The 57,671-nt window shown below is 69.4% G+C and carries 46 protein-coding genes and 1 tRNA gene (1 of these 47 running past the window's edge); 23 read left to right on the top strand and 24 right to left on the bottom strand.

Going from position 1 to position 57,671, the window contains the following annotated elements:
* Nucleotides 1–9: 9 nt before the first annotated feature.
* Both M2283_RS10495 and M2283_RS10490 read left to right on the top strand, forming a co-directional pair.
* Nucleotides 10–531, top strand: a complete 522-nt coding sequence (locus tag M2283_RS10495; RefSeq protein ID WP_280875863.1) for a SigE family RNA polymerase sigma factor — start codon at nucleotides 10–12, stop codon at nucleotides 529–531.
* On the top strand, nucleotides 524–1,261 hold the full coding sequence (locus M2283_RS10490) for a L,D-transpeptidase (protein WP_280875862.1): 738 nt from the start codon (nucleotides 524–526) through the stop codon (nucleotides 1,259–1,261). Before M2283_RS10495 ends, M2283_RS10490 begins: the two co-directional genes overlap by 8 nt.
* Before the next feature lie 36 nt (nucleotides 1,262–1,297).
* On the opposite strand, the gene M2283_RS10485 is transcribed toward M2283_RS10490, so the two are convergent.
* The 6 genes from M2283_RS10485 to M2283_RS10460 form a co-directional block, all read right to left on the bottom strand.
* Complete coding sequence (locus tag M2283_RS10485; protein ID WP_280875861.1) at nucleotides 1,298–3,460, bottom strand: protein kinase domain-containing protein; 2,163 nt, start codon at nucleotides 3,458–3,460, stop codon at nucleotides 1,298–1,300.
* A gap of 656 nt (nucleotides 3,461–4,116) precedes the next feature.
* Complete coding sequence (locus M2283_RS10480) at nucleotides 4,117–8,079, bottom strand: CHAT domain-containing protein (RefSeq protein ID WP_280875860.1); 3,963 nt, start codon at nucleotides 8,077–8,079, stop codon at nucleotides 4,117–4,119.
* Nucleotides 8,076–9,035 carry a hypothetical protein gene (locus tag M2283_RS10475; protein WP_280875859.1) on the bottom strand — a complete coding sequence of 320 codons (960 nt, stop codon included), beginning with the start codon at nucleotides 9,033–9,035 and terminating at the stop codon, nucleotides 8,076–8,078. Before M2283_RS10475 ends, M2283_RS10480 begins: the two co-directional genes overlap by 4 nt.
* A 4-nt stretch (nucleotides 9,036–9,039) precedes the next feature.
* The gene (locus tag M2283_RS10470) at nucleotides 9,040–9,963 is read right to left on the bottom strand and encodes an AAA family ATPase (RefSeq protein WP_280875858.1); all 924 of its coding nucleotides are present in this window, start codon (nucleotides 9,961–9,963) and stop codon (nucleotides 9,040–9,042) included.
* An 8-nt stretch (nucleotides 9,964–9,971) separates the two neighbouring features.
* Nucleotides 9,972–11,243 (bottom strand): toll/interleukin-1 receptor domain-containing protein, encoded by a 1,272-nt coding sequence (locus tag M2283_RS10465; RefSeq protein WP_280875857.1) that lies wholly within the window; start codon nucleotides 11,241–11,243, stop codon nucleotides 9,972–9,974.
* Between the two features lie 43 nt (nucleotides 11,244–11,286).
* Nucleotides 11,287–12,297: a hypothetical protein gene (locus M2283_RS10460; RefSeq protein WP_280875856.1), complete on the bottom strand. Its 1,011-nt coding sequence runs from the start codon at nucleotides 12,295–12,297 to the stop codon at nucleotides 11,287–11,289.
* Between the two features lie 961 nt (nucleotides 12,298–13,258).
* Here M2283_RS10460 and M2283_RS10455 point away from each other — a divergent pair.
* Nucleotides 13,259–14,515, top strand: a complete 1,257-nt coding sequence (locus M2283_RS10455) for a hypothetical protein (protein WP_280875855.1) — start codon at nucleotides 13,259–13,261, stop codon at nucleotides 14,513–14,515.
* A gap of 618 nt (nucleotides 14,516–15,133) precedes the next feature.
* Here M2283_RS10455 and M2283_RS10450 read toward each other — a convergent pair.
* A complete protein-coding gene (locus M2283_RS10450) occupies nucleotides 15,134–17,575 on the bottom strand; it encodes a hypothetical protein (RefSeq protein ID WP_280875854.1) in 2,442 nt (813 codons plus the stop codon).
* A gap of 179 nt (nucleotides 17,576–17,754) precedes the next feature.
* Here M2283_RS10450 and M2283_RS10445 point away from each other — a divergent pair, with 179 nt between their 5' ends.
* The 4 genes from M2283_RS10445 (at nucleotide 17,755) to M2283_RS10430 (ending at nucleotide 22,340) form a co-directional block, all read left to right on the top strand.
* Nucleotides 17,755–20,820, top strand: coding sequence for an AfsR/SARP family transcriptional regulator (locus M2283_RS10445; RefSeq protein ID WP_280875853.1), 3,066 nt, complete (start codon nucleotides 17,755–17,757; stop codon nucleotides 20,818–20,820).
* A gap of 455 nt (nucleotides 20,821–21,275) precedes the next feature.
* A complete protein-coding gene (locus tag M2283_RS10440; RefSeq protein WP_280875852.1) occupies nucleotides 21,276–21,680 on the top strand; it encodes a hypothetical protein in 405 nt (134 codons plus the stop codon).
* Between the two features lie 270 nt (nucleotides 21,681–21,950).
* On the top strand, nucleotides 21,951–22,172 hold the full coding sequence (locus tag M2283_RS10435) for a type II toxin-antitoxin system RelE/ParE family toxin (RefSeq protein WP_432423047.1): 222 nt from the start codon (nucleotides 21,951–21,953) through the stop codon (nucleotides 22,170–22,172).
* 9 nt (nucleotides 22,173–22,181) lie between these two features.
* Nucleotides 22,182–22,340: a hypothetical protein gene (locus M2283_RS10430; protein WP_280875851.1), complete on the top strand. Its 159-nt coding sequence runs from the start codon at nucleotides 22,182–22,184 to the stop codon at nucleotides 22,338–22,340.
* 210 nt (nucleotides 22,341–22,550) lie between these two features.
* Here the strand turns inward: M2283_RS10430 and M2283_RS10425 are convergent.
* Nucleotides 22,551–22,621: transfer RNA gene (locus tag M2283_RS10425), tRNA-Gly, on the bottom strand.
* A 548-nt stretch (nucleotides 22,622–23,169) separates the two neighbouring features.
* Here M2283_RS10425 and dcd point away from each other — a divergent pair.
* Nucleotides 23,170–23,745, top strand: coding sequence for a dCTP deaminase (gene dcd, locus M2283_RS10420; RefSeq protein ID WP_280875850.1), 576 nt, complete (start codon nucleotides 23,170–23,172; stop codon nucleotides 23,743–23,745).
* Between the two features lie 2 nt (nucleotides 23,746–23,747).
* Nucleotides 23,748–24,257 (top strand): phosphoribosyltransferase, encoded by a 510-nt coding sequence (locus M2283_RS10415; protein WP_280875849.1) that lies wholly within the window; start codon nucleotides 23,748–23,750, stop codon nucleotides 24,255–24,257.
* Nucleotides 24,258–24,566: 309 nt separating this feature from the next.
* Here M2283_RS10415 and M2283_RS10410 read toward each other — a convergent pair whose 3' ends face one another.
* Entirely contained in the window at nucleotides 24,567–24,797 is a 231-nt protein-coding gene (locus M2283_RS10410) for a hypothetical protein (protein WP_280875848.1), read from the bottom strand.
* Nucleotides 24,798–25,309: 512 nt separating this feature from the next.
* Between M2283_RS10410 and M2283_RS10405 the strand changes: the two genes are divergently transcribed.
* Both M2283_RS10405 and M2283_RS10400 read left to right on the top strand, forming a co-directional pair.
* Complete coding sequence (locus M2283_RS10405) at nucleotides 25,310–25,750, top strand: VOC family protein (RefSeq protein ID WP_280875847.1); 441 nt, start codon at nucleotides 25,310–25,312, stop codon at nucleotides 25,748–25,750.
* 146 nt (nucleotides 25,751–25,896) lie between these two features.
* Complete coding sequence (locus M2283_RS10400) at nucleotides 25,897–26,121, top strand: hypothetical protein (RefSeq protein ID WP_280875846.1); 225 nt, start codon at nucleotides 25,897–25,899, stop codon at nucleotides 26,119–26,121.
* A 110-nt stretch (nucleotides 26,122–26,231) separates the two neighbouring features.
* On the opposite strand, the gene M2283_RS10395 is transcribed toward M2283_RS10400, so the two are convergent.
* The 5 genes from M2283_RS10395 to M2283_RS10375 all read right to left on the bottom strand — a co-directional run bounded on the left by M2283_RS10395 (nucleotide 26,232) and on the right by M2283_RS10375 (nucleotide 30,970).
* Complete coding sequence (locus tag M2283_RS10395) at nucleotides 26,232–27,290, bottom strand: YIP1 family protein (RefSeq protein WP_280875845.1); 1,059 nt, start codon at nucleotides 27,288–27,290, stop codon at nucleotides 26,232–26,234.
* A gap of 60 nt (nucleotides 27,291–27,350) precedes the next feature.
* Nucleotides 27,351–27,842, bottom strand: a complete 492-nt coding sequence (locus tag M2283_RS10390; protein ID WP_280875844.1) for an FG-GAP repeat protein — start codon at nucleotides 27,840–27,842, stop codon at nucleotides 27,351–27,353.
* Complete coding sequence (locus M2283_RS10385) at nucleotides 27,839–28,057, bottom strand: FG-GAP repeat protein (protein WP_280875843.1); 219 nt, start codon at nucleotides 28,055–28,057, stop codon at nucleotides 27,839–27,841. The genes M2283_RS10390 and M2283_RS10385 overlap by 4 nt, the downstream gene beginning before the upstream one ends.
* A complete protein-coding gene (locus tag M2283_RS10380) occupies nucleotides 28,054–29,487 on the bottom strand; it encodes an FG-GAP-like repeat-containing protein (RefSeq protein ID WP_280875842.1) in 1,434 nt (477 codons plus the stop codon). The genes M2283_RS10385 and M2283_RS10380 overlap by 4 nt, the downstream gene beginning before the upstream one ends.
* Before the next feature lie 181 nt (nucleotides 29,488–29,668).
* Nucleotides 29,669–30,970, bottom strand: a complete 1,302-nt coding sequence (locus M2283_RS10375) for an FG-GAP repeat domain-containing protein (RefSeq protein WP_280875841.1) — start codon at nucleotides 30,968–30,970, stop codon at nucleotides 29,669–29,671.
* 116 nt (nucleotides 30,971–31,086) lie between these two features.
* Between M2283_RS10375 and M2283_RS10370 the strand changes: the two genes are divergently transcribed.
* Both M2283_RS10370 and M2283_RS10365 read left to right on the top strand, forming a co-directional pair.
* Nucleotides 31,087–31,524: a VOC family protein gene (locus tag M2283_RS10370; RefSeq protein ID WP_432423046.1), complete on the top strand. Its 438-nt coding sequence runs from the start codon at nucleotides 31,087–31,089 to the stop codon at nucleotides 31,522–31,524.
* 53 nt (nucleotides 31,525–31,577) lie between these two features.
* Nucleotides 31,578–31,904: an antibiotic biosynthesis monooxygenase family protein gene (locus tag M2283_RS10365; RefSeq protein WP_280875840.1), complete on the top strand. Its 327-nt coding sequence runs from the start codon at nucleotides 31,578–31,580 to the stop codon at nucleotides 31,902–31,904.
* Between the two features lie 85 nt (nucleotides 31,905–31,989).
* Here M2283_RS10365 and M2283_RS10360 read toward each other — a convergent pair whose 3' ends face one another.
* On the bottom strand, nucleotides 31,990–34,272 hold the full coding sequence (locus M2283_RS10360) for a (Fe-S)-binding protein (RefSeq protein WP_280875839.1): 2,283 nt from the start codon (nucleotides 34,270–34,272) through the stop codon (nucleotides 31,990–31,992).
* A gap of 228 nt (nucleotides 34,273–34,500) precedes the next feature.
* Here M2283_RS10360 and M2283_RS10355 point away from each other — a divergent pair, with 228 nt between their 5' ends.
* The 5 genes from M2283_RS10355 to M2283_RS10335 all read left to right on the top strand — a co-directional run bounded on the left by M2283_RS10355 (nucleotide 34,501) and on the right by M2283_RS10335 (nucleotide 39,788).
* On the top strand, nucleotides 34,501–35,520 hold the full coding sequence (locus M2283_RS10355; RefSeq protein ID WP_280875838.1) for an MraY family glycosyltransferase: 1,020 nt from the start codon (nucleotides 34,501–34,503) through the stop codon (nucleotides 35,518–35,520).
* Between the two features lie 94 nt (nucleotides 35,521–35,614).
* Nucleotides 35,615–37,462 carry a molecular chaperone DnaK gene (gene dnaK, locus M2283_RS10350; RefSeq protein WP_280875837.1) on the top strand — a complete coding sequence of 616 codons (1,848 nt, stop codon included), beginning with the start codon at nucleotides 35,615–35,617 and terminating at the stop codon, nucleotides 37,460–37,462.
* Nucleotides 37,459–38,112 (top strand): nucleotide exchange factor GrpE, encoded by a 654-nt coding sequence (gene grpE, locus M2283_RS10345; RefSeq protein ID WP_280875836.1) that lies wholly within the window; start codon nucleotides 37,459–37,461, stop codon nucleotides 38,110–38,112. Before dnaK ends, grpE begins: the two co-directional genes overlap by 4 nt.
* Before the next feature lie 33 nt (nucleotides 38,113–38,145).
* Nucleotides 38,146–39,336 (top strand): molecular chaperone DnaJ, encoded by a 1,191-nt coding sequence (gene dnaJ / locus M2283_RS10340; RefSeq protein WP_280875835.1) that lies wholly within the window; start codon nucleotides 38,146–38,148, stop codon nucleotides 39,334–39,336.
* A 5-nt stretch (nucleotides 39,337–39,341) separates the two neighbouring features.
* On the top strand, nucleotides 39,342–39,788 hold the full coding sequence (locus tag M2283_RS10335) for a heat shock protein transcriptional repressor HspR (protein ID WP_280875834.1): 447 nt from the start codon (nucleotides 39,342–39,344) through the stop codon (nucleotides 39,786–39,788).
* A gap of 106 nt (nucleotides 39,789–39,894) precedes the next feature.
* Here M2283_RS10335 and M2283_RS10330 read toward each other — a convergent pair whose 3' ends face one another.
* Complete coding sequence (locus M2283_RS10330; RefSeq protein WP_280875833.1) at nucleotides 39,895–41,862, bottom strand: PA14 domain-containing protein; 1,968 nt, start codon at nucleotides 41,860–41,862, stop codon at nucleotides 39,895–39,897.
* Between the two features lie 5 nt (nucleotides 41,863–41,867).
* Nucleotides 41,868–43,898 (bottom strand): PA14 domain-containing protein, encoded by a 2,031-nt coding sequence (locus tag M2283_RS10325; protein ID WP_280875832.1) that lies wholly within the window; start codon nucleotides 43,896–43,898, stop codon nucleotides 41,868–41,870.
* 295 nt (nucleotides 43,899–44,193) lie between these two features.
* Between M2283_RS10325 and M2283_RS10320 the strand changes: the two genes are divergently transcribed.
* The gene (locus M2283_RS10320; protein ID WP_280875831.1) at nucleotides 44,194–45,309 is read left to right on the top strand and encodes a sugar ABC transporter substrate-binding protein; all 1,116 of its coding nucleotides are present in this window, start codon (nucleotides 44,194–44,196) and stop codon (nucleotides 45,307–45,309) included.
* Nucleotides 45,310–45,376: 67 nt separating this feature from the next.
* Here M2283_RS10320 and M2283_RS10315 read toward each other — a convergent pair whose 3' ends face one another.
* Genes M2283_RS10315 through M2283_RS10305 form a run of 3 tightly spaced genes read right to left on the bottom strand, consistent with a single transcriptional unit; the run spans nucleotide 45,377 to nucleotide 48,694 of the window.
* Complete coding sequence (locus tag M2283_RS10315) at nucleotides 45,377–46,219, bottom strand: transglutaminase family protein (RefSeq protein WP_280875830.1); 843 nt, start codon at nucleotides 46,217–46,219, stop codon at nucleotides 45,377–45,379.
* 1 nt (nucleotide 46,220) lies between these two features.
* On the bottom strand, nucleotides 46,221–47,153 hold the full coding sequence (locus tag M2283_RS10310) for an alpha-E domain-containing protein (RefSeq protein ID WP_280875829.1): 933 nt from the start codon (nucleotides 47,151–47,153) through the stop codon (nucleotides 46,221–46,223).
* Nucleotides 47,150–48,694, bottom strand: coding sequence for a circularly permuted type 2 ATP-grasp protein (locus tag M2283_RS10305; protein ID WP_280875828.1), 1,545 nt, complete (start codon nucleotides 48,692–48,694; stop codon nucleotides 47,150–47,152). Before M2283_RS10305 ends, M2283_RS10310 begins: the two co-directional genes overlap by 4 nt.
* 299 nt (nucleotides 48,695–48,993) lie before the next feature.
* On the opposite strand from M2283_RS10305, the gene M2283_RS10300 reads away from it, so the two are divergent.
* Nucleotides 48,994–50,031, top strand: a complete 1,038-nt coding sequence (locus M2283_RS10300; protein WP_280875827.1) for a helix-turn-helix transcriptional regulator — start codon at nucleotides 48,994–48,996, stop codon at nucleotides 50,029–50,031.
* Here the strand turns inward: M2283_RS10300 and M2283_RS10295 are convergent.
* Together M2283_RS10295 and M2283_RS10290 are read right to left on the bottom strand one after the other, a co-directional pair.
* Nucleotides 49,994–50,971, bottom strand: a complete 978-nt coding sequence (locus M2283_RS10295) for a helix-turn-helix transcriptional regulator (RefSeq protein WP_280875826.1) — start codon at nucleotides 50,969–50,971, stop codon at nucleotides 49,994–49,996. The genes M2283_RS10300 and M2283_RS10295 overlap by 38 nt on opposite strands.
* Nucleotides 50,972–51,010: 39 nt before the next feature.
* Nucleotides 51,011–51,955, bottom strand: coding sequence for a helix-turn-helix transcriptional regulator (locus M2283_RS10290; protein ID WP_280876249.1), 945 nt, complete (start codon nucleotides 51,953–51,955; stop codon nucleotides 51,011–51,013).
* A 406-nt stretch (nucleotides 51,956–52,361) separates the two neighbouring features.
* On the opposite strand from M2283_RS10290, the gene M2283_RS10285 reads away from it, so the two are divergent.
* The 3 genes from M2283_RS10285 to M2283_RS10275 all read left to right on the top strand — a co-directional run bounded on the left by M2283_RS10285 (nucleotide 52,362) and on the right by M2283_RS10275 (nucleotide 56,272).
* Complete coding sequence (locus tag M2283_RS10285; RefSeq protein ID WP_123998759.1) at nucleotides 52,362–52,697, top strand: hypothetical protein; 336 nt, start codon at nucleotides 52,362–52,364, stop codon at nucleotides 52,695–52,697.
* Nucleotides 52,698–53,032: 335 nt separating this feature from the next.
* Nucleotides 53,033–55,630 (top strand): ATP-dependent chaperone ClpB, encoded by a 2,598-nt coding sequence (gene clpB / locus M2283_RS10280; protein ID WP_280875825.1) that lies wholly within the window; start codon nucleotides 53,033–53,035, stop codon nucleotides 55,628–55,630.
* 105 nt (nucleotides 55,631–55,735) lie between these two features.
* Nucleotides 55,736–56,272, top strand: coding sequence for a YbjN domain-containing protein (locus tag M2283_RS10275; protein WP_280875824.1), 537 nt, complete (start codon nucleotides 55,736–55,738; stop codon nucleotides 56,270–56,272).
* A gap of 55 nt (nucleotides 56,273–56,327) precedes the next feature.
* On the opposite strand, the gene M2283_RS10270 is transcribed toward M2283_RS10275, so the two are convergent.
* The gene (locus tag M2283_RS10270) at nucleotides 56,328–57,515 is read right to left on the bottom strand and encodes a mannosyltransferase family protein (RefSeq protein ID WP_280875823.1); all 1,188 of its coding nucleotides are present in this window, start codon (nucleotides 57,513–57,515) and stop codon (nucleotides 56,328–56,330) included.
* A gap of 90 nt (nucleotides 57,516–57,605) precedes the next feature.
* Nucleotides 57,606–57,671, bottom strand: partial view of a pyridoxal phosphate-dependent aminotransferase gene (locus tag M2283_RS10265; RefSeq protein ID WP_280875822.1) — the end only. Its footprint extends 1,122 nt past the window's final position; the window shows 66 of its 1,188 coding nt (coding positions 1,123–1,188); its start codon lies beyond the right edge, outside the window; its stop codon occupies nucleotides 57,606–57,608.

The raw sequence follows: 57,671 nt of genomic DNA, 5'->3' as shown, positions 1-57,671 counted from the left end.
GGTGAGGTCATGACCGAGGACGAGTTCGACGCCTTCTACGCGGCCACGTTTCCCCGTCTGACCGGCCAACTCTCGGCGTTCACCGGGGATCGCGAGGAGGCACAGGACGTGGTCCAGGAGGCGTTCGTACGAGCCTGGGACCGGCGCGCGGACTTCCTCGCGGACGAGGCGCCCGAGGCGTGGATACGCACGGTGGCCATGCGGCTGGCGGTCAGCCGCTGGCGCCGGGCCAAACGCTGGCTGGAGTTGGTACGCCGTACTCCACCGCCGGAGTCCGTACCGGGACCGACCCCCGATCACACGGCACTTGTCGCCGCACTGCGCCAACTGCCCAAGGCGCAACGGATGGTGATCGTCCTGCACCATCTGTGTGACGTGACCGTCGAGCAGATAGCCTCCGAAACGGGTACGCCGGTCGGGACGGTCAAGGCCAGGCTCTACCGGGGCCGGGCGGCACTGGCGAAGCATCTGACGGTCGACGAGGTGGGCAGGGCGGACGTGCCGGTTCGGGAGGGGAGCGGCCATGTCTGATGACCTCACCAACGACGAACTCACCAACCCCGAACTCTCCGGCGCTCTGCGCGAGTTCGCCGCGCGACACGAGACCTCCCCGGCCCTCACCGGCGCCGAGGTCCGAGGCCGCGCCGCCGTACGCCGCGCCCGCCGCCGCGTGACAGGCACACTGGTCGCGGCTACGGCAGCCCTCGCGCTGGTGGCCTTCGCCCTGACCCTTGACCTCACGAACTCGACGAACTCCGCGAGCCCCGCGGGGTCGGGGACCCAGCGCCAGATCCCGGCCGCCACGCCCTCCGCCGCCCAGTCGGCCTCCGCCACGGTGTCCCCCGTCCCGCGCACACCCGTCACCGCCGGCAGCGTCGACCTCGGCAAGGGCATCATGATCGTCGGGAAACGGGTCATGCCGCTGACGGACGGCTCACCCAACACCCCAAAGGTCGTGGGACCGTTGACCGTGTACGACAGGCGTCCCGAGGTCAAAACCCTCACCGTCACCACCCCCACCGGCGACGCCCGCTACAACGCGGAGATCTCGTACGTCGTCGAACTGCGCGACGCCGACAACATGCCGGTCTACGTCGGCGCCGCCCTCCGCTTCGACAAGGAGAACGTCGGCAGGTACGCGACCAGCGCCGGCTGGATCGACCTGGACGAGTCCGACGCCAAGTGGTTCTACGCTTCGGTGAAGCCCGGCACGGCCATCGAGGTCACCGGCACCAAGTCCGCGACGGGTCCGGTCGGCTAGTGATCGTCACCCTCGCCGCCCTGCACGACAAACACGTCAGGTGGGCCCGTCGGGGCTCCGGGAGAAGGCGGTGTCGCCGGCCATCGCCACGATCGCGTCCTTGACGAGCAGCACGCGCGGCGGATTGTTCTGCACCTTGTCCCCGGGGTCGTCCAGCGCGGAGGTGCGCCAGACCTCCGCTCCGGTGTGACTGTCCAGTGCCAGCAGACGCCCGAAGCGGTTGGAGAAATAGACCCGCTTGTACGTCGCCGACACCGCGGGCGCGGACAGGCTCTCCATGTCCGTCGTCCGCTGCCAGAGTTGCTTGCCGCTGTCCGCCGACACCGCGGTGACCGACCCGTCGGACCGCACGAAGTAGACGACGCCGTCCACCAGGGTGGCCGCGCCGGTCAGCGGATGTGCCAGCGGTATCCGTCTGACCTGGCCGGTGTCCGGGGATACCCGCAGCAGCGCGTTGTACGGCCGTTCGTACCCGGCTTCGTACACCTCCTTCGCGGTCTGGGGGGCGAGGAACAGGGGCTGCCCGCCGACGGCGCCGAGCGGTTCCGCCTTCTTGGGCAGCGTGGCCGTCGCGGTCAGGCTGCCGGGTCCGAGCCTCATCGGCTCGACCGGGGCCTTGCCGGGCTCGTTGCCCTCCGAGCACAGGGCGTAAGGGACGCCTCCCAGCGCCGACGGAGTGCAGTACTCGTCCAGCGAGGCCGCCCGCCACAGTTCCTTGCCCGACGGCCCGTAAGCCACGAACGACGAGTAGTCGGGAGACAGGGTCAGCAGTCCGCCGTCGTACAGGACCGCGGTCTCGGACTTGCTGATGTCACGTTGCCAACGCCGCTGCCCGGTAGTGGCGTCGAGAGCCACCACACGCCTGATCGTGTCGTCCGGATCCTCGTACACATAGACCAGCCCGTCGCGAACGCCGATCGGCTCCACCCCTTGAGGGCGGGTGCCGGTCCGCCACAGGGTGCGGCCGGAGGCCGCGTCGATCCTGGCGGCCGTGAATCCCGTACCGCCGCAGAACAGGGCGGTTCCCTCCGTCACGCATCCGGTGCTGCCGTAGTCGAGAGGGACGCCCTTCACGTCGTACCGCAGCTTCGTCCGCCACGGCCGCCAGCCGCCGGGCAGAGACGCGGCACGCGCGCCGGCCGTGGCGGTGGGGGTGGAGGTGGCCGTCGCGGTGTCCGAATCGGATCCGAGGACACCCACCCCGATCCACAGCCCCGTGACGGCCAGCACCGCACCGAGGCCGGTGAGCAGCATCCGGGCCCGGCGTCGCCTGCCGGTACGGATGCCGGTCGCGGCGTCCGCGGAGGTGGTGGCCGCGCTCCGTGGAGTGGGGCGGGGCCGGGGCCGCGCGGACTGCCCGATCTCCGGGGAGCAGCCGGTGGCGTCGTCGGACTCCGGCAACGCCTGGAGCATGCGCTGTATGTCCGCCAGTTCCGGCCGTGCGGCCGGGTCCTTGTCCAGGCAGCGCTCGACGATGCCCAGGAGCGCTTCGGGTACGCCGTCGAGGTCCGGGGACCCGAACACCACCTGATAGCCGGTTATGTACGGGCTGTTGGCGTCGAACGGTCCCGTGCCGACGGCCGCGAACACCAGCAGCGACCCCAGCGAGAACACGTCCGAGGCCGGGGTGACGTCCCGGGGATTGGCCAGTTGTTCCGGTGACATGAAGGGCGGGGTGCCGATCATCCGCCCGGTCGTGGTGAAGCTCTGGTGGTCGGAGGCCCGCGATATGCCGAAGTCGATGACGCGCGGCCCGTCCTCGGTCATCAGGACGTTGCCCGGTTTGAGGTCCCGGTGCACCAGGCCCGCCCGTCGGATGTCACGCAGCGCCTCGGTGAGCCCCAGCCCCAGCGCGCGCAGTTCCCGCAGGCTCAGCGGGCCGTCCTTCTGCACGACTTCGGCGAGGTTGAGCCCTGGCACGTAGAGCGTCGCCATCCACGGCTGGTCGGCGTCGGGGTCGGCGTCCACGACAGGCGCGGTGAAGGCGCCGCTCACTCTGCGCGCCGCCTCGATCTCCTGCCGGAAGCGCGTCCGGAACTCCTCTTCCTGGGCGTACGGCCCCCGCACGAGCTTGACCGCGACCTGCCGTCCCGAGGCGGCGACTCCCAGATAGACGACTCCCATGCCGCCCGCCCCGAGCCGACCGAGGAGGGTGTACCCGCCTATGGACTCCGGGTCCCCGGTGCTCAGGGGCGTCATCGCCGATCACCCTTCCCAGCGCCTGCCTGCCTCACGGGGATCAGAGTAGGGCCCTGCCGCCGCCCGCCGCCGGTCCACCCCGACCTGGACCCGACAACAAACAAACCCCGGACCGCCGGTCCGGGGTTCTTCTCTGGAGCGGGTGACGAGAATCGAACTCGCACTCTCAGCTTGGGAAGCGACGGCGTGTACCCAGCCACATGGTGCTGACCTGCGTAGATTCATGGCGCCGACGCCGTTGCGAAGGCCTGATCGCGCCGCCATCGACCGCGGTTGTCTGCCCCTACGGGCACGGATTGGGCATGGCGTCGGGTGGTGCGTGACGCCATCCTGTCCGTGGAGTGGCACCGGGTGCCCGTTGGGTGAAGTGCTGCGGATAGCGTTGCATGCGCAGTCGCTTGCGACGCACCTCCACGGCCCTGCCCTGTGGGGCCTCACCGCGCGTGCACACGCGATGGCGGGTGACGACGTCCCTGTGCCCCTCCCACAGCTTTCGACGGAGCGGTTACGCGGTCCGCAGTATTGTCGGCCAGAAGCTGCCGCACACTGAAACGAGAAGTTGCGGCGCGGACGAAATGGCAGGGCTCCGGGCATGACCGGTCTCGGAATTGGCCTGCCGTCCTTTTGGGAAGCGCACCGTGCGCCGGCTCGACGACTCACGGGCCCAGGTGCACCACGCTGGCAGAGGTGAGCGCGTAGAAGGAGGAAGCGGCGAGGGACTCTTGAAGGGCCGTGTGCAGGGCGCGCGCAGAGTGTTCCGGACGAAGCCGCCCGCCGGAGTCTACGAGCAACTCGTACACGTGAACCGCGATGCGAGTGGCGGCTTCATCCGTGACCTCGCCCAGCATCCCGATCACATGGCGGTAACCGGCGGACTGGAAGGACGCGGCGATGGTCCACCCCCCGCTTTCGAAACCCCGGTCGTCGCCCGCCGTTTCGCATGCCGAGAGATAGGCCAGTGCTCCGTCGGCCACGAGATTCTGCGGAAGATGCCGCCAGTTGAGCCATTCGTCGCCGCCGAGGTGCAGTTGGGGGATGCCCTCGTAGAGGTGCCCGTGCCCGGTGAAGTGGAAGAAGGGGAAATCGGCCAGTCCGGCGGCGACATTCGCGACCGTGGCCTCCGGGCCGCGAAGGAGATGGGCATCGGGAACGAGCCGCAGGATCTGGTCGACCTCCCTCCGCCCGTGCGTCAGCATGTCGTCCGCGAGCACCACGAGCATCCGCTGCTCCGGTGTGTCGGCCGGATACCTCTCACGCTGCCGCGCGGCCATCAGCGCCTGGACACTCGGAGTGTAGGAATGGACCGCGTAGTCCATGGCCGTCCCCCGGGGCTGTCCCGCTACGTGCAGGGGAAGCATCGTGAACGGGCCGGTGGGACACCACCAGATCCGGGGAAGTGTGTCCGCCGGGCCCGAGTTGCTCTTCGGCGGATCAAATGACCCCGGAGCCCTGGTGGGGCCGGGTGGGGCGGAGCTGACCGTGGCGCGACCGATCAGCCCGAGCGCGGAGAGGACGGGAAACACCGTGCTCTCCCACAGCCAGTCGAGTACGTCCCAGGCCTCGCGGTCGTTCGGCGGCCTCGAACCACTCACCCTGGCACCGCGGTACCGGTTCGCCCGGTCCGTCAGATCAGCCAGGGTCAGATACGGCAGCCGCAGCGCCGACACCCCCTGCCGTGTCACGAGAAGCGCGTCGCAGCGCCGGGCGACGGCGCTGAGTACGACGACGGGCCCCTCGCTCGCGGCCAGAACCAGCCGTTGGGTGGCCACGGGGGCGAGGAAGTCCTCGAAGCCCGGAACGGCACGCACCGATTTGACCAGGTGGTCCATCCGGGCCTGCACCAGGTCCCTCCGCTGGAAGACCGGTGTGTTGGCCGGTCCGGCCTCCAAGTGGAGAAACGTCCACAGCCACTGGAGTTCCGCGGCGAGTTCCCGCGCCACCCTACGCAGACGGTCCACCTCGGCATGGGAGTCCTTGGCCCATGCCGACAGCAGGACGCTCCGCTGCTCAAGGAACTCCAGCGCGAGCTCCGGAGCTCCCGCCTCGATGGCGTAGGCAGCGGCTTCCCGGCTTCGTTCCTCCCAGGCCCTGATGAGGGCCTCACGTTCGCCGCCGGGCAGCAGCACAACCGGCGGGAGTTCCCTGGTGACGGCCTGGTAACTATGGATGACCTCCTCATGGAGGTCGAGCCGCATCGCCAGAGTTCCCCAGAGCAGTGCGGCCTGGAGGCGATGCAGCGGCTGTGCGGTCCGTTCCTGGGTGACCAGTCGTGCGGCGTCCGCCGCGCGGCGGATTGATTCGGAGGACGCGTCCGCCATGTGGGAGATCACCCTGGCACTGGCCAGCAGGACGGGTACCAGCACGGTGTCCACAGACTGCGAAGGGGGAGTTTCTTCCCGTAGGGAGTCAAGCCTTGTGAGCGCCCTGTTGAGGTGTAGCGGCGACTCCCCGCGGGTCTTCAGTTCGAGCAGGGCGGATGCGTAGTTGGTGACCAGAGCCACGCGTTGGGAGCGACTCGCCCTCGCCGGCTCCAAGGCGTTGATGATCATGAATAGGGAATCGACGTCTCCGGCCGCCCGGTACTTCAGGAGCAGGCCCTCGCGTTGCTGGACGATCGCCGTGTGCCAGTAAGGGAGGTCGGTATCGGCTCTGGTTCCGGGATGGATCGACCGGGTTGTCTCGATGGCGCGGTCGAGATCTGGCATGGCGCCCGTCTGCGCGAATCTGTCCAGCAGGCACTGGGTCAGCGTGTTGTGCGCCGCCTGCCGCCAAGGCGACGCCTTCGGCAGGGAATCGGCCGCTTGTTCGGCCAGAGCCAGGGCCTCGTCCAGTTCTGCCTTGTTGTGCGACATGGCGAAGGACACGCGCAGCACATCGGCGTGTGCGAGCCGCAGCCGGGATCGTCGTAGGCCGTCCCCCGGAGGGCTGAGGGTGATGGCCGACCGCGAGAACGCCAGGGCGTCGGCGAGTGCTTCCTGCGAGCCGTCCGCCCAGAACCGGGCCAGGTTCACCGCGGCGATGACGGCCGCTCGCTCGGACTGAACAGCTCTGGGCCCCTCGGATGTCGAGCTGTGACGGGCCAGTTCCTCGGCATGGCTGAGCTCGTCGGGGTTTCCTGTCGTCCCGAACCGAGCCAGGACCATCCGTGCCAGCGGCAGCGCGGAGGCCGCCAAGGCGTCATCCGTCCTGAGCGTTTCGTCGGCGAGTGCCAGAGCGCGCCGCAGGATCTCCTCGCGGTGTTCGACCTCGTGGAGAACCGCGTACGTGCGCAGCAGTTCGGAGACAAGCGGCAGGGTGTCGACTCCGCGCCCCGACAGCCTGTCCACCGGTGTGACGAGGGTGTCCACGGACCTACGCAGTTGATCGATGTCCCCCGTGTGGGAGAAGAGTTCGCGGAAGGCGGCGCCGAGAACTGACCAGACGCGTACGGCTATGGCGGGGTCCGGGATCTCGGTCATGTCCTGGCTGATGCTTGCAGCCCGCTCCAGCGATTTCCGGGTGCCGACGCGGAGGCCGTGAAGATAGAACGCCTCCGCGGTCTCGCAGCCGAGTTCGGGGGAGGACCTCCAGTCGTAACGGGCCGCCAGGACCCGCTCCGCCAGCCTGTGCGCATCGCCCAGAGCTCCGAGGTCGTCCTCCCGGCTGAAGCGGCCGAGAAGGGCCCGCATCACCCTGACCAGGTGGGGAGCCAGTTCGGGCAGTGGCACGGATCCGAGCGCGCCGATCAGCAACTCGTACTCGGCATCCTCGGACTGTGACGCGGCCGGCGCGGGCCGGTCGAGCTCGTACACATGCCCCGCCCCCGTGCGGAGGCCGACCTGCCCCCTCCCCACCTCGACGCGGACGACGCCGGACGCGTCGATCTGCACCGTCCGGGTGGCGGAGTGCGTGACGACCTCGACCACGCGCGGGTGGGTGTCGGGGACGAGGATCGCCGACGCGCGTGTCCCCGCTACGTCGCCCAACAGCAGCGCGGTTCCTTCGCGCTGTACGCCGAGCCGGGCCTCTCCCACGGCGGCGGCGATGGACGAGACGGTGGTGAGGGTGAGTTCCGGTGCCGTACCGGGGTCGAGGGACGGGACGTACGGGCGGGCCGCGTTGGCGAGACTCCACGCGGTGGCGGTCGAGCGGGCCTCGACGGGCAGCCTCTTCCAGGCTTCTGCGAACCAGCCCGCCAGGCCCGAGCGGTTCTGCCGTACCAGGGCGTGCAGGGCTTGGTTGAGGTGCTGGTCCGCGGCCTCCGTGGCGCCGGTCAGGCTGTCCCAGGTGACCCGCTCCTCCAGGAGCAGCGCGGGCGAAAGTCCGCTGTGAACATCAGTGACGATGTCGATGACCTCGCGGAGGCGCGGATCGGTCTCCAGTTTCCGCACCAGGCCCGCGCGCAGGTAGGGCAGACATTCCGGGAGCAGCGCGATGGCCTCGGGCGTACGGGCGCCCACCCAGTCGCAGAACCACAGATCGGCTTCGGCGCCGACGTCCAGGTGGGGCAGGAGCCGGAGCCGGACCGCGCGGATCAGTTCGGGTTCGATACGGGTGGCGATGCTCAGGACCGTGGCCAGCTCCAGCGCTCCGGCCGTCGGCGGGGGTGGCATCTCTTCCGGTTCCGGTGGGGCGGTCACCGCAGCCTCGCCTTGATTCGGCCGGCGGTGGTGGTGCGGTCCCAACTGACCAGCGGCAACAGCCTCGTCATCCACTCGGGCCAGCGCTTGGGCGGGTACGGCGAGAGCGCGACGGCGCCGCAACCGGCCCGGGTGACGAGGGCGACGAACTCCTCCCAGCCCGGCCGGGTGCCGCGGTTGGGGTCGTCGGGGCGGCCGCCGAGTCCGAGATCCGAGAGCAGCAGGACGCACCTGCCGGAGTCGGGAGGCGCGTACGTGGTGCGCGTCCAGCGTGCGCCGGGCCCGGTTCCGCGTTGAGGGAGATCGGCGAAGTAGCCGACTTCGACCAGCCCGGAGCCGACCACCGTACGGATCCGGTGGACGAGTTGGTCCTGGTCGCGGCGGAACGGCTGCATACCGGTGCCCCGGTCGACCAGCACCTGGATGCCGTCCCGCAGCGTGGACACGGGCCGACGCGGCAGCCGTACGACAGGGCGGCCGTGCGCGAGCGTGTCGATCAGCGCCGGAATGTCCACGGGGCCCTCGCACACCTGCCGGGAGAGCATGGCCCGGAGAATGGCACTGGTCCAGCCCGGCACGAGAAGGGGCGTGTACGGGAGCGGGACGCGCTCGGGTGTCGGCCTGGCGAGCGGCCGCACCGGCTCACGCGACGGGCTCGTGGTCTCGATGCGTACCGGCTGGAGCAGGGGCAACTCCGCCGTCACGTCCACGGTCTCGTGCCGGTCCTCGGCGTCGTACCTGGGCGGCGGTTCGTCGTCGGGCTCCGCATCGGGCTCCTCGCGGGCGGTCTCGGGCGAGGGCTCCGGCAGGGGAGGGGTCGGGGGTGTGACGACGGGGTCCGTGAGGGGTATGCCACCGGTCAGCCCCAGCAGTTCCAGGACCTGTGCCTGCTCGATCTCGGTCCGCGCCACTTCCAGGGCGCGGACCACGTCACCGATCCAGATCTCCGGACGCATCGCGTCACCGCTCCCACTGCCGGGACTTGGCGAGCGTCAGACTGCGGACGAGGGGCCACCGCGGATGGCCCGGACCGAGGTGCAGCGTGCGGCAGGCGCGCAGGGCGTCCAGGTACTCGGCGGTGCTGGGCTGCCGCTCGCGCCGGACCTCCTCGTCCTTCCGTACGGTCATGAGCTGATCGGCGAGATCACCGGCGAGGTCCAGCGTCGAAGAGTCCAGCTCCACGCCCTCCTCCTCCAGGTGCAGTCGCGCGATCCGCATCAGGCTCTCGCGGGTCGGGCTGGGCAGGGTGAAGGTGATACAGCGGCGCAGGAAGGCCTGCGGGAGTTCGCGCTCGCCGTTGGTGGTGATGATGATCAGAGCGTTGCCGGCGTCGGCCTCGCGACGCACGGGCGTCCCGGTCTCGGCGACGGTGAACTCCTGTGAGCCCAGCGGCACGAGCAGGCTGTTGGGCACGTCAGGGTCGGCCTTGTCGATCTCGTCGATGAGGACGACGGCCCCCTTCGTCCGGTGCTGCCGGTAGAACCGTTCGTGCGGGTCGTGCCGGTGGAGCGGCTTGAGGAGCCCACCGCGGGTGTGGGCCGACTCGGGGGCGAGTGACCACCACAGGACACCGGGGTCGATGTAGTCGCCATCGTTGAGCATGCCGCGGTGCGCCTGCGCGTCCGCCAGCCTGCGCACGCTGTCGAACGTCCACAACAGGTCGGTGGCCTGGGTCCGGGACGTGACCACATGCTCGTAGTACCGCATGTCGTGTTCGCGGGCGAAGTAGGGGGCCAGGGACGACTTGCCCGCTCCCGGGTCGCCGCTCAGCAGCAGGGGCCGGTCGGTGGCCAGCGCGACGTCGATGGCCAGCCGGAGGTCCTCCGACATGTCGTAGACCCGGCCGTCCCTGGCGTCGGGACCGTGCGAGACGAGATCGGCCACGAGGGCTCCTATGAGTACGTACCGGCCAGATGTTCGTGCTTTTTCCTGAGGCGCTTGGTGCGGGCCTTCGCCGTCTGCTCGTCCTCCCAGGTGAGCAGGGGGCGCAGCTGTACCGCGTTCCCGAAGGCCGCCCGGACCTGGTCGTCAGGCTCCTCCGTGCCTGTCGCCACCAGGACGATCAGCCAGGAGAAGGCCTCGTGCAGTCGCTTGACGGCCTGCGCGAACTCGACGTTGGGCGGGCAGAGTTCGTTGATGACGAGGTAGTGGGTCCGCGCGTCGACATCGCGGGGCAGTACCCGGTCCTCTTCGGTGTCGGCTTCGAAGAACTCGCACCACACCGCGTTCTCCCAGTCGCGGAACCGCTCCCCGACCCGGTCCTCGCCGGTGGGCAGAGTCCTGATCGATGTCACCTCGAAGCCGCGGGTGGCGGCGCAGGTCGCCCGCCGTATGTACTGTTCGGCCGTGCCGGCCGTCCGGGCGTTGAGCAGGACCGTCATCTCGTGGGGCCGTTTGTCCGGTGCGGGGAGCACGCCGCGGGCGGCCTCCTCGTCGACCCAGGTGGGGGCCAGCTCCGCGGTCAGCCGGCGGATGACGTAGTCCGGCAGCGAGGGGGCGAGGACGTCGAGAGCCGCCTCCATCCGGTCGGGAGGAGCCATCAGGAACTGGTCTGCGAGGAACAGGCAGCCGCCATGTCGGCCGGTGACATGGGCCAGATACTCGCTCTCGGACTTGAGCGCCCTCGCGGCGTCGACCAACAGGTTGGACCGCTGCTGAGCCTCGGAGAGATACAGGCCCAGCCGCTTGAGCCAGGTACTCATCGGGTCGTCGCCCGTCGCCGCTTCGGGTAGGTCTGCGAACCGCTCCAGAACCTGGGCGGAGAGGCTGTCGGCATCCGGCTGTTCGCCCCGCGCGGTCCGTGCGAACTGGATCGGCCGAAGCTCCTCCAGTCCGGCGATCTTGACGGCCGTGGTCGTGAGGCCGTCCAGCAGGACGGGTATCACGAGCAGGGGTGCGCCGAGCGCCCTGCGCCACATCAGGATGTTGACCTCGCGCCGTACCCAGTGGGACTCCAGCGCCTTCTCGTTGAGCAGAACGACGGCCGCGTCGCAGCGGGCGAGCCAGTGGACGATCTCGGGACGCCACTCGTTGCCGGGAGGGATGTCCGACTGGTCCACCAGCGGGGTGTGGTTCTTCTCCTTGAGGTGCTTCTCGATCCTCGTCAGGACAGCGGTGGCGAACGCGTCGCCCCGGGCGCTATGGCTGATGAACACGTCCCCCACGAGGCTGATTGTGAGCCATCGTCAGCCATCGCGGGGGAAAGTCTCACAAACCCGCCTCGAACTCGGGTTTCGCGACGATGATCCGCCAACGGCGGAGTTCTTCCGTGAGCGTCGACTCGACCCGAATGGCCAATGCCCGGAAGCAGACGGCGAGTTCGAGGCCAGTGGGCTCGGGCTCGGCCCCGGTCTCGGCGAGCAGCTTGCGCAGGGTGTTCTCGTGCCCCAGCAGTTCCTGACGGGTCTCCCGGTACGAGGCGGCCAGCCGCTGTGCGGCGAGCAGATTCTGCACGGCCAACACCGTGTTGCAAAGGGGCGGCAAGCCTGCCGCGAGCAGCGCGATGACCGCGGTGGCCACCGAGGGCTCATCCCCGTCCCGACCCGAGAAGAGGAGGGCGCCGTACGCGAGGGCGACGACGACGGCTGCCAGGATCGCCCCTTTGGCGACCCTGCTGAGGATGCTCTCGGTTCGTTCGCACTTCTCGGCGGCCAGCTCGAAGAACAGGGCCTGGCGCCTGATCCGGTAGTCGAAGTAGGTGCGCATGCGCTCAGTGGTGTCGCTGCGAGTACCCGCACCCGCATTGGGATTGGCATTGGTCGCCCGCCGCCAGACCTCGTCCTGCCAGTGGCTCTCCGCGCCGTCCGTATCCCGGTCGGCGAGGCGGGTGAACCCGTCGAGTTCGGCCGGGCCGGCAGCAGCGAGCAGACTCAGCCGGGCGTCGCGGACCCGCCCGGCCTCCTCATCAGTCCGCCCCAGATAGGGTCCGACGGCCGTGAGGACGAGGAACATCTCACGGCGGAAGAGCTCGGCCCTGACCCGGCTCGTGATCCATGGCCGGGACGGCTCCTGCTCGGTCCACACCGTCCAGACCATAACGACGAGAAGAAGGCACTCGGCGAGGACGAATCCCAGACCCAGGTCACTGCCGTGTTCGAGGAACACGGTCTGGACGGTCAGGAACACCACCGCCAGTGCGGGCAGAACGGCGAGGCGGATGCCGGTCGCCCGGAACCGCCCCTGCTGGTCCACCGAGATCTCGTTCGTCGGACGCGGCACGATGTTCGGGTAGTCGATTGGCCGGCGTACCTCGGGTGCAGGGGCCCAGGCCTCCCGCTGCGGTCGGCCGGCCCGGCGTCGACGACTGTGTGCCCACTCCCGGCCGAGCAGATACCCGCTGTCCAGAAGAACCAGTAGCCAGAGCGCTCCGACCATCGGTAGTGCGACCACCAATGTCGGCACCCTTGTCAGCAGAGCCGCAGCCGTCCAAGCCACCAGGATGGCGGAACTACCAACGACAAGCTGAACCCGCCTGGCAGTTCGCATACTCCCCTACCTCTACGGAGCGGAGGGCGAGAGTATCGAAGATTGCCAGGGCCGGACCGCGGAATCCCCAACGATTCGGTCTGATCGCGGGAAGCGCTTCCGGGCTGTGTACAGGTTGTCTCAACGTGAGCCGTAGAGGACCAGCGCGCTCCCGACGACTCCAGACAACAAACAATCCCCAGGTCGCTGGCCTGGGGATTTTTGGAGCGGGTGACGAGAATCGAACTCGCACTCTCAGCTTGGGAAGCGATGGCGTTTGGGCGGCAGCATGGCTGCTGACCTGCGTGGACGCGTTGTGCTGGCGTCGTTGCGTGTGCCTGGCTGGACCGCTGGTGACCGTGGTTGTCCGCTCTCAAGGGCACGCTCTGGGCACGGTTTTGCGGAAGGAGGGGGTGGCGAGCCTGCGCGCACAGGCTCTGCGCTTGGCTGGGCAGGCGGGGATGTCCAGTCCGGGGCGCCTTTGCGTGTGTACGCGCCTTCTGCTCGGCTCTGGCTCACTTGCCGACGATGGGGCCGTACCACTGGAGTGCCCGGTCGGTGACACCGCCTGGCCCCATCCGACGGCCCACCCGCAGACCCGACAACTCCCTGCCATGCGCCACACGCCAGGGCAAGGGTGTTGCAAGAGGCATGCAAGGAAAGCGTCGTGCGCACAGGGAACCCCCATGCCGTCTGTTGTACGCAGCGACGAGCGATGGGGGATCGCGTGTCTGTCCGAACAACGAAAGCAGCACTGATCGAGCAGGGGCACTGGCTGACAGTGCAGGACTGCAAAAGGGTTCTGGTGGTCATCCACACCGTGACCTTCGCCCAGCGACTGCGCGAGGTCTTCGAACTTCTGGAGACCGACCTGCGCATTCAACTGGTCTTCACGGTCGCACCACATGCCTTCGGGAACGGAGTCACCGACTTCCTGCGGAGTCTGGGCATCGCCACGGTGCCTTGGGAAGAGGCCCTGCAGGCCGAGTTCGACCTCGCGCTCGCGGCGGGCTCCCGCGGAGTGCATGGACTGCGGACTCCGGTCGTACGCATCTCGCACGGGGCAGGGCAGATCAAACTGCTCACCGACGTAACCGCGCTGGCGCCAGGAGAGCGGAGGTCGCCCGGGATGCTGAGCCGCCAGCACCTGCTGCACGAGGGGCGGCTGGTTCCCGCGGCGATCGTCTATGCCCATGAGCGGGATCTCGAGGAACTCGCCCGGTCCTGCCCGGAGGCGCTTGCGGTGGCTCATGTGATGGGAGATCCGTGCGTCGACCGGATCACGGTCGGCAGACTCAGGCGCGATTCCTATCGCCGTGCGCTGGGAATCGAGGACGGACAGCGACTCGTGGTCGTCACCTCCACGTGGGGACCGGCCTCGACGTTCGGGCGGCTCGACTCCCTGCTGCCGCAGCTGTTGAGTCAGTTGCCCGGCGACGGCTACCGGGTCGCGATGCTGGTCCACCCCAATGTGTTCTCGGGGCACGGCAGTCGACAGGTGCACGCCTGGCTGTCCTGTTGCCAGGACCGGGGGATCGCGGTCGTCCCGCCTGAGGCCGACTGGCAGGCGCTGTTGATCGCGGCCGACTGGATCATCGGGGACCACGGATCACTGACCGCCTATGGAACGCTCACGGACGCGACGATGCTGTTGACGGCCGGATACCGGCGTGAGGTGTCGGCCTGTTCTCCGGCGGCTCTGCTGTCTGCCGTCGCGCCGGTAATCGCTCCGGGGTACCCGCTGGCGGAGCAATTGGAGTACGCGGCACAGTCGCACAGCCCGGGACAGTACGACCAGGTCGTTGCCTCGCTGTCGTCGGCGCCGGGGCAGTTTCACCGACGGATGCGTTCAGTGGTCTACCGCATGCTCGGGCTGGGAGAACCGGCGCGTCCGCCGTTCGTCGCGCCGCCCCCGCTGCCGCCGTCCCTGACGCGGTGGGAGATCTCCACGGGCAGCGGGGCGGCGCCGTGAGCGACCGGCCCGCGAACCCCGAGCCGGATGCCGGGTGGGTCACGGTGTGCTTCCGCGCGGCACGGAACGGTCGGGTATCCCGTGGTGACGGCTTCGACGACCGGTCCTCCTTCGTCGTCTGGCGTTCGGATACGGCGCACGGCCCGGCTCTCGTCCGATCCGACCCGCTGCCCTCGTCGGCGGGGGATCGCGCGTATCCGTACCCGTCGGCCTGCCCGCACGCGTTCGGCCCGCTTCCCTGCGATGTCCACCTGTGGGTGGACGCGGACGGCCCGGAACGGACAGAGCTCATGGAACACGCCGATGTGCTCGTGAGCCGTGTGCCCCTGCCGCCGGTGTCGGCTCACCGGCGGGTGCGCGAGTTGCTGGCGGGCCATCCCGGATGCCTTGCTGCCGCCGTACCTGATACAGCCCTGGTGTGTGTGGTCGGGGTACGGGACCGGAGGGATGCCGTGTCGTTCGTACGGCCGGATCGGTGCGGATCCGATGCTCCGGTCCCGCCGCAGGCGGTCGTCTCGGTCGTCCACGCCTGGGTGGTGTCCGGGGGATCGCCCCGCGCGCTGCGTTCCATCCTTCCGATACCGAGTCGCTGAGCGGCGGGACGGCCGGCCGTGGCGGTCACGGCTGCCGCAGCCGGTCGTCCAGACGTTGTGCGTCCTCGGGGCTCAGGCGTCGGAAGAGATCCCGGGCGGCCTCGTAGTAGCGTACCGATTCGGCGTGATCGCCACGTGACTCGGCGGCTTGTCCGAGCCATTCGAGGCAGCGTGCCTCCCAGTGCTCCGACCGGGCGTCGCCCGCCTGGAAGCGCGCGAGCGCCTCCCACAGTCGGCGGACGCCTCCGTCGCGGTCCCCGTCGCGGTCCAGGACATGGCCGAGAAGGGCCAGGACGCGGGTCGCCTCGTACGTCTCTCCCAGCGCATCCAACTCAGCGTGGGCCCGGCGCAGTTGCTCGGTGGCGGTGGTCAGATCGCCGTCGGCCAGGGCGGTTTCGCCGAGGCGCCGCCGGGAGAGGGCGGCCCCACGCCGGTAGCCGATCGACTCCCTCAGCCGCAGGGCGTGCTCGAAGTGGTCGCGTGCCTCGTCGAGCCGGTGGGCCAGGAGACTGACGTGTCCCAATCCGCTTACGGCCTGCGCTTGTTGGCGTACGTCGCGGTCCGCCGTGGCCGTCTCCAGCGCCTGGCGGTACCAGTCGGCCGCCTCCAGGTACCGGCCGGCGTTGCGCAGACCGATCGCGCCGGAGGTGAGCATGCGGCCCTCTCCTTCCCTCGATCCGCTCCGGCGTGCGGCTTCGAGACCGAGTTGGTGTGCCTCGATCCACATCCCGGACGGACGCAACCGGAGAAAGAGGGGCCACATGAGGTCCGTCAGACGCCAACAGGAAAAGTCCCAGCCCGCCCGGTCCGAGTGCCGTACGGCCCCCATCAGTCCGTTGCGGTGCGTGTCCAACCAGGTGAGCGCCTCCTCGGGACCGTCGAGTGGGGTCGGAGGCACGGTTCCCGCGGGGAGGCCGTGCCCCGGCAGCCGGTGGCTGGGGGTGAGGATGCCCTCCGCCGAAGCCGCGGTGGACAGGCACCAATCGACGAAGCGGCGCAGCGCGCGTTCGCGCCCGCCGAGGTCCTCCAGCTCCTTGCCGAGCCGACGGGCGTGCGGTTGGACGAGGTCATGGAATCGACAGGTGCCCGGACCCGTCTCCTCCAGGAGATTCGCCTCCACGAGCGCGTTGACGGCGATATCGGCGGATTGCCCGGTCCCAGGCGATCCCTCCCCGTCGTCCGCGAGGCCGGTCAGGAACGAGAGGTCGAAGCGATCAGCGGGAAGCAGTCCCATCCGGCGGTAGAGCGCGCGGCTCTCGTGCGGGAGGACGTCGTACGACATGTCGAGTGCCGTATGCATCACGGCCTCCCCGTCGACGCGCAGCGCGTCGACGACACCCCGGCCTCCGGACAGGCTGTCGGCCAGGGCGGACACGGAATGGTGGGGGCGCAGGGCGAGTTGGGCGGAGGCCAGGGCCACTGCCAGCGGCAGGCGGCCGCACAGTCTGACCACTTCGCGCGCGGCGGCTGGCTCCCGCGCCACGCGCGTTCCGCCGCCGACGGCGAGGAGTTCGACGGCCGCCCCGGCGGGGAGCCCTTCCAGCCGGTGCACGGCGGCGCCGTCGGCGCGCAGTCCGGTCAGGTTGTTTCTGCTGGTCACCATGGTGAGGCCGGTCGGCGTACCGAGCAGCAGCGGGCGTACCTGAGCCGCCGTGAACGCGCTGTCCAGAAGGACGGCCAGCCGTAGTCCCGCGGTCAACGAACGCCACAGCGCGCTCCGTTGTGCGATCCCGGCAGGCACCGAGGACGCGCCGAGCGCGACCAGGAAGGCTTCCAGGACGACGGCAGGGGAGAGGGGACCGTCGGCGGTCCCTCCGCCCAGGTCGGCGTAGAGCTGGCCGTCGGGAAAGCCGGCGGCGTGCTCGTACAGCCAGTGGGCGGCGAAGGTGGTCTTCCCGATGCCCGCGAGCCCGCTGACCACCAGGATCTGGGGAGCGTGCGCCGGTCGCCGGGCACGCAGGGTGTCGAAGGTCCGCCGGTCGGCCTCCCGGTCGAGGAACCGTGCGGTCACCGGAGGCAGTTGACGGGGCACGGGGAGGCGGGGCGGGGGAGCCGGGGAGGGCGAGTGGAAGTGGATGCCCCCGTGGATGTCCCGGGCCTGCACGCTGGGGCCGTGGAGCACGGAGTCGCCACTGATGACGTTGGCGGTCGCCGAGGGCGCGGAACCGGGTGATGTGCGGGCAGGGCCGTGATGGTGGTGCAACCACTCGGTCAGCGCCTGCTGTGTCGCCGTGTCGCGTGAGGCCAACGCGCGGATCTCCTGGGCCAGTTCCCGCCAGGACGCCACCTCGGTCGGCTGTCCCTGCGCGGTGTACGGGGGCCAGAGACGGGTCACCGACGGGTCCGCGCGGGCCGCCGTGTACACCACTCGGGCCAGATCGCGCCACGCGCGGGACTCTGGGTCGGCGCCGCAGGCGACCATCGCCGAGAGCAACGTCTCCAGTCCGTCTGGGGAGAAATCACGCACGTGGGCAACTCCTTTCGTTTCTTCGGGAGTCACTCCCCGCTCCGGACAAGATGTGAACTAATTAGGCTATTTATCGGTCAACATTAGACTCGTAGCGTTCTCCTGTGGTCGTAGGTGCCAGGGGCATGACACTCTCGAATGCTCGGCAATCGCAGGCCCTACCGGCGGGGAGGACGCTGGTGGAGTTCGAGATCAGGCTTTCGGGATCGGTGGAGCTTCGGGCAGAGGGCCGCCGTAGTGACCTGGGATCGACGAAAACGAGGATCGCGCTCGCCGCCCTCGCCTGGGACGCGGGCCGTACGGTGAGTGTCGACACCCTGATCCACCGCATCTGGGACGAGCATCCGCCCGGCAAGGCGAGGGAAGCGCTCCACACCCACATCTCGCGGATCCGGGGCTCCCTGCGGATCGCGGGGGGCGACGCCCCCGCGATCGTCAGCCGTACGAACTCCTACTCTCTGGAGGTCGACCCGGACCGGGTGGACCTGCGCTGCTACACGAACTGCGTCGAGCGAGCCCGCTCCCTGAGGGACAGCGGGGACGAGGAAGCCGCCCTGCGCTTGCTGGACCGGGCGAACGGGCTCTGGCACGGTGAACCGCTGGCCGGGATCAGCGGATCCTGGGCCGAGCATCTGCGCGCCGCCATCGGTGAGACCGGCCTGGTGGCCGCGGTGACCAGGGCGGAGATCCTGCTCGACGGAGGGAAGTTCACCGACGCCGTTCCCGTGCTCCTGCCGTTGACCGAGGCGCATCCGGTGGACGAGGCCTTGGCCGAACGGCTGGCCGTCGCCCTGTACGGCAGCAACCGGACGGCCGAGGCGACCAGACTGCTTCAGCGAACGCGGCAGCGAGTCGTCCGTGACATCGGTCTCGACGCCGGCCGTGGGCTGCACCGGGTCCACCAGGGAATCCTGGCGGGGATGCCCGCGGCGACCCTGCTGTCCCGCGCCGGAACCGACGGGAAGACGGCTCCGCGGCCGACGCATCGGGTTCCGGACAATCTGCCGCGCGATGTTCCGTGGGCCGGACGGCGCGACGAACTGCGGCGGCTCACGGCGGCCCTCTGCGAGGGACGGGGAGCCTCGGACATCGTCACCGTCGAGGCCATTCATGGAATGGGGGGTGTGGGGAAAAGCGCCCTGGCTGTCCATCTGGCGCATCGATTACGGGACCGGTTCCCGGACGGGCGCATCTTCCTTCACCTGGGCGGGTGTTCCGCCGACCGCACACCGCCGACGCCGGCGCGGGCACTCACCGAACTGCTGCGGCTGCTGGGCCTGGCCGCCAAGGAACTACCTCGCGAACTCGACGAGTTGGTCGCACTGTGGCGTTCGGTGGCGCGCGATCGCCGGATGCTGGTGATCCTCGACGACGCGACCTCCTCCGCCCAGATCCGTCCCCTGCTTCCAGGCGCCTCCCCGACAGCGGTTCTCGTGACCAGCCGCCGACGGCTGCCCGAACTGCCAGGAGTACGGCCGGTCTCCCTCGACGCGCTGCCGCCCGAGGACGCCGCGGCGCTCTTCTCGCAGCGGCTGGGAAGGGGGCGCGAGACCGATCCGTCGGACGTGGCGGAAATCGTCCGGGTTTGCGGGAGTCTCCCGCTGGCTATCGAGATCGCCGCGAGCCGGTTGCTTGCCCGCGCCTCGTGGACCACGTCCGACCTGTTGCGGCAACTGGCCGGCAGCGGTGGCCATCTGGCTCAACTGCACGACATGGACAGGGCGTTGGCGCCCGTCTTCGCAACCTCGTACGACGCTCTGAACGCCGAGCAGCAGCTCGTCTTCCGCCGCGTCGGGCTGCACATGGGGGTGGCGTTCGGGCCACGGGCGATCGCCGCGCTCACAGGATTCTCCCTGGAAACGGCCGAAGGCGTACTAGAGGAACTTCTGGCTCATTACCTTGTGTCCGAGCCAACGCCACACCGTTTCACCATGCATGATCTTCTGCGCGACTACGCGCGATCGCTGATCGAAACTGGCGACATCGATTCCGAGAGTGATGTCCGACAGGCCGAACAACGCCTGGTGGATCACTACGTTCATTCCGCGGACCAGGCCGACCGGCTGGCCTATCCCTTCCGCTCGCGCACGGAACTCGACACCAGAGATCCCGCCACTCCACCATGTCCGGAAATCGTCGACGCGCAGTCGGCAGAACAGTGGCTGATCGCCGAATCGGCCAATCTTCTGGACACTCTGGACTGGCTTGTACACCATGGCACGGAACGTCAACTCGCTATTTCCGTCCATGTGTTGGCGGGATTCCTGGATATGGAGGGACACCTTGCCGCGGCCGAGCCGTTGCTGCGGCGCGCCACAGAACATTGGAGCGCCGCAGGTGACAGCGAGGCCAGAGCGCGAGCTCTGCTCGACCTCTGCGCCGTGTACACCCACGGCTCCCGCTACGACGAGGCGATCTCGGCCGCGCGCGAGGCGCTCGACATCGCGCGTTCCCTGCGTGACCGGGTGCTGGAGAGCGAGTGCATCCACCAACTCTCGATCTCCCTGTGGCAGACGGGTCAGTACACGCTGGCCAGGTCGCTCCAGAAGGACTCTCTGAATTTTCTACTGCAAACTGGAAGTCTCCTCCGGATCGCACGCTGTCGAAACTTGCTGGGGATAACTCACCTCCATCTGTCCGAGAACGAAGAAGCGTTGGCATGCTTTACCTCGGCCCTGGCCGATTTCACGGCAATAGGAGACGAGCGGGGAAGGTATAGCGCGCTGAACAACGCGGCGGAACTCTACAAAAGAACAGAACGTATGGAGGCTGCGGAAGTTGCTTACCGTCAGGCGATGGTCGTGGCGGATCGGATGGGAAATCCGAGAGACAAGGCCACGCTTCAAATGAATGTGGCATCCGTCATGGACGCGCTCGGCCGGACCGATGAGGCCCTCGCGTTGTACGGCACGGTGCTGCCGGTGCTGCAGGCCGTCGGAGACCGGCGCGCGGAGGCGATCGCGCTCACTCGAATCGGCAGGGCACACCGCGCGGCCGGCCGCACGGAGGAGGCCCTGCGGCAGCATGTCACCGCACTTGAGGTGGCACGTGCCATTCACGCGGCGGGTGAGGAGGTCGATGTGCTCTACGACTTGGCCCTGGCCGAACAGGATGCGGGTCGCACGTCTCAGGCCGTGGCCCATTTGGAGGCCAGCGTGGCGCTCAGCCGACGTATGGGCGCTACCGCCGAGGAGGCCCGTGCCGCGGGGGTGTTGGCGGCGCTTCGGGGCGAAGACACTGCGTAGGAAATTCGGGGGTCGGTGGGCCGGCGTGCATGGATACACGCGTAAACCGGCGCGGAGTTCAGCTGTGTTGCCGTGAGTGTGCACACGTGTCCGAGTGAGGCGCTACTGTACTCACGTCCGAGGCACTGGAGCCGTCGCTCCTGGCTGGAGTTCTGGCTCGCCCGCGTTTCAGACGTTGTCCGTCGCTTCTTGAAAGACAGAAAGGTGCAAGGCTTCGTGAGATACCTGATCGCCGCCGTAACACTCACATGCATCGCATACGCAATCAGTAGCGGCTCCGGCCCCACCTACTTGAGCATGTGAACGACCCGGTGTCCGGTATCTGTTGCTCGTGGCTCGGTACCGGACACCGGCCTCCCGGATGTGGCCGACCGCGACCGCTCCAGTGAGCGGGCGGTTCTGAGACGATGGAGTTCCGATCCGTTCGACTCCGCTGGGCCACTGGGGGTACAGGCGTGGATCCGATCTCGGCGAGCCTTCTCGTGGCGGCGGCGACCGGGGCAGGTGGTGAGATGGGCCGGCAGCTCTGGGAAGCACTGCGTGGGTTGGTCCGGAGAAATCCCGTAGAGCAAGCCACGGGATCGCTGGGTCCGGCGACCGGGGAAGTTGAACTGGCCTCTTTGTCCGAGGCTCCCCATGATGTCGACCGAGCACGGGCACTCAGTGACGCCTTGAGTCGCCGAGCGGAACAAGACCCCTTGTTCCGCGCGAACTTGACGCAATGGCAGCAGGAGGCGCAGCTGCTGCGCACCGGAGACGGGGACACGACCAACACCATCAGCGGCGGCAATCAGAACGCGCCGGTCGTGCAGGGACGTGACTTCTCCGGGATCAACTTCAATGTCCCGGGCCAGGGGTAGCGCTCTTGGTACCGGTTGGCCCCTGAGCAGGAGTACGGCTCGTTCGGTGTAGTCGGTGGGCAGGTGACACTGTGGGACCTCGCGTCGGGCGACGCCTTACCTGTACCTGCCCACGCGGTTCAGGTTCTCCCGGCCGGGACGGTGAGCCCGGTGTGTCGATACCGCGTACTTGTCGTTCCTGAGCTTGGTCGTCGATAGCTGGAGGAAAAGGGATCGTTTTCTGGCTGTTGCCGACTTGCGTGAGACGGTCCCACGCCGGGGCGCCCTCTCGTGGACCGGCTCAAAGGATCGGAACTGCATCATCTGAAGGAGCTGCGGCCGAGATCGGGCGGTCGGTCCGAGACCCGGGTCATCGTCGCCTTCGACCCGACGCGTTCGGCCCTCCTGCTTCTCGGAGGCAACAAGGCTGGAAACTGGGAGCGCTGGTACCGCGACAACATTCCTCTGGCTGAACAGCTCTACCGTGACTACACCTGCGACACGGAGGATTGAGGAGTGAGTATGCCCAAGAAGGCCCCGCAGGACTGGGGGACCCTGGAGCAGGAGCTGTACTCGGCCGGCGTGGATCCTGCCGAGGTGGAAGCCGGATCGCGCCGCTTCCTGGCGGAAGCCCGTGGGCACCAACTGGCTGAGGCACGCAAGCAGTACGTGCTGGCGTAGAAGGATGTCGCGGCCCGCATGAGGGTGAGTATTGCCCGCGTGTCCCAGATTGAGCGCGGCGAGGTCGCCACTCTCGATGTCGTCGCGCCCTCCGTCAAGCCCGCGTGCCCTCCGCGTGCCCAATCTTCGGGCGCATAGCAGTGCGAAAAGGGCAAGAGAGGTAACGGCAAAAGCGCAAGCCCCAGGCCGCTGACCTGGGGCTTTCGTAAGAGCGGGTGACGAGAATCGAACTCGCACTCTCAGCTTGGGAAGCTGATGTTCTACCACTAAACTACACCCGCGTAAGACGCCGGTTGAACCGGTGTCGAATGCCCGCTCACTCTACCTCATGCCTGGCCCCCGGCGCTGAAGCCGTGGGGCCAGTTGGCGTTTCGGAGGGTGGACGTGCGTGCGGGGGGCCGGAGTTGGGGCGTACGGTGGAGACGTGGAAGAGGGTCCGGGCGGGACCGGAGTGCCGCCTGGTGAGTCGTCTCTTTGATCCCGTAATGTGGCGTTTTGTCGTCAGGTCAGCAGCAGCCAGACGCGGCTCTTGGGGAAGGGACTCATGGACTTGATGGAGCGCACCGTCGTCCGTTGTGCGGATGGGCACGTGTTCAGTACCGCTTCGTTCCCGATGCAGCAGGCCGAGCGGCTCGGCCCCGGCCGACTCGTACGGTGTCCACGGTGTGCCCGGCTCCGCAGTGTGGTGCCGGTCAGCCTGGAGAAGCAGTAAGCAGTAAGCGGTAGGCGGTAAGCAGCACCAGCAGGCAGCGGTAACGCGTACGAAGAAGCGGGCGCGCGGGTTCGGCACGATTGTGGTCGGTCCGCGCGTCTTGCGTATCCTCGGGGCGTGCTTCTCTCAGACAAGGACATCCGGGCCGAGATCGACGCCGGGCGGGTCCGGATCGATCCCTACGACGAATCCATGGTGCAGCCGTCCAGTGTCGACGTGCGCCTCGACCGCTACTTCCGGGTGTTCGAGAACCACCGCTACCCCCACATCGACCCGTCCGTCGAACAGGCGGACCTGACGCGACTGGTGGAGCCCGAGGGCGACGAGCCGTTCATCCTCCACCCGGGGGAGTTCGTGCTCGCCTCGACGTACGAGGTCGTCAGCCTCCCCGACGACCTCGCCTCGCGCCTGGAGGGAAAGTCCTCCCTCGGCCGGCTCGGACTCGTCACCCACTCCACGGCCGGCTTCATCGACCCGGGATTCTCCGGGCACGTGACGCTGGAGCTCTCCAACCTCGCGACCCTCCCCATCAAGCTGTGGCCGGGCATGAAGATCGGCCAGCTGTGCATGTTCCAGCTCAGCTCGGCGGCCGAGTTCCCCTACGGCAGCGAGCGCTACGGCTCCCGCTACCAGGGCCAGCGCGGACCGACCGCCTCCCGCTCCTTCCTCAACTTCCACCGAACGCAGGTGTGAGCATGAGCGACATACGGGAGAACCTGACCTACGAGGCGTTCGGCGTCGCGGTGCGCGAGCTCGCGCAGACCATCGCCGACGACGGGTACGAGCCCGACGTCGTCCTCAGCATCGCCCGCGGCGGCGTCTTCGTCGCCGGCGGCCTCGCCTACGCCCTCGACTGCAAGAACATCAGCCTCGTGAACGTCGAGTTCTACACGGGCGTCGGCACCACCCTCGAAATGCCCGTCATGCTCGCGCCCGTCCCCAACGTCATCGACTTCTCCGACCAGAAGGTCCTCATCACCGACGACGTCGCCGACACCGGCAAGACGCTCAAGCTCGTACGCGACTTCTGCCTCGACGCCGTCGCGGAGGTGCGCAGCGCCGTCATCTACGAGAAGTCGCAGTCGCTGGTGAAGTGCGAGTACGTGTGGAAGCGGACGGACGACTGGATCAACTTTCCGTGGAGTGTCTTGCCGCCGGTACACAGGTCGGGGGAAGCGGCCAAGCCGAACAGGGAAGCGGTCTGACCTGCGGGTACTACGGACGGGCGGCAGAACCCGCGACGTACACCCTGCCGCCTCAGGAACATGATCGCTTCGAGGGGCTGAACCACAGAAAGGGTCCGCTTCGATCACGTGGCGGCGCGTCTCGGCTCGATTGCCTGACGTCGGTGAGGCCGAGCTTTTCGGCCTGCCAAATGGTGTCCCTGTCCTCAGTGTCCTGGTCATCGCACGTGACGCGTCCGGCCAGGCTTTGCAGGGTCTCTGACGTGCTGCTTCCTGCTGACGGGCAGGAACTCGAAGACACCTACCGGCTGAACTGACGGGCCCTCCGCCTCATGCCCGTGGCTGCCGGCCGGCGAGTCGGAAGATCAGGTACGTGATTCCCAGAATGAGGTCTACGGCCGCCCACAGTCCGATGATCAAGCCCACGCCGATCGTGGTGCCGACGTCGCTCGCGTCGTTGCACAGGCTCAGTCTTGCGCCGGTCCTCCCCTGGCACGACTCAGGTGTGCCGCTTCCGCTCGCGGCTCCTGCGATCACCCAGATCAGGAACAGGATCTGCACGGCCAGGAAGATCCAGAAGAAGACGCGATGTCGCTTGCGGGGGAGGGGCGTTGTTGCCTGACTCTGGTACGGAGACTGGCCAGGTGGAGGGCTTTGCGGCTGTTCCGGCCAGGGATGTGACGGAGATGCTGGCGCCTCGGGATTCCGTGGGCCCCAGGATTGTCCTGGGGAGGTCTTGGGATGCCGAGCGTGATGCAACTTGCTCATGATCCGGCCCTTCTGGGCGTTGCTCATTCCATCGTGCGCCTCGGGCGTCGCTTGTGCTCGCCGGGTGACTGAAGACTGCTCGCGACCATGAGGTCAACGGGTTCTGCCTGGTCCGGGACCAGCCGTAACGCCGACACCGGAACCTGGACGGTGCGGACCGGCAACATGTTGCCCGGGTTCCCCGTGCGCCGAGCTCGCCGTGGCAGAGGATGTCGAGGACAGCATCCCCGCCGCACCCCACCGCACCCCACCGCACCCCGCCCCACTCCACTCCACCCCGACCCACCCCACCAAGGAGCCCCGTCATGGCGATTCAGCGGATGGACAACGTTCTCATCGTCGTCGAGGACATCGACGTCGTCATCGCGTTCTTCGTCGAGCTCGGCATGGAGTTGGAGGGGAAGGGGCCCGTCGAGGGGGCGTGGGTGGAGGGTGTCATCGGGGTCAGTGGGGTGCGGCAGGACGTTGCGATGCTGCGGATCCCGGACGGGCACGGGCGGATCGAGTTGGCGCAGTTCCACGCGCCGAAGGCGATCAGGTCCGAGCCGGAGGACGCGCCGGCGAACACGTTGGGGATTCGGCGCATCATGTTCGCCGTCGACGACATCGACGACGTCATCGCCCGCCTGCGTACGCACGGCGCCGAACTCGTGGGTGACGTGGCGCGGTACGAGGACATCTATCGGCTCTGTTACGTCCGCGGCCCCGAGGGCATCATCGTCGGACTGGCCGAGCAGCTCAGCTGAGCGCTGCAAGGGCGTTCGCCTGGCGTTGCACCCGGCCGGGCGGGTATAGGCGTAGTGTTCCGACCGAATCGAACATTTGATCGAGCTGCGAGGGTCGTATGACGCACCGGAGTGCGGGGCCGTACATCCCGGATGATCCTGAGGACATGTCCGGACCGATTCGGGTGATCGTGCTTCCTCCGTCGCCGACGGGGGGCCGACGGGTGCGCGTGGACGGCGAGATCCTCGGGCTGGCGCACAACGTGGTGGATCTCGCCGAGTTCCTTCGCCGGGCCGGGTTGGAGATCGATCCGGCGGAGGTGGCGCAGGTGTCGTGGATCGACTGGCGTGGGGTGGGGCCGGAGCAGTGGGGGCCGGAGGCGGACGTCTGAAGAGTGACTCGACCCGACCCGACCCGACCGGATCGGATCGGAATCGGAAAGGGGCTCCTGGCGATCAGATCGCCGGGAGCCCCTTCCACGTACCGCCGTACCGCCAAGAATCAGAACGTGCCCAGCTTCACGATCGACAGGATCGCGATCAGCTGGATCGCCGACGCGCCCAGCGCCTTCGGCCACGGGAGGTCGTGGGAGCGGCTGACCATCAACGTCAGGAGGGCGCCCGCGGCTACCCAGGTGGCCCAGCCGAGGAGTTGGACGAAGGTGGCGTCGCCGCCGAGGAACATGGCCACGACCAGGCGGGGGGCGTCCGTGAGGGACATGATCAGCATGGAGAGGCCGACCGTGGGCTGCCAGGCGCCGTCGCCGCCGAGCTGGCGGGCCAGGGTGTGGGTGACCACGCCCAGGACGAAGGACGAGAGCACCATCGCGACGGCCGTGGTCAGGACGATCGGGATGGCGTTCGACAGGGTGGCGTTTATCGCGTCTTTCCGCGCGCCGTCGAAGCCGAAGACCGCCAGCAGGCCGTAGAGGAACGTCACGATCAGGGCCGGGCCCCACATCGCGTAGTCCCGCATGCGCAGGAATGTCTGCTGGGGGGACAGGAAGATGCCCCTCAGCAGGTCCTTCCAGTGCAGGCGCGGGCCGGTCGGGCCTGACGGGGCCGCCGAGCCGGCGTGGTACGTCCCGCCCTGGTTGTACGCGTCGCCCGGGGCGCCCTGGTTGTACGGGGCCTCGCCGACCGAGAACGACTGGGTGTGGCCCGGGTTGTTGGCCGCGTACGGGTCGGGGTTGCCCTGCGGTGCGTACGCGCCGCCGTCGCCGAAGTACTCCGGCTCGCCCTGGTTGCCGTAACCGCCCTGCCCGCCGTAACCGCCGTGCCCGCCCTGTCCGGGGTTCGGCTGCGGCCACTGGCCGCCGCCCCCGTTGCCGTACTGCTGCTGCCCGGGGTGGGGCTGCGGCGCGGCGGGGTAGCCGTACGACGGTCTCTGCGGCGCCTGCTGTCCGTACGGGGGGTTTTGCGGTCGCGTCTGCGGAGCGCCGTTGTTCCTGCCGCCCCGTCCGATCCTGAATCCAGCCACGTTGTCGAACGTACCTGGTTCCGCCGGAACGCGTGTCGGGCCCGGCGTTCCGGGCCGGGCTTTGCTGCCGAGCTGTGACATCCCTTAGGGGGCCCGAGCCGGGTGCCCTAAGGGATGTCGAGATACCGGATACGACGACGGTCAGCTGCCCAGCGTCTTGCCGAACCCCGGGCTGCCCGTCGTCGCCACGTCCGTCGCCGACGGGCCGAAGCTCACCGCGCCCGAGGTCGTCGGGCCGGTGGTCGTGCCCCGCAGGGACCACACCGCGCCGTCGCCCGCGTTCTCGCCCGGCGCCGACACGGTCAGCTCGGCACGCCGGTCGCCGGTGTGGTCCACAAGGGTGGTGCGGCCGCCGAAGCGGTCGGACTTCTCGCCGGCGCCGGGGACGCCCGCCGTGTTCTGGGAGTACGCCTTGGCGCCCGAGGTCTTGAGGCCGGAGGCCGAGCCGTACAGGACGGTCAGCGAGCCCGCCCCGGAGTTCTCGCCGGACGCGCCGATCGCGAGGTCGGCGTACCCGTCGCCGTTGACGTCGCCCAGGGAGACGCCGGAGCCGAAGGCGTCGCCGGTCTCCGAGGTGTCGGGGACGCCCGCGGTGTTCTGCGTGAGGGTGAGCGGCGTGCGGCCGGTGTTCACGCCGTCCGAACGACGGAGACCGCGCCCGCCCCCTTCTTGCCGCCGACGGTGGCGGCGGGCGCGCCGATCGCGAGGTCGGCCTTGCCGTCGCCGTTGAAGTCGTACGGCTTCGCGGGCGTCGCGGCCTGGGCTGCGGGGGCGGTGAGGGCGAGCGGGGTGAGGCCGGCCGCGAGCAGGACGGCCAGGCGGCGGCAGGTCGTTCGGCGGTACGTCACTGGCCGATCACCCAGCCGAAGGACGCGTCGCCCTTGAGGGAGACGTCACGGGCGCTGAGGAACTTGGCACCGCTGGTGGTGAGGCCGGAGGCGGCGCCGCGCAGGACGGTGATCGCGCCGTAGGCGTTCTCGTAGCCGGAGCCGACGACCAGGTCGGCCTTGCCGTTCTTGTCGAGGTCGACCAGGCGGACGGACTGGCCGAAGGAGTCGCCGCTCTCGTCGGCGCCGGGCACGCCCGCGGTGTTCTGCGTGTACACCTTGGCGCCGGAGCCCTTGAGGCCGGTGGCCGAGCCGAACAGGATCGTCACCGAACCCGAGTCCCTGGCCTTGCCGTTGTCCTCGCCGAAGGCGCCCACCGCGACGTCGGCGTACTTGTCGCCGTTGACGTCACCGACGCTCAGCGCCGAGCCGAAGAGGTCCGCGGCCTCGCCGGTGCCGGGCACGCCCGCCGAGTCCTGGTGGATGACCGTCGGCTTCTGTGCCGGGTCGGGGCCGTTCGGGCCGCCGTACCAGACGCTGATCTGGCCGCCCTTGTGGCCCGTCTTCTTGTCGCTGCGCGGGTCCTCGTGGTCGCCGAGGACGAGGTCACCGTAGCCGTCGCCGTTGATGTCGCCGACCGCGCCCTGGTCGCCGTCGGCCAGCGGCAGCTCGGTCCGGGCGTAGTTCGACTCCGGGTGGGAGTCGTAGCCCTCGGGGTCGTAGCCGAAGTAGCCGATGACGCCGCCGAGGTCGCCGTCGGTCGCGTACGGGTACACGCGCTCGGCCGCGCCGTCGGCGTCCAGGTCGCCCGCGATCACGCCGTACGTCGAGCCGACCTCGCCCACGGAGGTCAGGCCGACGGGCTTCCCGGCGCGGGTGAACGGGCCCTTGTACAGACCGGTGCGGCTCTGGCCGGTGACCGTCACGTCCGTCTTGCCGTCGCCGTCGAAGTCGCCGGTCGCGATGCCGGAGGAGTAGCCGCCCCACTCGTTCAGTCCGCCCGGCGAGGGCAGCACCGAACCGCCGGTCAGGCCGGACTTGCCGCCCCAGATGACGGTGGCGGTGCCGATGCCGTCGCGGGAGCCGATGCTCTCGTACTGGGCGCCGACCACGAGGTCCGCGTAGCCGTCGGCGTTCAGGTCGCCGGCGGCGAGGCTGTTGCCGAAGCGGTCGCCCTGCTCGGCGGCGCCGGGGACGCCGGCGGAGTTCTGGGTGATGACCGTCTTCTTCGCGGCCGAGACGCCGGAGGCGGAGCCGTACAGGACGACGACCGCGCCCGCGTACTGGACGGAGCCGACGTCGGCGCTGTCCGCGCCGATGGCGACATCGCGATAGCCGTCGCCGTTGAAGTCACCGGCCAGCCTGGAGGGCGCCGCGGTCGCGGTGCCGGGCAGAGCGGTGAGCAGGCCGGTGGTGAGCCCGACGGCCAGCAGGAGGGTGCGCTTGCGCAAGGAGGCGCTCCAGGGAGGAAAGGTAGGGGACTCCGGGGAGGTGCCGGGTCCGCGCAGGTGGGGCGCGGGCGCCGGCGATCAGGAGACCGGCGCGGAAGGGTAAGGGTTGTACGTGAGTTCGGTTATTTTGGCCACGCGAGTGCGGCCTGCGGTGCGTGTGCCGCCCGAGCCGCTCGATGCGTCAGGGAACGAGGAACGCCGACGTCGAGAAGGTGACGACCGGCCGCGCCGCGACCAGCCCGTCGCCCTTCACCCCGGGATAGACCGCCACGGTGTCCTTCGTCTCGCTGCGATACGTCCGCACCGCCAGGTCGGCGCGTCCGTCGCCGTCGAAGTCGGCGGCCGTGAGGAGGCGGGTGGTGCCGTGGACGGGCGGCTGGACGGTGACCATGCCGGCCGTGGACAGGCCCGTCGTACGGCCCTTGAAGACGCGCAGGCGCGAGCCGCTGGAGACGAGTTCGCTGAGGCCGTCGCCGTCGAAGTCGGCGGCGTCGAGGACGGAGCCGGGGGAGGCGAGGGCGGCGCGAGTGGCCGTCGGCAGGTCGTAGCGCAGGGCCGTCTCCCCCATCGCGCCGACCGCCGCGTCCAGATCCCTGCCCTTGCCGAAGCGGCCGAGGGACACGTCGATGCCCGCCGGCAGGACGACGCCGGTCTCGGCCGGGCCGTCCGGTCCGCCGAGGACGACCGCGGACTTGCCGGTGCCTTGGGCGGTACGGACCACCAGGTCGTCGTATCCGTCGCGGTTCACGTCGGCGGCGGGACCGGTGGGTACCTCGCCCGGCGAGGGGAGCGGAGCGCCGGCCTTCTTGGGGGCGCCCTTGCGCGTGAACGGGCCGCGCAGATAGGTCAGTCGGCCGCCGGAGGCGTGCAGGACCAGGTCCTTGCTGCCGTCCCCGTCGAAGTCGCCGCACACCGGCTGGTCGGCCCAGTCGTTGCCGAAGCGGGCGGCGGGCGGGACCACGAGGTGGACGCCGCGGGTCGCCAGACCTGCGGGGGAGCCGAAGAGAAGCTGCAACGGGACCGGCGGCTGCCCCTGCCCGTCGTAGGGCGGGTCGGTGGAGACGACGAGGTCGGTGAAGCCGTCGCCGTCCAGGTCGCAGCTCTCCTCCGCGTCGAAAACGGCGGGGAGTTGACCCTTGGTCGCCGCCGCCCGCGTCTTCGGACTGAGCAACTGCCGTGCGCCGGGCGTGAGTCCACGCGCGCTGCCGTAGGCGACGCCGATACCGGGGTCGTCCGCGTGCGCCTGGTCCTTCACCAAGTCGTTGAGTACGAGGTCGCGATGGCCGTCACCGTTGAAGTCGTCGGGCGTCTTACTGCCCTTGCCGCGCGGGATCGGGAGCTTGGCGGGGGCGTTGGCGATGGATACGGGGGTGTGGGTGGCGGATCCGGCGCCCGAGTCGGTGCCCGGGCCGCACGCGGCGAGTACCAGGACGAGGCCACCGACCGCCGACGCCGTACCCGCCCAGCTTCTTCGCACGCGCACCGTTCACCTCGTCAGCCCCGTCGACAACGCCCGAGTAATGATGCATGCGTTCGACACGCGGGGACACCCCTGGGCAGGGCGGCACTTTCGGGCCCGGCCCGCGCCACAGTGGACGCATGAGCGGACGTATGAACGCAAACGGAAAGCACACTCTGGCGGGCGCCCGGGTGGCGACCAGGCTGCCGGCCCAGGATCTGGAACGGGCCCGGCGCTTCTACTCCGAGGTGCTCGGGCTCGACCCCGTCGACGAACGGCCCGGTGGGCTGCTGTACCGGAGCGAGGGCGCGGACTTCGTGCTGTTCCGGTCGGCGGGCGCCTCCTCCGGCATCTTCACGCAGATGGCGTTCGAGGTCGACGACATCGAGGCGGTGGTGGCCGAACTGCGCGGCCGGGGCGTGGTGTTCGAGGAGGTCGACCTGCCCGGGTTCCGGACCGAGGGCGGGATCGCCGACATCGAGGGGAACTATCCGAGCAAGGGGGCGCGGGGCGAACGCGGCGCCTGGTTCCGGGACAGCGAGGGAAACCTGCTGGGTGTCGGGCAGTTGGTGTTCTGACCGTGGGTGGGGCCCTGGGTGGGTCGCGGACGCCGGTGCGTCAGGATGGATCCATGAGCGTAGTCAAGATCAACGTACTGACCGTGCCCGCCGAGCAGCGCGAGGTGCTGGAGCAGCGGTTCGCCGCGCGGGGCGGGGCCGTGGCGGACTCCGACGGCTTCGAGTGGTTCGAGCTGCTGCGGCCGGTCGAGGGCACGGACACCTACCTCGTCTACTCGCGGTGGCGGGACGAGGAGTCGTTCCAGGCGTGGCGGGACGGTTCGGCGAAGGCCGCCCACCAGGGCGGCGGCGAGGGCGGCGAGCGGCCGAAGCCCGCGGCCACCGGTTCGGAGCTGTGGTCCTTCGAGGTGGCGCAGCAGGTGGGGCCGAAGGACGCCTGACGGATACGACGACGCCCCATGCCGGCGAAGGCATGGGGCGTCTTGACGACCGTGGAAGCGCGCTCTCGGGGAGGCGCTTCGGGCGCTACTTCACCGGCTCCGGCTCCGGCGCGTCCGCCGTCTCCTCGTCACCCGCCGGGTCGACCGGCGTCCTGACGGAGTCCAGGAGGAGTTGGGCCACGTCGACGACCTGGATGGACTCCTTGGCGGAGCCGTCGTTCTTCTTGCCGTTCACGGAGTCCGTGAGCATGACGAGGCAGAACGGGCAGGCCGTCGAGACGATGTCGGGGTTGAGGGAGAGAGCCTCGTCGACGCGCTCGTTGTTGATGCGCTTGCCGATCCGCTCCTCCATCCACATCCGCGCACCACCGGCGCCGCAGCAGAAGCCGCGTTCCTTGTGGCGGTGCATCTCCTCGTTGCGCAGGCCCGGGACGCTGGCGATGATCTCGCGCGGGGGCGTGTAGATCTTGTTGTGGCGGCCCAGGTAGCAGGGGTCGTGGTAGGTGATGATGCCCTCGACCGGAGTCACCGGGATCAACTTGCCCTCGTCCACCAGGTGTTGGAGCAGCTGGGTATGGTGGATGACCTCGTAGTCGCCGCCGAGCTGCGGGTACTCGTTGCCGATGGTGTTGAGGCAGTGCGGGCAGGTCGCGACGATCTTCTTGGCGGACTTCGGTTTCGCCGACTCGGCGACCACCTTGCCGTCGTCGTCCAGCTCCTCGCCGAACGCCATGTTCAGCGCCATGACGTTCTCCATGCCGAGCTCCTGGAACAGGGGCTCGTTGCCGAGGCGGCGGGCGGAGTCACCGGTGCACTTCTCGTCGCCGCCCATGATCGCGAACTTCACGCCCGCGATGTGGAGGAGTTCCGCGAAGGCCTTCGTCGTCTTCTTGGCGCGGTCTTCCAGCGCACCCGCGCAGCCGACCCAGTACAGGTACTCGACCTCGGTGAGGTCCTCGATGTCCTGGCCGACGACCGGCACCTCGAAGTCGACTTCCTTCGTCCACTCCAGGCGCTGCTTCTTGGCGAGCCCCCAGGGGTTGCCCTTCTTCTCCAGGTTCTTGAGCATCGTGCCCGCCTCGGACGGGAACGCGCTCTCGATCATCACCTGGTAGCGCCGCATGTCGACGATGTGGTCGACGTGCTCGATGTCCACCGGGCACTGCTCGACGCAGGCGCCGCAGGTGGTGCAGGACCACAGGACGTCGGGGTCGATGACGCCGTTCTCTTCGGCCGTGCCGATCAGCGGGCGCTCGGCCTCCGCGAGAGCCGCCGCGGGGACGTCCTTCAACTGCTCCTCGGACGCCTTCTCCTCGCCCTCCATGGACTTGCCGCCACCCGCGAGCAGGTAGGGCGCCTTGGCGTGCGCGTGGTCGCGCAGCGACATGATCAGGAGCTTCGGGGAGAGCGGCTTGCCCGTGTTCCAGGCCGGGCACTGCGACTGGCAGCGACCGCACTCGGTGCACGTGGAGAAGTCCAGCAGGCCCTTCCAGGAGAACTGCTCGACCTGCGATACGCCGAACACGTCGTCGTCGCCCGGGTCGGTGAAGTCGATCGGCTTGCCGCCGGAGGTCATCGGCAGCAGCGCGCCCAGGGACGTCTCACCGGTCGCGTTGCGCTTGAACCAGATGTTCGGGAAGGCCAGGAAGCGGTGCCAGGCGACACCCATGTCGGTCTTCAGGGCGACCGTGATCATCCAGATGAAGGAGGTCGCGATCTTCACGCCGGCGAAGAGGTAGGTGAGGTTCTGGAGCGTGGAGACGTCCAGGTGCTCAAGACCCGACACCACCGGGTACGAGATGAAGAAGGACGCCTCGTACGCGTCGACGTGGTGCTGGGCTCCCTCAAGGGCGTGCAGCATGAAGATGCAGACGCCGACGATGAGGATGACGGCCTCGACGAAGTACGCCTGGCCGAAGTTGGAGCCGGCGAAGCGGGACTTGCGACCGGGCTTGTTCGGCTTGCTCAGCTGGCGGATCACGATCAGGGCGAGGATGCCGAGCACGGTCATCGTGCCGATGAACTCGACGAAGACGTTGTACGGCGCCCACTCGCCGATGACCGGCAGCAGCCAGTCGGCCTGGAAGAGCTGGCCGATGGCGTTGACGATCGTCAGCAGCAGCGAGAAGAAGCCCACCGCCACGAACCAGTGCGCGACACCGACGATGCCCCAGCGGTTCATCCGGGTGTGGCCGAGGAACTCCTTGGCCACGGTGACGGTCCGCTGGACCGGCTCGTCGGTGCGGGTGCCCGCGGGCACGTCCTGGCCGAGTCGCATGAAGGTGTAGATCTGCAGGACGGCGCGGGCGAACAGCGCCACACCGACCACGATCAGAACCAGCGACACGATGATCGCGGCGAGTTGCATTTCAGGGCTCCTCGGGCCTGCGAGGGGGTCTCCGAGCGGGATCGGAGGACATTACTAAGCGGTAACTTATGGAGTCCGTCTGAGACTACCCCCATCATCGGTCGCACTGTAGCCGGGCGTGCGGTGATCTGTATCGCTGAGGGTTGCCTAAAGGGGACCCCAGGCATCCGTGACAATCTGACCGTGTTATTCGTACCAAATTGGTACATTCGCGCCTACTTTAGATCCGTGCTCTACGGGATCGTCGCCGCCACCACCGCCCTGCTCCTCGCCGCCGTCCTTACCGCGCTGCTGCGGACGCCCGCCCTGCGCCTCGGGATCCTCGACCGACGGCGACAGCGCCCGGTGCCACTGTCCGGCGGGCCGGCGCTCGCGCTCACCACCTGTCTGGTGGCCGCCGCGGGGGACTGGACGGGCGCCGCACCCCTCGGCGCAGGCGTCGGCGAACTGCTCGTCGCGGGCGCCGCCGTCGCCGCGCTCGGGCTCGTCGCCGACGTACGGCGGGTCAAGGCGCGCGTGCTGGTCGCCGGTACGGCGGTGGCGGCGGCCTGTGTGGTGCCGTACGCGGAGACCGGAGTGGTCGGCGGGGTGCTGGCGGTGGGCTGGATCGTGTTCGTCGCCGTCGGGTTCTGGGCGCTGGACCACGCCGACGCGCTCGCGGGGACCGTCGGGGTCGTCACCGCCTTCGGGGTCGGCGCGTGTGTCGCGGCCGAGGTGATGGACGGGCTCGCGGTGCTGCTGAGCGTGCTGGCCGCCGCGCTGACCGGGTTCCTGATGCACAACTGGCATCCCGCGCGCGTGGCGCTCGGTGCGAGCGGGTCGCTGTTCACCGGGTTCGTGCTCGCCGCCGCGGCCGTGGTGGCCCGGACCGGGCACGGGCTCGCCTCCAGCGCGGGGGTGCTGTTCGCGCTCACCGCCGTGGCGAGCGCCGACGTCGTCCTCGTACTGATGTCGCGCCGATTTGCCGGACGGCCGTTGCTGCGCGGCGGGCCCGACCATCTCGCGCACCGGCTGCGGCGGCTCGGGCTTACCCCGCAGGGCGCCATCCTGCTGCTCGGGCTCGGTGCGTTCTCCTCGGTGCTCGTCGGAGTCCTCGTGCACCTGGGATGGGTCGCGGAGTCCGGGGTGTTCTGGGTGGGGGCGGTCGCGCTGGTGGCCGTGTTCGCGCTGCTGCGGGTCTCTGTGTACGGTGCCAGGCGGCCCCCGTCCACGCAGGTCGGAGGCCGGTTGCGCGTAAGGAACGGATAAGAGTTGAGCCCCGGTGACTCAGGTCTGTTGACCGAGCGGCCGGCTTCATGCACACTTGAGTCCGTTCCACTCAAGTCAGCTGGAGGAAACCACCATGGCACGTGCGGTCGGCATCGACCTGGGCACGACTAACTCCGTCGTCAGCGTTCTGGAGGGCGGCGAGCCCACCGTCATCACCAACGCCGAGGGTGCCAGGACCACGCCGTCCGTCGTCGCCTTCGCGAAGAACGGCGAGGTGCTGGTCGGCGAGGTCGCCAAGCGTCAGGCGGTCACGAACGTCGACAGGACCATCCGCTCCGTGAAGCGCCACATGGGCACGGACTGGAAGATCGAGCTCGACGGGAAGCAGTTCAACCCGCAGCAGATGAGCGCCTTCATCCTGCAGAAGCTCAAGCGTGACGCCGAGTCCTACCTGGGCGAGAAGGTGACCGACGCGGTCATCACCGTCCCGGCGTACTTCAACGACTCCGAGCGCCAGGCGACGAAGGAAGCCGGCGAGATCGCCGGTCTCAACGTCCTGCGCATCGTCAACGAGCCCACCGCGGCGGCGCTGGCGTACGGCCTCGACAAGGACGACCAGACGATCCTCGTCTTCGACCTCGGCGGCGGCACCTTCGACGTGTCCCTGCTGGAGATCGGCGACGGCGTCGTCGAGGTGAAGGCCACCAACGGCGACAACCACCTCGGTGGTGACGACTGGGACCAGCGCGTCGTCGACTACCTGGTCAAGCAGTTCGCGTCCGGCCACGGTGTGGACCTGGGCAAGGACAAGATGGCCCTGCAGCGTCTGCGTGAGGCTGCCGAGAAGGCCAAGATCGAGCTGTCCAGCTCCACCGAGACCTCGATCAACCTGCCCTACATCACGGCGTCCGCCGAGGGCCCGCTGCACCTGGACGAGAAGCTCACCCGCGCCCAGTTCCAGCAGCTGACGGCCGACCTGCTGGAGCGCTGCAAGACGCCGTTCCACAACGTCATCAAGGACGCCGGCATCTCCATCAACGAGATCGACCACGTCGTCCTCGTCGGTGGCTCCACCCGTATGCCCGCCGTGGCCGAGATCGTCCGCGAGCTCACCGGTGGCAAGGACGCCAACAAGGGCGTCAACCCGGACGAGGTCGTCGCCATCGGCGCCGCCCTGCAGGCCGGTGTCCTCAAGGGTGAGGTCAAGGACGTCCTGCTCCTGGACGTGACCCCGCTGTCCCTCGGCATCGAGACCAAGGGAGGGATCATGACCAAGCTCATCGAGCGCAACACCACGATCCCGACCAAGCGTTCCGAGATCTTCACGACGGCCGAGGACAACCAGCCGTCGGTGCAGATCCAGGTCTACCAGGGCGAGCGCGAGATCGCGGCGTACAACAAGAAGCTCGGGATGTTCGAGCTGACCGGTCTGCCGCCGGCCCCGCGTGGCGTCCCGCAGATCGAGGTCGCCTTCGACATCGACGCCAACGGCATCATGCACGTGACCGCGAAGGACCTGGGCACGGGCAAGGAGCAGAAGATGACCGTCACCGGCGGCTCCTCGCTGCCGAAGGACGAGGTCGACCGGATGCGCCAGGAGGCCGAGAAGTACGCGGAGGAGGACCACGCCCGCCGCGAGGCCGCCGAGACCCGCAACCAGGGCGAGCAGCTCGTCTACCAGACCGAGAAGTTCCTCAAGGACAACGAGGACAAGGTCCCGGGCGACATCAAGACCGAGGTCGAGGCCTCTCTTGAGGAGCTGAAGGCCGCGCTCAAGGGCGAGGACACCGCCGAGATCCGCACCTCCACCGAGAAGGTCGCGGCCGTCTCGCAGAAGCTGGGCCAGGCCATGTACGCCGACGCCCAGGGTGCCCAGGCCACCGGTGGCGCGTCCGACGCCGCCGATGACGCCCCGAAGGCCGACGACGACGTCGTGGACGCGGAGATCGTGGACGACGAGCGCAAGGACGGTGCCGCGTGACGGAGGAGACCCCGGGCTTCGACGAGAAGCCCGACGTCCCCTCCGGCGCCACCCCCGAAGACGCCGAGCCGAAGGCCGCCTCCCCCTCCACGGGGGAGGGGGCGGCCCCGGCCGGGGACGCAAGTCTGCAGATCGCCGGTCTGACGGCCCAGCTGGACCAGGTGCGCAAGGCGCTCGAGGAGCGCACCGCGGACCTCCAGCGGCTGCAGGCCGAATTCCAGAACTACCGCCGCCGCGTGGAGCGGGACCGGATCACGGTCAAGGAGATCGCCGTGGCGAACCTCCTGTCCGAACTCCTGCCCGTGCTCGACGACATCGGCCGCGCGCGGGAACACGGCGAGTTCGTCGGCGGTTTCAAGTCCGTCGGTGAGTCGCTGGAGACCGTCGCGGCGAAGATGGGACTGCAGCAGTTCGGCAAGGAGGGCGAGCCCTTCGACCCGACCATCCACGAGGCCCTGATGCACTCGTACGCGCCGGACGTCACCGAGACGACCTGCGTGGCGATCCTGCAGCCCGGGTATCGCTTCGGCGAGCGCACCATCCGCCCCGCGCGGGTGGCGGTCGCCGAGCCCCAGCCGGGTGCGCAGCCCGTCAAGGCCGAGGACGCCGAGGCCGAGGACGAGAAGGACAACGGCCCTGAGGAGGGCTGACGTAGAGACCGTACGGAAGGAGGGACGTCGAGGATGAGCACCAAGGACTTCATCGAGAAGGACTACTACAAGGTCCTCGGCGTCCCCAAGGACGCCACCGAGGCCGAGATCAAGAAGGCGTACCGGAAGCTCGCCCGCGAGTTCCACCCGGACGCCAACAAGGGCAACGCCAAGGCGGAGGAGCGCTTCAAGGAGATCTCCGAGGCGAACGACATCCTCGGTGATCCCAAGAAGCGCAAGGAGTACGACGAGGCCCGCGCGCTCTTCGGCAACGGCGGCTACCGCCCGGGGCCCGGCGGCGCGGGCGGCGGCAACTTCAACTTCGACCTCGGTGACCTCTTCGGTGGCGGCGGCCCCCAGGGCGGCGGCGGCCAGGGCGCCGGCGGTTTCGGCGGCGGCCTCGGAGACGTCTTCGGGGGCCTGTTCAACCGCGGCGGCGCGGGCACGACCCGTACCCAGCCCCGGCGCGGCCAGGACATCGACACCGAGGTCAGCCTCAGCTTCACCGAGGCGATCGAGGGAGCGACGGTCCCGCTGCGCATGTCCTCGCAGGCCCCCTGCAAGGCCTGTTCGGGCACCGGCGACGCGAACGGCAACCCTCGGGTCTGCCCGACCTGCGTCGGCACCGGCCAGGTCGCCCGGGGTTCGGGCGGCGGCTTCTCGCTCACCGACCCCTGCCCCGACTGCAAGGGCCGCGGCCTGATCGCCGAGACCCCCTGCGAGGTCTGCAAGGGCAGCGGCCGGGCCAAGTCCTCCAGGACCATGCAGGTCCGTATCCCCGCCGGAGTGGCGGACAGCCAGCGGATCCGACTGCGCGGCAAGGGCGCACCGGGCGAGCGCGGCGGTCCGGCCGGCGACCTGTACGTGACCGTGCACGTCGACGCCCACCCGGTCTTCGGCCGCAAGGACGACAACCTCACGGTGACCGTCCCGGTGACGTTCTCCGAGGCGGCACTCGGCGGCGAGGTCAGGGTCCCGACCCTGGGCGGACCGCCGGTCACCCTGAAGCTGCCGCCGGGCACACCCAACGGCCGCACCATGCGGGCCCGCGGCAAGGGCGCGGTCCGCAAGGACGGCACCCGCGGGGACCTGCTGGTCACCGTCGAGGTGAGTGTCCCGAAGGACGTGACGGGGAAGGCTCGTGACGCACTGGAGGCGTACCGAGAGGCGACCGCGGGCGAGGACCCGCGGGCGGAGCTGTTCCAGGCCGCGAAGGGAGCTTGACAGAGATGGACGGCCGTCGACGTAACCCTTATGAACTGACCGAGGAGACCCCGGTCTACGTCATCTCGGTGGCGGCCCAGCTCTCCGGCCTGCACCCGCAGACGCTGCGCCAGTACGACCGCCTCGGCCTGGTCTCCCCGGACCGCACGGCCGGGCGGGGGCGCCGTTACTCGGCCCGTGACATCGAACTGCTGCGTACCGTCCAGCAGTTGTCGCAGGACGAGGGCATCAACCTGGCCGGCATCAAGCGCATCATCGAGCTGGAGAACCAGGTCGCCGCGCTCCAACAGCGCGTCGCCGAGCTCCAGTCGGCGGTCGAGGGCGCGGCGGCGGCGATGCAGCAGCGCGAGGCCGCGGTGCACGCCTCGTACCGCCGCGATCTGGTGCCGTACCAAGAAGTGCAGCAGACCAGTGCGTTGGTGGTGTGGCGGCCCAAGCGGCAGCCCGAGTAGTCGTCGCGACGCGCTTCGCGGACATGGCGGAACGGAAGAGGGGCCCGGAGATTTCTCCGGGCCCCTCTCGCATGCCGGTCGTGTCCCCATCCCGCTCGGATCGTGCTCAGGGCTCCAGGATCGCCCAGTCCGCCCCGGGCGCCGACTCCGTGCCGTCGGCGTACAGCGCGGTCACCCAGTAGTGGTGGGTGGTGCCGCGGGCGGCGGTGGTGTCGTCGTAGGAGCGGTCCGTGGTGGTCGCCAGCTTCTCGTACGCCCCGGTGGCCGGGTTCCAGCGGTAGACCTGGTAGCCCGTCGCCGAGTCGGCCGTGTTCCACTCCAGGCCGACGCCCGAGTCGGTCGCGGTCGCCGTCAGGCCGATCGGCGAGCCCTCCGGGGTCGCCACCGACGGGGTCAGATCCAGCTCGTCGACCGGGACGGCGTACACGGGACCCGACGACCACCTGGTGGAGTTGCCCGTGGTGTCGACCGCGGCCACGAAGTAGCAGCGCTGCTGGCCGTCGGGCAGGGTCACGTCCGTGTAGCGCGAGGTGGACGGGGACAGCCACGCCCACTCCGACATGGAGCAGACCTGTTCGTCGCCCTCCTCGCCGAGCACCAGGCCCCGGTAGACGGTGTACCGGGCCAGGTCGGGCTCGGTGTTGTCGGCCCAGTCCAGCTCGATGCCGTACTCCGTGGCCGTCGCGGTCAGCCCGGTCACCGGGGCCGGCGCCTTGTCCGAGGCGAGCGTGGTGACGGTGACCGTCGCCGAGGGGAGGGAGACGGCGGCCACCTGGTCCTGCGTCGTCACCGCGTAGTGGTACGTGGTGTTCTCGTCCGCCGAGTAGTCGCCGCAGCTGTAGCGCCGTGACCCGTCGGCGCGTTCGGTGTACGTCGTGGTGCAGGTGACTGGCGTGCCGGACGTGTCCACCGGCAGGGTCGTCGAGCGGTACACGTGGAAGGTGTAGACCCAGGCGTCCTCCGGCCTGACCGTCCAGGACAGCAGTGCGGCCCCGATGTCCGCCGTCGCCGTGAGGTCGCGCGGCGCGGCGGGCGGCCGGTGCGCGCTCACGGGGTCGGTGTACGGAGAGAGATGACCGGAGCCGTCCACCGCGGCGACCTTGTAGGCGTACGTGGAGATCCGGTCGAGCGTGTCGTCGCTGAAGTGGTTCCAGTTGACGTCGGTGACCTGGTCGGCGCCGCCCCGGTTCGTGCGCACCACGCGGTACTTCACCGCGCCCGGCACCGCCCGCCAGGACAGCTCGGCCGTGGTGTCCGTGACCGACGAGGCGAGGCCGAACGGCGCGGTCAGCGTGATGCTGGTGACCAACTGGTCGGCGGTACCGGCCGATTCGTTGCCCGCCTTGTCGTACGCGCGCACCTCGTAGTAGTAGACGGCGCCGGTCGCGGGCGGGGTGTCGGTGTACGAGGTCGCGGTCGTGGAGGTGAGCCGCGTCCAACTGGTGCTGCCCCGCAGCCGCCGGTAGACCCGGTAGCCCGCGAGATCCATCTCGACGTTCTTGCCCCAGCTCAGCTTCGCCTTGTTGCCCGCCGTGTCGTACGACACCAGCGTGTCCCTCGGCGTGAGGGGCCTGACCTTGTCGACGGTGGCCGAAGTGCGGGGCGTGTACGTCAACTTGACCTTGGCGGCGCCGGTCCAGTTCACGTAGTCGAGCCGCAGAGTGTGCTTGCCCTTGGGGACGGCCACGTTGACGGTCTTGCTCACGGCCTTGGACGTGTTCTTCCACAGGTCGATCTTGCGGACGCCGTCGACGTACACCCGTATCCCGTCGAGCCCGGAGGCGACGAGGGCGAAGGGCCCGCCCGAACCGAAGTCCCGGGTCACGCTCCAGCGGACGCCGAAGTTGTCCTTGGGGAGGCCGGCGGCGGGGGCGCCGCTCCAGCTCTCGTCGATCGCGCTGTCGCAGTCCGTCTTCTTCGGGGTGCCCTTGAAGGTGGTGTTCGCGAAGAACTGCCGTTTGTAGACCGGGGAGTTGCAGCTGGTGGCGGCCGATGCGGAGGGCGCGGCCACGGTGGTGAGGAGACCGGCCGTGGTGGTCAGCACCACGGCCGTCGCCTGAAGGACTGTCTTCATCGGGGTCACGCTCCGCTCGGCAGGGACACGGCGGAGTCCACGTTGCTGAAGGTCTCCGAGCCGTCGGGGGCGACGACCGAGAGCAGGTAGTAGACGGTCGTGCCGCGGGGCAGGGTCCCGTCGACATAGCTGGTGGCGGTGGGCGCCAGCGGTACGTCGGTCACGCGGACGTAGGTGCCGCTCGCGCGGTCCCAGCGGTACACGTTGATGCCGGCGGCCTCCGTGGCGACCGAGTCGGCGCAGTCGATGTACATGCCGCCCGCGTCGCCACGGGTCGTGTACGCGGTCACGGAGCAGGGCGCGGTGTCCTCGGGGGCGGTCGTCGGCCGGAGGTCCTGCTCGGTGACGGTGACCGAGGCGACGGGGCTGTCCCAGTAGGCGCCGGTGAACTCGGCGTAGTTGCCGTAGATGTCGGCCGGGACGACGACGTAGGTCTTCTCCTCGCCGTCCGCGACCTCCGGGCCGACGACGAACTCCGAGGTGCCGGCGGGTACTTCGCCCAGGAAGTCCGGCGTGCAGCACGACCGGTACTCGTAGACCTCGTAGTGGGCCAGGTCCGTCGCCGGACTGTCGTCCCAGTCCAACCTGACGCCGTACTCCAGGGGCTGCGCGGTCAGGCCGGTCACCGGCGGCGGGGCTTTCTCGTCGCCGGGGCGGGTGACGGTCATGTCGGCGGAGCCGGTGGACCAGCGCCCCGCGGTGTTCTTCCGGGTCATCACGTAGTGGTACGTGGCGCCCTGGTCGCCGTCGTAGTCGACGCAGCTGCGGACCTTGTTGCCGGCCGCGTCCGTGGTGACCTTGCGGCTGCGGCAGTCGGTGAGGTTGTCGTAGGTGGTCGCCACCGGGGAGGTCGTCGAGCGGTAGACCTCGTAGTCGGCGGTGTCGCCGCCCGGCGCCTCGGTCCAGGTGAACACCGCGCCGTAGCCGGGCACGGTCGCCGTCACGTTCTGCGGCGGGAGGATGGACCGGGTGGAGCGGACGACGTTCGAGTCCCGCCCGTTCTTCGCCGCGTCCAGCGCCTTGACCTTGTAGTCGTAGGCGGAGCCGTAGCTCGCGCCGGTGTCGACGTAGCCGGTGCCGGTCGTCTCGGCGATCTGGGTGTACGAGGTCGCGTCGTCGTACTTGCGGTAGACCCGGTAGAGCACGGCGTCGGCGGCGGCCGTCCAGGAGAGGTTGTTGGAGGCCTCCACGGCGGTGGCGGTGAGGACCGGAGCGGCGGGGGCGGTCCGGTCCAGCGTGGTGATCGGCTGGTCGGCGGTGCCGGTCGACTCGTTGCCCGTCCTGTCGTAGGCGCGGGCCTCGTAGTAGTACGACTGTCCGGTGGGCGGCGGGGAGTCCCCGGCCGTGCGCTTGGTGGCCGCGGTCGTGGCCACCTTGGTCCAGGTGCCGGAGCCCTTCGGCCGGCGGTAGACGCGGTAGCCGGCGAGGTCCATCTCCTTGCCCGCGGACCAGGCGAGTTCGGTGTACGCCGACTCCCCGTCGGGGATGTAGTCCGCCGAGAAGCCCGTCGGGGCCAGCGGCTTCACCTTGTCGACGGTCGCCGAAGTGCGGGGCGTGTAGCCGACCTTGACCTTCGCGGCGCCGGTCCAGTTCACGTAGTCGATCCGCAGGGTGTGCTTGCCCTTGGGGATCGTCACGTTCACGGTCTTGGTGCGCGAACCGGTGGTGTTGGACCACAGGTTGATCTTGCGGCTGTTGTCCACGTAGACGCGGATGCCGTCGGTCGCGGTGGCGGTGAGGGCGAAGGGGCCGCCCGAGCCGAAGTCGCGGGTGACGGTCCAGCGGGCGGCGAAGTCGTCCTTGGGGAGGCCGGCGGCGGGGGCGCCGGTCCAGCTCTCGTCGATGACGCTGTCGCAGGCGGTCTTCTTCGGGGTGCCCTTGAAGGTGGTGTTCGTGAACAACTGCCGTTTGTAGACCGGCGAGGCGCAGGTCGTCGCGGCGGAGGCGGGGGCGGCGGACACGGTGAGCAGAGTGGTCGCCGTGGTCAGCGCGACGGCAGCCGCGGCCGCGGCGGTCGTGCGTCTGGCTGGGTTCATTCGGTCCTCTGAGCGAAAGCGGAACGGAGGTTTAGGCGTTCGTGATCACGACTCGCGAGGAATCGGCTTGGTTGTACGGATCTTTGCCCCCTGTTTGTGGAGTTCCGCATGGAGGGCTTGCGGAGTATGTCGGGAGGTGGTTGCACGAGTGCTTCACATGCACAACAGAGCGTGGTGTTGCCCACTCGTTAAGTGGTTCCGCTTGACGGCCGGGGGCGCGCACGCGTTGTCTTTTCAGACAACTGGGTCGCGCAGCTGCGGCCGTGTTCGGAAGGCAGCAGAAGTGAGCTCCCCAATGCGTCCCACGCGTCGAATAGCCATCTCCGTGGCAGCGTCCACGATGACCGTCTCGCTCGCCGCCTGCGGTGTGCTGAACGCGTCGTCGGACAGCAGCTCGGCCACCCCGACCAAGGGTGACGACGTGACCATCGGCCTGCTCCTGCCGGAGACGGCCAACACCCGCTACGAGGACTTCGACTACCCCATCATCAAGGAGAAGGTCGCCACCCTCACGAACAAGCGGGGCAAGGTCGACTACGCCAACGCCGACCAGGACGTGAACAAGCAGGCGACCCAGATGCAGCAGATGATCGACAACAAGGTCGACATCATCCTGCTGGACGCGGTCGACTCGCACGCGATCGCCGGCGAGGTGAAGAAGGCCAAGGAGGCCGGCATCCCGGTCATCGCCTACGACCGGCTCGCCGAGGGGCCCATCGACGCGTACATCTCCTTCGACAACGAACTGGTCGGCGAGGTCCAGGGCCGTTCCCTGCTGGACGCGTTGGGGTCGGACGCCAGCACCGCCGACAAGATCGTCATGATGAACGGCTCGCCCACCGACCCGAACGCCAAGCAGTTCAAGGCGGGCGCGCTGTCCGAGCTCAACGGCAAGGTGACGATCGCCAAGTCCTACGACACCAAGGACTGGAAGCCGGAGAACGCCCAGGCCAACATGGCCGCCGCGATCGAGGAGATCGGCAAGGGCGACATCGCCGCCATCTACTCCGCCAACGACGGCATGGCCGGCGGCATCGTCAAGGCCCTCGACGCCGCCGGGGTGACCAACCCGCCCCCGATCACCGGCCAGGACGCCGAACTCGCCGCCGTGCAGCGGATCGTGGCCGGCGAGCAGTACATGAGCGTCTACAAGTCCTACCCGCAGGAGGCCGAGGCCGCCGCGCAGATGGCCGTGGCCAAGGTGCAGGGCCACGACATCCAGTTCGACGCCCTCACCCAGGACAACGTCGACAGCCCCACGAACAAGGACATCCCGGCCCAGCTCGTCACGGTGACCGCGCTGACGAAGAAGAACATCAAGTCGACGGTCATCGCGGACGGCATCTACAAGACCTCCGACATCTGCACCACGAAGTACACGGCGGACTGCCAGGCGATCGGCCTCAAGTAGGCACGGCGGCCCAGGCGTTCGGGCGAGGCGGGCGGCACCCCGGGGGAGGGGGTGCCGCCCGTTCGTCTCACGCCACCCGCGTGAACTCCACCAGTACGTCCGGCGGGCCGCCCGCCACCCCCCGGTAGATGCCCTTGTGCGGGGTGACGTCGTCGTAGTCGCGGCCTCGGGCCACGACCACGTGGGTCTCGTCGGCGGGGGTGCGGTTGGTGGGGTCGTAGCCGCACCAGTCGCCGGCCCAGTACTCGATCCAGGCGTGGCTCTGGCCGACGACGGGGCGGTGGAGTTCGGCGTCGCGTTCGGGGTGGAGGTAGCCGGAGACGTAGCGGGCCGGGAGGCCGACGCCGCGGAGCATGGCGAGGGTGAGGTGGGTGATGTCCTGGCAGACGCCGGCGCCCTGTTCCCAGGCCTCGGCGGGGGAGGTGTTCACGCTCGTCGCGCCGGGGAGGTAGGAGACCTGGTCGGCGACCAGGGACGAGACCGCGAGGGCCGTCGCGTGCGGGTCGAGGCCGGCCGCCGCCTCCCGCGCCTTGTCCAGGAGCGTTGTCGGGATCGTCGTACGGATGGTCGGGCCCGCGTACTCCAACAGGCGGGAGCCCGCCGTGTGTTCGGCCAGTTCCGGCCAGTCGGGCGGTTCGGGGAGCGGGCTCGGTGGGGACGTCTCCACCAGGCTGGACGCGGTGATCGTGAGGTCCGCGTGCGGGTCCATCAGGTCGAAGCCGGTGACCTGCGTGCCCCAGTAGTCCCAGTACGACCAGGTCGCGGCGGCCGGGCTGACGGTGACCCGGGCGTCCAGGGTGGTCTGTCCTGGGAGCGTCAGCGGGGTCATGCGGACCTCGTTGTGCGAGGACGCGGCAGGCTGGGCGTACGCGACGCGCGTGACGTGCCGGATGCGGAGGCGGCGAGCCATGTCAGGCTCCTTCCTGGGCCCACTCGACGGGCCCCTGGTACGGGAAGAAGCGCTCCGCCACCGCGTCGGCGGACGCCATGCAGGACTGCTGCAGGTCCCGGAGCAGGAGGGGGAGTTGGTCCTCCAGCGCGTTGGTGTCGAGGTATTCGAGGCGGGTGCGCAGCCGGCCGATCGGGCGGCGCGCGGGGTCCTGGCGGGGGCGGCCGAGCGCGCTGAGGCACTCCTCCGCCGTGGTCAGCGCGTGCAGCGCCGAACGCGGGAAGTCCCGGTCCAGGAGCAGGAATTCGGCCACCCGCGGGGTGTCGCCGAAACCGCCGTACACGCGCGCGTACGCCTCGTCGGCACCCGAAGCGCTCAGCAGCGTCGGCCAGTCGGGCGCGTGCGCCGCGTCCAGCACACGTACCGCCAGCAGCCGTACGGTCATGTCGACCCGTTCCAGACTCCGGCCGAGCACCACGAACCGCCAGCTGTCGTCCCGGCTCATGGTGGAGTCGGCGAGGCCGAAGAAGAGGGCCGCGCGGCGGCGGACCAGTTCCAGATAGGCGTAGGGGCCCGTACGGCGGGCCGCGAGACGTTGGTCGGCCAGGGCGTGCCAGGTGGAGTTGAGGCACTCCCACATCTCCGAGGAGACGGCTTCCCGGGCGCTTCTGGCATTGAGCCGGGCGGCGCCGAGCGCGCCCTCGATGGAGCAGGTCGAGCGGGCGTCGAAGGCGAGCTGGTCGAGCACCTTCTGCATGTCCACGCGCGTGCCGCCCGCGTCGACGCCGAGGATCGCGTACAGCGACCGGCAGGCCACGTCCTCGTCGCGCCAGGGGTCCTCCAGCATGCGGTGCAGATACGCGTCGAGGATGCGGCCCGTGGCGTCCGCCCGCTCGACGTACCGGCCGGTCCAGGTCAGGGCCTCGGCTATCCGGGACAGGATCACGTCGTTCACTGCTGCTGCGCCCCTTCCGATACGACGGTGGGGTTGCCGTCGGGTCCGTGCTGACGTGGGGCGACCGCCGGGAGCGTGCCCTCGAAGGCGGGCGCCGGCGGCTCGGCCGGGCCCTCCGCGAGCACCCAGGTGTCCTTGGAGCCGCCGCCCTGGCTGGAGTTGACGATCAGGTTGCCCTCCTGGAGCGCGACGCGGGTCAGGCCGCCGGGCAGCACCCACACGTCGCTGCCGTCGTTCACGGCGAACGGGCGCAGGTCGATGTGGCGCGGTGCCATGCGCTCGCCGGCGAGGGTGGGGGAGGTGGACAGCGCGACGGGCCGCTGCGCGATGAACCCGCGCGGGTCGGCGGCGACGGCTTTGCGGGTGCGTTCGAGGGTGTCCGCGTCGGCCTTCGGCCCGATGACGATGCCCTGGCCGCCGGCGCCGTCGACCGGCTTGATCACCAGCTGGTCGATCTGGTCGAGGACCGCCTCCAACTGCCCTGGTTCGTCTGGTCGGTAGGACTCGACGTTGGGGAGAATCGGTTCCTCTGAGAGGTAGTAGCGGATCAGGTCGGGGACGTAGGTGTAGAGCAGTTTGTCGTCGGCGATCCCGTTGCCGACCGCGTTCGCGAGTGTGACGTTGCCCGCCATGGCCGCGCCCATGATGCCGGGGCAGCCGATCACCGAGTCGGGGCGGCAGTGCAGCGGGTCGAGGAAGTCGTCGTCCAGGCGCCGGTATACGACGTGCACGGGCACCTCGCCGCGGGTGGTGCGCATCCAGACGCGGTTGCCGCGGCAGACCAGGTCGTGGCCCTCCACCAGCTGCACGCCCATCAGCCGGGCGAGCAGGGCGTGTTCGAAGTAGGCGGCGTTGCTGGGCCCCGGGGTGAGCACCACGACCCGCGGGTCCACCACCCCCTCGGGGGCGGCGGCGCGCAGGGCGGCCAACAGGCGCTGGGCGTACCCGTCGACGGGCACGACGTGCTGCTCGGCGAAGAGGGACGGGAAGACCCGGGTCATCGCCCGGCGGTTCTCGATGACGTACGAGACCCCGCTGGGCACCCGCACGTTGTCCTCCAGGACCCGGAAGGCGCCCTCCTCGTCCCGGACGAGGTCGATGCCGGCGACGTGGATGCGCACCCCGCCCGGTGGCTCGACGCCGTGCGCGGCGCGGTGGAAGTGCGGGGAGTGGAGCAGCAGGCGCCAGGGCACCACGCCGTCCTCGAAGGCCCGGCAGGGCCCGTAGGCGTCGGCGAGATAGGCCTCCAGGGCTCTGACCCGTTGGCTCACCCCGCGTTGTATGAGATCCCATTCGAGGGCGTCGAGGATCCTCGGCACCAGATCCAGCGGCCAGGGCCGCTCCTCGCCCGCGAAGGCGTAGGTCACACCCCGGTCGGTGAACGCCCGGGCCATCTGGTCGGCCCGGAAGCGCAATTCACTCGGCTCGATCGGTTGAAGTGCCGCCAGCACCGGCTCGTAGGCGGCCCTGACCTCACCCGGTCGCTCAAACATCTCGTCCCACGCGTCGGCCAACGCGTACGCGTCAAATATGTCCGCCATGAGGGGACGTTAAGGGCGGTACGTAACACAACGATCACTCCGGCATTTCCGGGAGCGCACGCCCGGCGCGGTTCCGGGGGCGCGCACGGCGCCCACCACCCGGCGGAAGCAGACGTTCCGCGCACCCCCAGGTTCCTGCACAGCGCCATCAGCTTGTTGCAACTCGACGGAAGGAGGCCTGTATATACCCGGGCATACCGGCGTTTTTCCTGTGCCTGGGCCGATCGAGCCGTGTTGCGGAGCCCGTGCGGGCCGCGCATAGTTGCGCTGCGATAGACGGCAGAACCGGGGGTTGGGCGATGGCCGGGCACGGGACGGCGGAGCATCCGCACGGTGCCGACCGCTTGTGCGAGGCCGGGGACCGCGTGTACTCCCGGGCCGTACGACGGGGTCGCGTGCCGCGCCCCGACGCGGAGTCGGTGCCGTGCCTGCTGGAGCTGGCCCTGCTGCACCCGGACCCCGACGACATGGACTGGCTGGTGCCGACCTCCCCGCAGGAGGTCATGACCCGGCTGCTGCGCGGGGTCTACGACGAGGTCAGCGGGAGCCAGCGACGGGTGGGCTCCGCGGTGGCCGCCTTCGAGTGGTACGCCGGTCTCGGGCCGCCGGTGCCGACGGGCGCCGGCGAGGGCGCCGCGATCCGGGTCCTGGACGGTCTCTCCCGCATCCAGGCCGCGATGGACGAGGCGACCGAGGCGTGCACCACGGAGGTCCTGACGGTCCAGCCCGGCGGCATCCGGCCCGAGCACGAGCTGACCGAGGGACTGCACCGGGCGCTCGCCCTGCGCGGCCGGGGCGTACGCATGCGCGACCTGTACACGCACGTCGCCCGGCACGGCCAGGGCCTGCTCAACTACCTGGAGCTGATGGGCGACACGGTGGAGGCGCGGACCCTGGACGAGGTGATCGACCGCCTCATCCTCTTCGACCGCACGGTCGCCTTCATCCCCGCCAACGCGGACCGCACCCTCGCCCTTGAGCTGCGCCACCCGGCGCTGGTCGGCTACCTGGGCACGGTCTTCGATCGCCTCTGGCGCCTCGCGATCCCGCTGACCGCGGCCCTCCCCGACACCGGCATCGAGGGCATCTCGCACCGCGAGCAGTCCATCGCGGCGCTGCTCGCCGAGGGCCACCAGGACGCCGTCATCGCCGAGCGGCTCGGCATAAGCGTCCGCACCTGCCGGGCCCACATCGCGCGCCTCTCCGAGACGCTGGGCGCGGCCAGCCGGGCCCAGCTCGGCGTGCGGATAGCGCAGGTGGGGCTCGACAACCCGCGTCAGCCCGCCGACATCGGCTCGCTCACCCTTCCCGGTCAAGAATCCCCGACCGCCCGATGAGATAGCCCAGCTGCGCCCGGCTCTCGCTGCCCAGCGTCGCCGCGAGCTTGGCGATGTGCACGCGCGCGGTACGCACGTTCAGCCCCAGGCGCTCCGCGATGACGGCGTCGGTGTGGCCCTCGACGAGGAGGGCGGCGATGGCGTGCTGGCGGGGAGTTATGCCGTTGAGGGTGGCGGGCGGGACCGTCTCGGGGTACATCGGGGCGGCCATGTGCCACAGGCGGTCGAAGGTGATGGCGAAGTAGTCGATCAGGACCGGGTGGCGCACTTCGAGGGCGAGCGTGCGGTCCGCGTTGGCCGGGATGAAGGCCACCGTGCGGTCGACCACGACGAGGCGCTCGGTGACCTGGTCCAGGGTCCGTGCCTCGGCGTCGCCGTCCAGCTGCTCGTAGCGGGCCGTCACGGCCGGCGAGTGGCGCTGGGTGTGCTGGTAGAGGGTGCGGATACGGCCGCCGCGGTCGAGCAGGGCCTGGTCGCGCCCCAGGCTCCTGGCCAGGCGCGAGGCGGGGTTGCGGCCGTTGTAGGGCTGGATGGCCAGGAGCTCGCGGGAGGCGTCGGCCATGGCCGCGGCGATGGCCTCGTTGATCCGGTCGAGTCCGCCGATGAGGCCGATGGCCGGCGGGTCCGTCGGGGCCGTGCGCTGCCCGTCGATGCGCATGAGCGGCTCGAACGTCTCGGCCAGCCGTTGCTCGCGCCGGCGTTCGTCGGCGATGCGGTCCGCCGAGGCGCTCAGCCTGCGGTGCAGGGCGAGGGCCGGGGCGACGGGCTCCAGACGGTCGGGGTCCGCGGGGGCGGGGCTCAGCAGGCCGAAGTCGACGAGACAGGGGGCCGCCCGCACGTCCGCGCCGCTGACGTGCCCGGCACGCAGCGCTCGGCCGTACAGCTCCAGGCCCTCCTCGCACAGTTCCTCCGGACCGTGCCGGTGTGGCTGTGTCGTCACGTGTGTCCTACTTCTTCCTGCGGTTTCTGCTTCTGCGGGTCAGGGCTCCTGCTTCAGGATCCCCGACTGGGCTATGAGGAACCCGAGCTGCGCGCGACTGCCGCTGCCCAGAGCCGTCGCGAGCTTGGCGATGTGGGCACGGCAGGTGCGGACGTTCATGCCCAGGCGCCGGGCGATCGCCTCGTCGACGTGGCCCTCGATGAGGAGCTTGGCGATCGAGTGCTGGATCTCGGTGATGCCGTCGGGGGCGGTCTCGTAGGGTGCGCCGGCGCTCAGCGGGACCGCGCGGTTCCACATGAACTCGAAGACCTTGATCAGGTAGCGGACGAGCCCCGGATGCCTGAGTTCGAGGGCGATCTCCCCGTCGTCGCGGGTCGGGATGAAGGCCACGGTCTCGTCGCAGATGATCAGCCGCTCGACGAGTTCGTCGATCGTCCGGTACTCGACCTTGCCCTCGGTGAACTGGGCGACGTAGGCCAGTGTCTCGGGGCTGTAGCGGGCCGGGTGCTGGTAGAGGGTGCGGATGCGGCAGCCGCGTTCGATCAGCGGCCGGTCGCGGTTCAGGCCCTGGGCGAGGGTGTGCTCAAGCCGGCGACGGCTCGGCTGCACGGTCAGCATCTCCGTCTGGCACTGGGCGGTGGCCAGATCGAGTGCCGCGTTGATCCGGTCCAGGCCCTCCAGCACCGTGATGGAGTGCGTGGTCGCCGTGGACTGGGCGCTGAGGGTCATGAACGGCTCGAAAGCGTCGGCGAGTTCGATCGACATCCGCCGGCGCTGGGTGATCTCGCTCTCGATCGGGTTGAGCCGCTGGGCGAGGGCAATCGAAGGAGGTACGGGACGCAGCCAGGTCGGGTCGTCAGGATCGGGATGAAGGAGGGCGAACTCCATCAAACAGGGTGCGGGTTCCACATCCGTACGGGCGACGCGTCCCGTCCGGAGAGCGTTCCCGTAGAGGCGACGCCCTTCCGCGCACAGGTCGGTCAGCCCGTGAGGATGTGTCCGCTTAGTCTCATTTATTGTCAAATCTCCACCCCCCAGGGTCCTGAACGTGCAGGAACATGATGCATCGATTGTGTGGCCATGACGTGCCGGAATGGGCCATCGTCGTATTCGGACGGGGGAGAGGTGACCTTCAAATGAGGACGAAGCCGACTATGCATAAGAGAATGCTTCGCTCGGCGCTAGTCGCCGCCTTCTCCGCCGTTGTGGCTTTCGGGGCTCTGAGTGGCTTTGCGGGGACCGACAGTGCTACGGCGGGCGACAGTACCTGGCGCACGACCACTGTGACTGCCGTCGGCGTCGGCGACAGCACCTGGGTCGTCACGGCGTCCGACGCACCGGATGACAGCACCTGGGTCGCTCCGAGCGACAGCACGTGGGTCGCCGAGTCATGACCACTCCACCCGACGACCGCTCCTTCCGTCGCGAAATGGCCACGGCCTACCGCTCCGGCTGGCACTTCATCGATCTGGTCACCGCGATCCCCCACCCCGGGGACTCGCTGATGGTGACCGTCTTCGGAGAGCCGGTCGTCGTGACGCGGGACGAGGACGAGGACGTACGGGCCTATCGGTGTCTGCGGCGGCCTCGGGGGGCGCCGCAGCCTGTTCGATGTGCGATTCGGTACGGAATGATCTTTGTGAACCTTGATCAGCGAGACCATCGGCTGGTGGAACCGGAAGCCCCCAACCTACGGACCATCTCAGCCACCCCCCGCAGTGCCTGACGCGATTCCCCCGTCGTAACAGATCGCGCAGGTGCTTCCCCCCGCAGCGGCGTCACCGTGACCTGAACACGGTGACGCCGCTGCAGTTTTGCCTGGAATCTCCGGGTGTCGGAGCAATCGTCCGGCGATCATCAGTGGCCGGAAATGACCAACGCCCAAGTGCCCCCGTCTGTGCGGGGGCGTTTTTTGTGTCGCGATCGCCTTGAGCGGAATAGACTCAACTTTGTGCACGCTGACTGAGTCAGCATGGGAGACTTCCCGGGACCCCGCACAGACTTCCCAGGACCCCCGCACAGACCTGTCAAGACCGCTGACGCCAGGAGGAGAGCGCGAACGTGGACGCAGAGCTGACCAACCGGAGCCGGGACGCGATCAACGCGGCCAGCAACCGGGCCGTGACCGAGGCGCATTCCGACCTCACCCCTGCCCACCTGCTCCTCGCTCTGCTCCAGGGGCAGGAGAACGAGAACATCACCGACCTGCTCGCCGCCGTCGACGCCGATCAGGCCGCCGTCCGGGCCGGCGCGGAGAAGGTGCTCGGCTCGCTGCCCAGCGTGACCGGTTCCACCGTCGCGCCGCCGCAGCCCAACCGGGAGCTGCTCGCGGTCATCGCGGACGCGGCCGAGCGGGCCAAGGAGCTCGGTGACGAGTACCTGTCAACCGAGCACCTGCTCATCGGGATCGCCGCGAAGGGCGGCGCGGCCGGTGACGTACTGTCCGGGCAGGGGGCCACCGCGAAAAAGCTGCAGGAGGCCTTCCAGAAGGCGAGGGGAGGGCGCCGGGTGACCACGGCTGACCCGGAGGGCCAGTACAAGGCGCTGGAGAAGTTCGGGACGGACTTCACCGCGGCCGCGCGGGAGGGGAAGCTCGACCCCGTCATCGGCCGCGACCAGGAGATCCGACGGGTCGTGCAGGTGCTGTCCCGGCGGACCAAGAACAACCCCGTGCTGATCGGCGAGCCCGGCGTCGGCAAGACCGCCGTCGTCGAGGGCCTCGCCCAGCGGATCGTCAAGGGCGATGTGCCCGAGTCCCTCAAGAACAAGCGGCTGGTCGCCCTCGACCTGGGCGCGATGGTCGCGGGCGCCAAGTACCGCGGCGAGTTCGAGGAGCGGCTCAAGACGGTCCTGGCGGAGATCAAGGACTCCGACGGGCAGATCATCACGTTCATCGACGAACTGCACACCGTCGTGGGCGCCGGCGCGGGCGGGGACTCCGCCATGGACGCCGGCAACATGCTGAAGCCGATGCTCGCGCGCGGAGAGCTGCGCATGGTCGGCGCGACGACGCTGGACGAGTACCGCGAGCGCATCGAGAAGGACCCGGCGCTGGAGCGCCGCTTCCAGCAGGTCCTGGTGGCGGAGCCCTCGGTCGAGGACACGATCGCGATCCTGCGCGGGCTCAAGGGCCGCTACGAGGCCCACCACAAGGTCCAGATCGCGGACAGCGCGCTGGTCGCCGCCGCCACCCTCTCCGACCGCTACATCACCTCCCGCTTCCTGCCCGACAAGGCCATCGACCTGGTCGACGAGGCGGCTTCCCGCCTGCGCATGGAGATCGACTCCTCGCCCGTCGAGATCGACGAACTCCAGCGTGTGGTCGACCGGTTGAAGATGGAGGAGCTGGCGCTGGAGAAGGAGACCGACCCGGCCTCCCGCGAGCGCCTGGAGAAGCTGCGCCGCGACCTCGCCGACAAGGAGGAGGAGCTGCGCGGCCTGACCGCGCGCTGGGAGAAGGAGAAGCAGTCCCTCAACCGCGTCGGTGAACTCAAGGAGAAGCTCGACGAGTTGCGCGGCCAGGCCGAACGGGCCCAGCGCGACGGCGACTTCGACACCGCGTCCAAGCTGCTCTACGGCGAGATCCCCACCCTGGAGCGGGACTTGGAGGCCGCCTCGGAGGCCGAGGTGGAGGCCTCCCGGGACACCATGGTCAAGGACGAGGTCGGCTCCGACGACATCGCGGACGTCGTCGCCGCCTGGACCGGCATCCCGGCCGGACGCCTCATGGAGGGCGAGACGCAGAAGCTGCTGCGCATGGAGGACGAGCTGGGCAAGCGCCTGATCGGCCAGCGGGAGGCCGTGCAGGCGGTGTCCGACGCGGTACGGCGCACCCGGGCCGGCATCGCCGACCCCGACCGCCCCACCGGCTCGTTCCTCTTCCTCGGCCCCACCGGCGTCGGCAAGACCGAACTCGCCAAAGCCCTCGCCGACTTCCTCTTCGACGACGAGCGGGCCATGGTCCGCATCGACATGTCCGAGTACGGCGAGAAGCACAGCGTGGCCCGCCTGGTCGGCGCCCCGCCCGGCTACGTCGGCTACGAGGAGGGCGGCCAGCTCACGGAGGCGGTCCGCAGGCGCCCGTACTCCGTCGTCCTGCTCGACGAGGTCGAGAAGGCGCACCCCGAGGTCTTCGACATCCTCCTCCAGGTGCTGGACGACGGCCGCCTCACCGACGGCCAGGGCCGCACGGTCGACTTCCGCAACGTCATCCTGGTCCTCACCTCGAACCTGGGCAGCCAGTTCCTGGTCGACCCGCTGACCAGTGAGCAGGAGAAGAAGGACCAGGTCATGGACGTGGTCCGGGCCTCCTTCAAGCCGGAGTTCCTCAACCGCCTGGACGACCTGGTCGTCTTCTCGGCCCTCGCCAAGGACGAGCTGGCCCGCATCGCCCGCCTCCAGATCGACCGCCTCGCCAAGCGCCTGGCGGAACGCCGCCTCATCCTGGAGGTCAGCGAGGACGCCCTGACCTGGCTCGCGGAAGAGGGCAACGACCCGGCCTACGGCGCCCGCCCCCTGCGCCGCCTCGTCCAGACCGCCATCGGCGACCGCCTCGCCAAGGAGATCCTCTCCGGCGAGATCAAGGACGGCGACACGGTACGGGTGGACACGTTCGGGGAGGGGCTGATCGTGGGGCGGGCGACCGGTAAGACGCTGTGACTTTCACGCCCTGACCAGGGGGTGGTGAGTTTCCGGCCGTCGGGCTTGCCACCCCCCTCCCCGCATGAGGGAGGATGACGGCATCCATATGAAGGGAAATTCACGGTGACCATCGACCCGTCCTCGATTCCGAACTTCGGGGGCCAGCCCGAGCCGCAGCCCCAAGGGCCGGCGGGCCCCGTTGTCCCGGATCAGGACCTCGTGAAGCAGCTCCTCGAACAGATGGAGCTGAAGTATGTCGTCGACGACGAGGGAGACCTCGCGGCGCCGTGGGAGCAGTTCCGCACGTACTTCATGTTCCGCGGCGAGGACGACCAGGCCGTCTTCTCGGTCCGGACGTTCTACGACCGGCCCCACCAGATCGACGAGAAGCCGCTGCTGCTGGAGTCCATCGACGACTGGAACCGGCGCACCCTGTGGCCCAAGGTGTACACGCACACGCATGACGACGGCACCGTCCGTCTGATCGGCGAGGCGCAGATGCTGATCGGCACCGGCGTCAGCCTGGAGCACTTCGTCTCCTCGACGGTCAGCTGGGTGCGCGCGGCCATCGAGTTCGACAAGTGGCTCGTCGAGCAGCTCGGCCTTGAGCAGGACGTCAATGAGGCGGAGGAGAAGGGCGAGGACGAGGACGGGGAGTAGTCCCCGGTACTCGCTACTCGGTCCTGGTTCCGGCCCCACTTCCGGTCCACGGCACTTACAGCGGCGTGTTCGCGATCACCACGAGATACGCCCCGTAGCCGAAGGAGAGCCCGGCCAGGGCGCCGACCACCACGGTCGCGTGCCAGGGCCGGGCTCTCGCCGTGCGGACCAGTGCCCGCGCGAGCGGCAGCAGGAGCGGGAAGGCGGGGAGCAGGAAGCGGGGCTTCGACTCGAAGAAGCCCGAGCCGCCCAGCGCGATCAGGAGCAGGACGCCCGTGTAGACGAGCAGGGGGAGCGGGGCGCGGTCCGCCAGCAGGAGGGCGTACAGGACGGTTGCCGCCGCGACGATCATCATCGTCATCGGGAAGACGAAGCGGTCGCCGTGCAGGAGCAGGTGTTTGGCGAGGAGGAGCGAGCCCCTGCCGAAGTCGAACCTCGACCCCCACAGGCGCTGTACCTCGAAGTAGCCGCCCAGCAGGTCGCCCTTGCGGTGGCCGACCCACAGGACGTACGCGGCCCAGCCGCTCGGCGCGAGCAGCGCGCCCGTCCACACCCTGTGGACAACTTTTCCGCGCGCCCGACAGATCTCGTACGCCGCCGCCACGAGCACCGCCGCCGCGACCGCGAATCCGTTGGGACGGGCCAGCCCCGCCAGCGCGGCCAGCGTCCCCGCCCACACCCACCGCCCGTCCAGCACGGCGTACAGCGCCCAGGCGGCGAAGGCGGTGAGGACCGGCTCCGTGTACGCCATCGACAGCACGATCGAGTGCGGGAGCAGACCCCAGAGCAGCACGAGCGCCGTGCCCACCGCCCGGCCGTGCAGGCGGGCGCCCAGTGTGTAGAGCCCGCAGGCCGCGACCGCCGCCGCGAGCCAGGACACGAGCAGCCCGGCCGCGCCCCCGCTCAGCGGGCTCAGCGCGGTCACCGCCCGGACCAGGGCCGGGTACAGCGGGAAGAACGCCAGATCGCTGTGGACGACACCGGGCTGGAAGTGCAGGGCCCGGCCGTAGCCGTGCGCCGCGATCCCCAGGTACCACTGGGAGTCCCAGGAGCGGCCCAGGAGCGCCGGCCAGTGCCGGTCGGTCGCCCAGGCCGTCAGGGCCAGCGCGGCGACGCCCAGCAGGCGTGCGGCGGCGAACAGACCGAGGGCGCCGCCCAGGGCCGCCGCCGTCGACAGATGGGTACGGGCTTGGGTACCGGGCTCCGTGACAGGGCGGGGCGCGAGGGTACTGGCGTGGGTCACACCGGCACATTGCCGGGTGAAACGGGCGCAGGCGAGCATTGCGCGGCCGGGCGGGTACGGATTCACCGCGCCCGGCGTGGCGGCGTGACTTTACGCCAGCGACTTCAAGCGGCTCACGGCCTCCTCCAGCACCCCGGTCCGCTTGCAGAACGCGAA

The sequence above is a fragment of the Streptomyces pseudovenezuelae genome (genome assembly GCF_029892565.1).
Lineage (GTDB): Bacteria > Actinomycetota > Actinomycetes > Streptomycetales > Streptomycetaceae > Streptomyces > Streptomyces pseudovenezuelae_A.
The sequence above is the reverse complement of the archived record's forward strand: the minus strand, read 5'-3'. Positions and strand labels throughout refer to the sequence as shown.

Bases quoted from the DNA above. Each gene is read 5' to 3' on its own strand.
- M2283_RS10495 (WP_280875863.1), top strand. From the start codon at position 10: ATGACCGAGGACGAGTTCGACGCCTTCTACGCGGCCACGTTTCCCCGT.
- M2283_RS10490 (WP_280875862.1), top strand. From the start codon at position 524: ATGTCTGATGACCTCACCAACGACGAACTCACCAACCCCGAACTCTCC.
- M2283_RS10485 (WP_280875861.1), bottom strand. From the start codon at position 3,460: ATGACGCCCCTGAGCACCGGGGACCCGGAGTCCATAGGCGGGTACACC.
- M2283_RS10475 (WP_280875859.1), bottom strand. From the start codon at position 9,035: ATGCGTCCGGAGATCTGGATCGGTGACGTGGTCCGCGCCCTGGAAGTG.
- M2283_RS10455 (WP_280875855.1), top strand. From the start codon at position 13,259: ATGGGGGATCGCGTGTCTGTCCGAACAACGAAAGCAGCACTGATCGAG.
- M2283_RS10430 (WP_280875851.1), top strand. From the start codon at position 22,182: ATGCCCAAGAAGGCCCCGCAGGACTGGGGGACCCTGGAGCAGGAGCTG.
- M2283_RS10415 (WP_280875849.1), top strand. From the start codon at position 23,748: ATGAGCGACATACGGGAGAACCTGACCTACGAGGCGTTCGGCGTCGCG.
- M2283_RS10405 (WP_280875847.1), top strand. From the start codon at position 25,310: ATGGCGATTCAGCGGATGGACAACGTTCTCATCGTCGTCGAGGACATC.
- M2283_RS10400 (WP_280875846.1), top strand. From the start codon at position 25,897: ATGTCCGGACCGATTCGGGTGATCGTGCTTCCTCCGTCGCCGACGGGG.
- M2283_RS10395 (WP_280875845.1), bottom strand. From the start codon at position 27,290: ATGTCACAGCTCGGCAGCAAAGCCCGGCCCGGAACGCCGGGCCCGACA.
- M2283_RS10370 (WP_432423046.1), top strand. From the start codon at position 31,087: ATGAGCGGACGTATGAACGCAAACGGAAAGCACACTCTGGCGGGCGCC.
- M2283_RS10365 (WP_280875840.1), top strand. From the start codon at position 31,578: ATGAGCGTAGTCAAGATCAACGTACTGACCGTGCCCGCCGAGCAGCGC.
- M2283_RS10360 (WP_280875839.1), bottom strand. From the start codon at position 34,272: ATGCAACTCGCCGCGATCATCGTGTCGCTGGTTCTGATCGTGGTCGGT.
- dnaK (WP_280875837.1), top strand. From the start codon at position 35,615: ATGGCACGTGCGGTCGGCATCGACCTGGGCACGACTAACTCCGTCGTC.
- dnaJ (WP_280875835.1), top strand. From the start codon at position 38,146: ATGAGCACCAAGGACTTCATCGAGAAGGACTACTACAAGGTCCTCGGC.
- M2283_RS10335 (WP_280875834.1), top strand. From the start codon at position 39,342: ATGGACGGCCGTCGACGTAACCCTTATGAACTGACCGAGGAGACCCCG.
- M2283_RS10330 (WP_280875833.1), bottom strand. From the start codon at position 41,862: ATGAAGACAGTCCTTCAGGCGACGGCCGTGGTGCTGACCACCACGGCC.
- M2283_RS10325 (WP_280875832.1), bottom strand. From the start codon at position 43,898: ATGAACCCAGCCAGACGCACGACCGCCGCGGCCGCGGCTGCCGTCGCG.
- M2283_RS10320 (WP_280875831.1), top strand. From the start codon at position 44,194: ATGCGTCCCACGCGTCGAATAGCCATCTCCGTGGCAGCGTCCACGATG.
- M2283_RS10315 (WP_280875830.1), bottom strand. From the start codon at position 46,219: ATGGCTCGCCGCCTCCGCATCCGGCACGTCACGCGCGTCGCGTACGCC.
- M2283_RS10305 (WP_280875828.1), bottom strand. From the start codon at position 48,694: ATGGCGGACATATTTGACGCGTACGCGTTGGCCGACGCGTGGGACGAG.
- M2283_RS10300 (WP_280875827.1), top strand. From the start codon at position 48,994: ATGGCCGGGCACGGGACGGCGGAGCATCCGCACGGTGCCGACCGCTTG.
- M2283_RS10285 (WP_123998759.1), top strand. From the start codon at position 52,362: ATGACCACTCCACCCGACGACCGCTCCTTCCGTCGCGAAATGGCCACG.